A 45,195-nucleotide genomic window follows, 5' to 3' on the forward strand; every position below is an offset into this window, starting at 1 on the left:
GCGCATGACCGCCGCCTGGGACGACGACTTCCTCGCAAGTCTCGTCGCCGCCTGAAATCCTTCACCCGATTCCCCTGGGCGACCTTCGCTTTGGCTCTGAACGTGAGCAAGATTCTCGTCAGCAAATGGGAGCGCGGCGAGACGCGTCCGAGCGGACCGTCGCTGAAGCTGCTCGCCCTCGCCGATCGCAAGGGGATCGAGGCGATTCTGTGAGCTTCGCAAAGCTTAATGCCCAGCCGGAACGTATCGTCAGACACTCCGATAAAGAAATGTGCGGATTACGAGACGAAAGCAACTGGAAGCGCGCGGAAGCCGCGACCCAAGAGCAGATCGAGCGCGCGATCGCTTCGGACCCCGATGAAGCCGACTTGCTGGTCGATTGGTCTGCCGCCTGGGCTGGAAACGCGGTCCCGCAAGACGAAGCGTAGCCTTTGCATTCTCGCCCTCATGCTGAGGAAGCGGCGAAGCCGCTGTCTCGAAGCACGGGCGGCGAGCTGCGAGATGCGGCGTGCTTTAAAGACGCGGTCTTCAGCCGCTCTTCAGCATGAGGAGAAGTTGTGGAAGCCGACTCCTCTACAGCCCCGGATCGTGCGATTCGTCGATGATCTGATCCATCGTCAGCGCCGGCTCGGCGGCGCCCACATCGCCGATGACGCGCGCCGGCACGCCGGCCACCGTCTTATGCGCCGGCACCGATTCCAGCACCACGGAGCCCGCCGCCACCCTTGCGCGCTCGCCGATCTCGATGTCGCCGAGCAGCTTCGCTCCGGCGCCGATCAGCACGCCGTGACGCACTTTGGGATGGCGCGCGCCGCCGGCGGTGCCGGAGCCGCCCAAAGTCACGCCATGCAGCATGGAGACGTCGTGCTCTACGACGCTGGTCGCGCCGATCACGACGCCGGTCGCGTGATCGAGGAAGAAGCCGGCGCCGATTCGCGCTTGCGGATGAATGTCGGTCTGGAACTTCGCCGACGACAGGCTCTGCAGCCAGAGCGCGAGATCGCTGCGGCCGGAGCGCCACAGCGCATGGGCGAGACGGTAGCTCTGTATGGCGTGGAAGCCTTTGAAATAGAGCGCCGGCTCGATGAGGCGCGTGCAGGCCGGATCGCGGTCGAGGACGGCCATGAGATCGGCGCGCAGCGCCTCGCCGAATGCCGGATCGCGGGCCATCTGGTCGAGGCAGAGGCGCTGGATGACCGTCGCCGGCAGATCCGGCGCGGCGAGGCGCTGGGCGATTCGATGCGCGATGACGCCCTCGAGACTGTCCTGCGCCAGAACGGTCGCATAGAGGAAGGCCGCCATGGCGGGCTCGCGGCTGAGCGCCGCCTCGGCCTCGCCGGCGAGGCGGGCGAAGAGCGGATCGACGCCGGAGAGGGCGATGATCCTTGCGGTGCGCTCATCGGCCATCACCGACCCCTATTCCCGTTGCGCGAGGAAATCGAGCACGGCCTGCTTATAGACCCTGTCGCCGACCGCGCGATTGTGGTCGCGGCCGGGAATGTCGACGATATGAGCGTCGGGAAACAGCGGCTCGAGCGGATGCGGATCGCCGGCCACCTCGTCGCGCGTGCCGACGCAGATCAGCACGGGAATCGCGATCTCGGCGAGCCGCGCGCGGTCGACCATCTGATTCGGGCCCCGCGCGCAGGCGGCCAGCGAGCCGAGATCGGCGCGCGTCGCCTCGGCGAAGCCGCGGAACATTTTGAGCAGCGGATCGTCTATGTCCTCGATCCGCTCCGCCTCCATCGCCTCGGCGAGGCCGCGCGGCAGGCCCGTGGTCACGAGATTTGCGCCTATGCCGCCGAGAATGAGCGAGCGGACCAGCTCGGGATGGTCGAGCGCCAGCGTGACGGCGATGCGCGCGCCCATGGAATAGCCCATGACGTCGGCCTTCTCGACGCCGAGATGGCCGAGCAGCGCCGCGACGTCGCCGGCCATCAGCGAGAGGTCATAGGCCGCCGGATCGTGGATTTTCTGTGAACGGCCGTGTCCGCGATTGTCGAGCAAGATGACGCGGCGTCCGTCTTCCGTGAGTGTCTTGACCCATTGGGGGAACAGCCAATTCACCGCATGTGTCGAGGCGAAGCCGTGAATGAGGACGATCGGCTCATGGCGATCCTCCGTCAAAGGCGGAAAATCGATATAGGCGATCTTAGCGCCATGCGACCCGAACTCGTCCATCATAAATCCTATTTTATTACATTCACGGAGCGTCGGCATCAGGACCGTCGGTAATTATCGCAGCCGTAGGGCGGCGCAAGCGTCTTTCGCGGTGAAATATCTTCCTATTGCCAAGCGGCCTCGCAGCCGCTAAACGACCACCTCACCGGTTCGACGCGCCGCTGGCGGCGCTGAACGGACACGTGGGCGCCCGTAGCTCAGCTGGATAGAGCACCAGACTACGAATCTGGGGGTCAGGAGTTCGAATCTCTTCGGGCGCGCCATTACATCGAGACCCGACGAAATACGCGACGACGGCGAGGCGAAGGGCCGACGATGTCGGAAAAGCCCGTTCGGGCGAGCCGGTCCACGGCTCTGGCCGGCTGTGATCGCCGCCCCGGCGGGATGCGATGCGGCAGCCTTCTGCGCCCCGAGGAGGCAAAAAAGCGTTACAGGAACAATCGAGGGCCGCGGCGGCAAGTGGCGGCCGGTTTCCGATCATTCGCGCGCGCTTTTCGTTCCGGTCTTCGATCGGAGCGATCGAAAGGCGAGTTGTCGTGATGACGGGGAGCTTCGTCAGTAGCCGCCGCCATCGGAGGCGCAGGCGCCGCTCGCAGCAGCTCGCGCTCGCCTGCTGAGGGCAACAACAAGGTCGAAACGTCCGAATCATTCGCGGCGGCCGTGCGCGCCGCCGCCCCTCCGCGGCCGTTCAGGGACGCTGGATTGCGAGCCATTTGATCGTCGCCCCGGAACTCCATGCGACCCAATCCTTGCTGATCGCGACCCGGTCGGCGCCGTCGCGGTCCAATGTCTTGCTCTTCCCGCTGTCCAGGTCGATGACGACGACGCTCGACCCGGCCGCCACCGCGATGAGAGAGCCGTCGCGAACGCAATCTTCGACATGTCCGTCGACGCGCACCGAAACGCCGCCGACATCGACGAAATCATCCGGCGAGCCCGGCGGCGTCCTCACATCGACATCGGCCTTGCCGACGCCGCCGCAGCTCGTGTCGCCTTCCCCGGCGGCGGCCGGACAGGCCCCGCCGCTCGCCGTTTCGCCTCCGGTCTTCAACGAGATCTCCCGAGCGCCGCGCAAGTCGCAATATCGCAGCGCGTCGCCCTCGAGACGAAGGCGGCGCGGATCGCCTTCCGCCTTCATGCTCTTCGGCCCGGCTTTCGCTCTTTGGACGCCCGGCTTTCCTTGCGCCGGCGCGGCGGGCGTCGAGGAGACCGCGAGCGGCGCGAGAGCGATCAGACATAATTCGATGAAACGGATTTTCATGACAAAGGCCCCAGTTGACGATCGACTTCCGCCTTCTTGAGTTTCATCAATCGCGCGTAATCCGCTTCCGCGGCGGTGTAATATCCGACCGATTTCAGAATATGCGCGACCTTCGCCACATCGCCTGCATTGAGCGCGTCGAGATATTCGGCGCGCTTGGCGGCGGTGCTCTTGTGATGAGCGACCCAGCGCTGGGCTCCTACCGCCAGTGACGGATAGGCTCTGAAGCGACATTGCGCATGGGGCGGATTGAATACGACCACCGTCTTCGGACATTTCCATCCGTGCTTGGCGATTTCATCCGCCGTCGCTATATGCGCGAGATCGGGCGCGCTCGCCACTTGTTTCTCGGCGCGCTCCTGGCTGTCGCATTCCCACACATTGCGCAGATACATATGCGGCTCGTCGGCTTTGGCTTTCACATTGCCGAGATTCCAATTGAAGCAATATCTGCCATTGCCGGTCTCGGCCATGAATTGCGCGGTGAGCGTGCGCGCGCCCTGCTCCTCGAGGTCCGGCCACGTGGAAAGGAGCATATTCACGACTTGCGCCGCCGTCGGCGTCGTTCGGGTCGTGGGAGATTCATTGGGATTGTCGGTGTATTTTTTGCCTGGGCTGTCGCGCCCGCCGCCGGGCGATGTGTCGATCGTGACTTGGGTCCACACCAGGCCGCCGGCGTCCTGAGCCACCAGCACGGTTCGGCCGAGCGGCAAGCTCGACGCCTTCCACACGCGCACCGGCTGGCCGGGCAACATATTTCCCCGCGTCAGCTTCACATGCAGATTCGGCGGAGCCGTCGAGACAGTGAGCTCGCTATTGTCGCGAATGTCGATCGGACCCCAGAGTCCGAGCTCGTAGGAAGTCGCTCCCGGGGCGCTCAAAACCTGCCCATGAACGTTTTTTCCATGCTTTTGAAAATTCGCCATGAGTTTTCTCCGAAAAATCATTCCATCGCGTCGACGCGCGCAAAAGCGTTCGCCCGATGGAATTCTATGGAAAAATACGCGGGCGCTCACCCCCACTCATAACCGAACGCGCCATCCGACACCGTCACCCGCGCCTCGCGCAATTCGTCCTTGGCAAGCGAGCGCTTCAGGAATTCGCGCGAGAGCGACGGCAGCAGCGTGTTGGTGATGATGTTGTCGATGATGCGTCCCCCGGAATCGGGATCGTTGCATTGCGCGACGATGTGATCGACCACGGCGTCGTCATAGGCGAAGGTCGCCTTGTGGTTCTCTTCGATGCGCTTGCCGATGCGGTTCAATTGCAGCCGCACGATGCCGGACAGCATCTGAGGCGACAGCGGGAAATAGGGAATGGTGACGATGCGCCCCAAGAGCGCGGGCGGGAAGACGCGTTGCAGCTCCGGCCGCAGCGCGGCGGCGAGCGCCTCCGGCGCGTCGCGATAGGCGGGATCGGCGCCGAGCTCCATGATGAGATCGGTGCCGACATTGGAAGTGAGGATGATGAGCGTGTTCTTGAAATCGATGCGCCGTCCCGAGCCATCCTCCATCTGTCCCTTGTCGAAGACCTGGAAGAAAATCTCATGCACGTCGGGATGCGCCTTCTCGATCTCGTCGAGCAGCACGACGCTATAGGGCTTGCGGCGCACGGCCTCGGTGAGGCGGCCGCCCTCGCCATAGCCGACATAGCCGGGCGGCGCGCCTTTCAGCGTCGAGACGGTGTGCGCCTCCTGGAATTCGGACATGTTGATGGTGATGATGTTCTGCTCGCCGCCATAGATCGCTTCGGCGAGCGCCAGCGCGGTCTCCGTCTTGCCGACGCCGGAGGGGCCGCAGAGCATGAAGACGCCGATCGGCTTATTGGGATTGTCGAGCCGCGCGCGATTGGTCTCGATGCGCTTGGAGATCATGGCGAGCCCGTGGCTCTGCCCGACGACGCGCTCGTTCAATATTTCCGGCAGGCGGAGGATATTCTCTATCTCGTCCTTCACCATGCGTCCGACCGGAATGCCGGTCCAATCCGAGACGACGGCGGCGACCGCCTGCTCGTCGACATGCGGATAGATGGCGCGCGTCTCGGGATCGAGCGCCGCCAGCGCGCCGAGCTTTTCGCCGAGCTTGGCGCGGTCGCTCTCCTGCGCGGCCTCGTCCGGCGTCTGCGCGAGAATCTCGCGCAGCGAGCGCACCTCGTCGACGATGGACTTCTCGTGCTCCCAGGCGCTTTCCAGCGCGGCGAGCCTGTCCTTCGCGGCGGCTGTCGCATCGTCGATCTCGCCGATCCGCGCGCGCGTGTCGGCGCCGAGGTCGCGGTCGGCGAGCAGCGCCGCCTTCTCCTGCGCGAGCCGGTCGATCTCGACGCGCTTGTCGGCGATGGCGGCGGGCGTCGTCGATTGGCTGATGGCGACGCGGGCGCTCGCCGTGTCGAGCAGGCTCACCGCCTTGTCCGGCAATTGGCGCGCCGGTATGTAGCGCTGCGACAGGCTGACGGCGGCGGTGATGGCGGCGTCGGAAATGCGCACGCCATGATGCTTTTCCATCGGCGCCAGAATGCCGCGCAGCATTGCGGCGGCGCGCGCGGCGTCCGGCTCGTCGATCTGGATCGGCTGGAAGCGCCGCGTCAGCGCCGGGTCCTTCTCGAAATATTGCCGATATTCGCTCCAGGTCGTCGCGGCGATCGTACGCAATGTTCCCCGCGCGAGCGCCGGCTTCAACAGATTGGCGGCGTCGCCCGTGCCGGCCGCGCCGCCGGCGCCGATCAGCGTATGCGCTTCGTCGATGAAGAGAATGATCGGCTTCGGCGATTTCTGCACCTCGTCGATGACCGAGCGCAGGCGCTGCTCGAACTCGCCCTTCATCGAGGCGCCGGCTTGCAACAGCCCGACATCGAGCGCGCGCAGGGTGACGTCGCGCAAGGGCGGCGGCACGTCGCCGGAGACGATCGCCTGGGCGAAGCCTTCGACCACCGCCGTCTTGCCGACGCCGGCCTCGCCGGTGAGAATCGGATTGTTCTGCCGCCGGCGCATCAGCACGTCGACGATTTTCCGGATCTCCTCGTCGCGCCCCAATATGCGGTCCATCTCGCCGGAGCGCGCTTTCGCGGTCAGATCCTGCGAGAAGCGATCGAGCGCGGTCTGGCCGCGCGTCTCGCTCGCGCCGGCGCCGCTCGCCGGCGCGAGGCCGCTGCCGTCTATGGGACGCAGATTTTCTTCGTCCGAGCGCGAAAGAATCTTCTTGTGCTCGTCGAGCAGCGCGTCGACGGCGATCTTGCCGAACTCGCGCGAGATCGAGAGCAGCGCATTGCGCAGCCGTTCGGTCTTCAGCACGCCGACGAGCACATGGCCGGTGCGAATCTGCGCCTCGGCGAAGAAGAGCGTGGAATAATGCCAGCCGCGATCGAGCGCCTCGATCACCGCGCCGGAATAATAGGGCGTTTCCGTCTGGCTCGGCGTCAGCCCGTCTATGGCGCGCTCGACATCGATCAGCAGCTTGGCGCGATCGAGATTGAAATGATCGGCGACGATATCGACGTCGGAGCCGGTCTTCTCCAGCATATGCAGCAGCCAATGGGCGAGCTCCACATAGCGATTGCCGAGGCTCTTGGCTTGCCGATGCGCTTTGGCGATCGTCTCGAATCCGACGAGATTGAGCTTGCCGGTGACTGTCTCGAGTCCAATGTCGGTCATGGGTTGGTCGCCTGTGCTTCGCGTCTGGCCATTTCTCGTTCGCGCCGCTTGCGCTCCGCCGGGTGGAAGCGCGCATCGGCGCGGTAGCCGTCGCTCGATGATGCGCCAGCGTCGACGAGCCAGCTCGTCCAGCCGAGACGCGCGCCGGCTGCCGGCCCCGGCGCGGCGGCGGACGTCAGCCGCATCGGCTCGACGCAGCGCGCCGGCACGGCGAGCTCGACATCCCAGTCGAGCTCGTCGCCGACATAGAAAAACAGAAGATCGACGAGCCGATCGCAATCGTCGCCGATCGGCAAAAACCGCCGATATTGCTCCATATCGGCCACGAACAGCCGAATGCGGATCTTGTCCTGCACGCTGAAGGCGGCCGCGCCGACGAGGAAATCCGAGCCGAGCGTGCTGTTGCGGCCGCCGAGCAAGGAGCGCTCCTCTTTGTCGAATTCGAGCCATGAGCCGATGAATTCATCGATCTCCGCCTCGACGCGCAGCAGGCCGCGGATCGCCTGGCGCAGGCGCGAGGCGGATTTGACCTGGGGGCCGAGCAGCCCGGCGAAGAGGCCGACGCCCGCAGGCGCGGTAGTCGCGCGCCGCTCCCCGTCGTTTCGCGCGCGCGTCGCGTCGAAGGCCGGCGAGCCGAGGCCGACGACAGAGGTCACATAGGCGCCGAAGCGATCATATTCCGGCCGATCCGCCTGGACGATGGGACGCGCGTCGGCCCAGGCGCGAAAGAACAATTGAATGAAGCGATTGTTGAAGAGATCGAGGAAATGGACGAAGGACGGATCTTCCGCCTGCGCGAAGGCGAAGGCCTCTTCCGTCAGATGATAGGGCAGCGGGCCCTGCGGGCCGAGCAGACCGAGAAAGGCCGAGACGACATGCGCGCGGTCGGCCGGCGTCGCCCGCGCCGCGCGGCTCTCGAAAGGGCCGAGCGGCCTCGTCCAGCGCGGCGTGATCTCCCGGAGCGTCGAGCCGGGAAAGGCCATCCAGGGCTCCTGCCCAAAGGAGATCGCGACCTCGCTCTCGAGACCCTCCGCGCGAAGGCGCACGATTTCGTCGCGCCGCGTCGCGCTGTCGCCGATGCGCGGGCGCGGCTGCGCGAACACGCTGTCGCCTTCGAGGCGCTCGCCGAGACTGCGCTCGACGCGGCGCATCATGTCGAGAAAATCGAAGCGCCAGGGCTCGCGCCTCATTTTTTCGAAATAGCTCAAAGCGCCCTCCGCGCGCCGAGCCTCGCCGGCCAGCGCATGATCTCGCCGCGCTCCGTCGTGCGCAGGACGAGCTGGGTGAAATGGTTGAAGGCGGCATATTCGCAATAGAAGCGGTCGAGAATCGCGCCGAGCAGAAATGCGCCGGTCCCCTCGAAGGCCTTCTCGTCCAGAGTGACGGTCACTTCCGTGCCGCGCGCCGGGCCGACGCCGCCGCCGCAGCGGATGCGTCTGACGATCGGCCGGCTGTCCACCGACAGCACGCCGCGCACGCGTCTTTCGCCGGCGGCGTCATTGGGCTCGGTGAAGGTGGTGAGAATTTCGCGCAGCGCCCGCGCATTCTCGCCCGCCTCGCGTTCGGTGAGGCCGAGATGATTGAGGCTCAGAATATTGATGAGCCGCCACGAGACGGCGCCCGTATGCGCGGTCTCGGAGCGGCGCTTCTGATAGGAGACGATCGGCTCGCCCGGCCGGGTCGGGCCGGCGACGCAGACGAGATCGAGCTCCACATCGTCGGCGAGACGGAAATCGACGCGATTTTGTCCGATCGGCAGATGCTCGGGCAGATGCCGGTTCGAGCAGAGCGCGCGAATGCTCAATTCGGCGACGCCAACGTTCTCCTGCGACAAGGAGCCCGTGTCGCTGAGCGAGATGAACAGATCCGTGCCGAAATAATCGCCCGCCGGACCATAGCGTTTTTCTTCGATCGTGCGTCGGCGCGGCGCGCGGCGAATGGTGTATTGCAGCGCGTTCTTCTCGCGCAGATCGGTGGAGGAGGCGTAGAGCGGCCGCACCGGCCGCTTTTCGACGCTGCCGGGAAAATGCGCGAAGACGTCGATGAGCCGATGCGGCTCATAGTCGAGATAGCGGCTCTTGTCGGGCACGACGTGATATTCGTGCTGATTGGCTTTGATGGAGACGCGGTCGGTCGCCATCTCGAACAGATTGACCGCCGGCGCCGCATAGAGCGCGAACATGTCCTTCTGCACGCTCGCGGCCAGCGAAGCATTGACCTCGTCGAAGCCGAAGATGATGTCGATCATGCGCGAGGGCAGGCGGCTCGTCACCTTCTCGCGGTCGAGCGCGAGCTCGAACCCCAAGAATTTGCGCGAGAACATGAAATATTCATGCACGAGGTCGAAGCCGCGGAAGATGCGGTCGTCTTTCGGCAGCAGCGATTCCGACTCTTCCATTCCGAGCTGCCGGAGACAGGTCTTCGGCGCCTCGATCACCGTCGCGTCATTGTTGGCGTCGAGGTAACGGAACCATACGCTCGTGCAATGGCCGAAAATCTGCTCATAGATCTGATTGGCGTGCGCTTCGGCGCCGGCGAGATAGATCGGCAGCTCGGTCGCCTTATTGTCGGAGAACAAGGACCAGGGCTGGCGCGGCGCGGTCTTCTCGCGCGCGTCGTCGCTCGGGTCGGAGGTCGTCGCGACGACGAGCGTGATTCGCATTCCGGCGATCGTCTCGCGTCGCAGATTGATCTTGAGCGGCTGCAGCGCCGCGGCGCTCGTGTAATATTCCGCCGATTTTATGTAGAAGGGCCAGAGCCGGATCGGCGCGGTGAGCGTGTAGCGGCAGGCGATCTCCTTGTCGGCCTCGACATAGGTCGCGTCGACCTGCGCGCCGCGCGGAAACAGACGTCCTTCGGCGAGCGCCGAGTCGCCATATTTCGGCAGCGCCTTGACCAGCATCGCCGAGGGCGTCGGCGCGAGATAATTCGGAACGAGCTGCTCGAGAAGATTATTGGCGAATTCCGGAAATTCGTGCTTGATCTTCAATTGCACGCGCGCCGCGAGAAAGGCGGCGCCTTCCAGCAGGCCGGCCGCCATGGGATCGGCGCGATCGCGAATGAGGCCGCCGAGGCGCTTGGCGATCTCCGGATATTCTTCCGCGAATTCGGCGGCGTGCTCGTAGAAGAGGTCCAGCTCTCGATTGTAGAGGTCGAGGAATTCGCGGTTCATCGCTCAGCGCCGCGTGAAATGGAGCTTGCCGGTCGTTTCCTCGAATTTGGCGACGAATTCGATCGGCACATTCAGCGGCTGGCAGAGAAGATGGCCGTCGACGATATAGCGGATCTCCTGGAGCGATTCGGGCGAGCGGTCGCGCGTCACGCGCACGGTCTCGGCGATCAGGCGCGGCTCGTATTGCTTCAGCACCGCGATGATTTCTCCGTTGAGATCGCGGGCCTCCAATTCGTCCATCGTGCGATTGGCGATGTCCGGGAAGCCGTGATTGAGAATGGAGCGGCGCACGAGCGGGAAGGATTCGAGGTCGAGCGTCGAGTCGAGCGAGACGTGATTCATCAGCGCGGCGACATCCTGCTCGACCTCGACCTTCAGCTCCTGTTCGTTGATCGGGGATCTCTGCGGTCGTGTCTTGCGCTCGGGCTCGGGCTCCGCGCCGGAGCGGACGAGAGCCTGACGTCGCGCCGCCTCGCGCGCCTGCTCGCGGCGGTCCCGATGGGCGGCGCGAAACACATGCATGAGCGGCGGGCTGAGCCGATCCGCCGGCCGGACGCTCGTCGTCGACGAATGGGTCATGGAGCTTTTCCCGTGCGGCGCGCCTTTCGGCGCGCCCGCCGAGGCGCGACGCGCTGATGTCGTCGGCGGCCTCGTCGCGCGACGGCCGCCGATAGGTCAGTCATCAGAAGGACTTGTTTTCCTTCACATTGTAACCGCCGCTGATGCTCGGCTCGAGCGAGCCGTCGGCCTTCTGCGGGCTGTATTCGAGCTTCACCTTGGTGAAGTTGAGCGTGAAGCTCTCGCTCGGCACGGCGCCGCTGTGGCCGTCGCTGTGATAGGAGGTGATGAACACGTCATTGAGCGTGATCTTCAGATATTCCTGCTGGCCGCCGCCCGCCTTGCGGACGGTGATCAGAGCCTCGTCGAAATGCTTGCCCTCGGCGGTGAATTTGAGGAGGTTCGGCGTGGATTTGTCGACCGCTTTGGTGAAGTGCAGGTCCTGGAAATCGGCCTTGCCGGCGCCGGCGCCGCCGCCGTGATGCGACGTGCCCTGGTTGGTCACGCCGAATCCATAGCTTTGAATTTCGATCTCGCCCTTGTGCTTGGAGTCGGCCGATTCGCCTTCGACCTTGGGGGAGAATTTGATGAAAATATCGGTGGCCATAGCAGTCTATCCTTTGATCGGGTTCGAATGATCGGCGCGTGAAAATCGCGATCGGCGCTCGCCGCCGCGTCCTTACTTGATCGGGAGACGCGAGACGAGCCGCATTCCGATGTTCATGCCCTCGAGTTGGTAATGCGGCCGCAACTCGAAAGTCGCGGAGTAATATCCTGGATTTTCCTCATTCGGGACGATGGTGATCTTCGCGCCGGCGAGGGGCTTCTTGCGCTTGACCTCGTCGGAGGAATTCGCCGGGTCGCCGTCGACATATTGGACGATCCAGTTCTGCAGCCATCTTTGCAGCTCCTCCTTCTCCTTGGTGGAGCCGATCTTATCGCGCACCATGACCTTCAGATAATGTGCGAAGCGACACACTGCGAACATGTAAGGCAGCCGCGCCGCCAGATTGCTGGAGGCGGTCGCATCGGGATCATTGTTGTATTCCTTCGGCCGCGCCAGCGATTGCGCGCCGATGAACACCGCCCGGTCGGTGTTCTTGCGATGGATGAGCGGCATCAGCCCCGCTTTGGCGAGCTCCGCCTCGCGGCGGTCGCTGATGGCGATCTCGGTCGGGCACTTCAGATCGACGCCGCCGTCGTCGGTCGGGAATGTGTGGGTCGGCAGATCCTCCACCTCGCCGCCGGACTCGACGCCGCGAATGCGCGAGCACCAGCCGTGATCCTTGAAGGCGCGGGTGATGTTGGCCGCCATCGCATAGGCGGAGTTCATCCAGGCGTATTTCTCGCCCTTGTGGCCGTCCGTGTCCTCCTCGAAGCCGAATTCCTCGACCGGCTCGGAAGCGGCGCCATAGGGAAGGCGCGCCAGCACGCGCGGCAGCGTCAGGCCGAGATATTTGGCGTCCTCGGAATCGCGCAGGCTCTTCCAGGCGGCGTATTCCGGCGTGTCGAAGACTTTCGAGATGTCGCGCGGATTGGAGAGCTCGTTCCAGCTGTCCATGCGCATCAGGCTCGGATCGGCCGCGGAGATGAAGGGCGCATGGGCGGCCGCCGCGATCTTGCTGAGATCGCGCAGCAATTGCACATCGGTCGGATGATGGCTGAAATAATAGTCGCCGACGAGCGCGCCATAGGGCTGCCCGCCGAGCTGGCCATATTCCTCTTCATAGACCTTCTTGAAGAGCTCGCTCTGGTCCCATTTCGCCTTCGGATAGTCCTTCAAATGCTGATAGAGCTCGGTCTTGGAGATGTTCAGCACGCGGATTTTCAGCGTCGCGTCGGTCTCCGAGCTGTAGACGAGATGATGCAGCCCGCGCCAGGCGCTCTCGATCTTCTGAAACTCCTCGGCGTGGATGATCTCGTTGAGCTGAGCGGTCAGCTTCTCGTCGATCGAGGCGATCAGCCGCTCGATCGTGTCCAGCACATCGTCCTTGATCACGGCGTCCGTGTTGGACAACGCCTGATTGACGAAGATCGAGATCGCATCCTGGACGCGGGCGTTCTGCTCCTGCGCCGCCGATTCGTCCTTCGGCGGCTTGAAGCTCTGCTTCAGCGACTGGAGAAAATCGTCGAGTTCGCCGCCGGTCGCGGTGACGGCGGCTTCGGTCTGGGTGAGCTCTGTCGTCATTTCGCGCCTCGATTATTTGTCGCCCTGCCGCGTCGCGGCGAGGAACTCCTTCAACGCCTCCATCTTTTGCGGGTCTTTCAGCAGAGTCCGCAATTGCTGGTTGGCGGCGTCCTTTCCGTCCATATAGACGCGCAGATTGGCGAGCTTCTGCCGCGCCTCCAGCAGCTCGGCGAGGATCGGCACCTGCTTGGCGACCGCCGCGGGGCTGAAATCGGCCATGCTCTTGAAATCGAGCTTCACGCTCAATTTCTCGCCCGCCTCCGGCGACAGCTTGTTCTCGACATGGAAGCTGACGCCCGGACGAACGCCATGCTCCGAGCTCATGCGCTCGTCGAAATTGTCCATGTCGAACTCGACGAACTTGCGGCTCGCCGCTGTTCCCTTGTCGAAGTCTTCCTTGCCATGGCCGGGCGAATTGCCGGAGAGGTCGGCGAGCACGCCCATCACGAAGGGCAGCTCGACCTTCTCGTCGGCCGTCGGATCGACATATTCGATTTGCACTCGCGGGGGCCGGTTGCGCGCGATGAATTTTTGCCCACTCATCTTCGCCATGTACAATTATCCTTTATGAATTCGCGATAGAGAAGCCGAGCATCGCGAATCTGTCAAGCCGTAGACGCGCCGAGTTGGTTCGTGTTCGCGCCGCCCGCCGCATACTCATCGGACCGCTTTGAATCGCTGTGTGGCAGCGCACACTCATGTCGATCTTGCGACGGCAGTCAGCTCTCCTCACGTTCGAATATGGCGCCGAGCACGGCGACGAAATCCTTGTCGGCGAGCGTCCGCGCGCGGTCGATCAGGCAGGGAATCGGGCTCGACGGCTCGGCGAGACGGAAATAGCGCGCGATCTCGTCGAGCAGCAGCAGAGCCTGCGCGCGCGTGCTCGCCGCAAAGCTCGGCGAACCCGCTTCCTCCTCCTCATATTCCTCGAATTCCGGCTCGGCGACGATGATCGGCTCCGGCTCCGGCGCGTCCTCGGCGAGCGTCTGCTCCGTCTCGAAGCCCTCGGCGGCGCTCTGTTCCGGCGAAGCGCTCGTCGATTCGGAGAGTTGCGTTTCAGAGCCATCGCTGGCCGGCGACGCCTCTTGCGACATCGGCGGCTCGTCCTCGACGAGCGGCGCTTGTTCGATCGCTTCGGGAGGCGGCGCGGCGCGCTCCACGCGCCGCCGGCGCGCCCTGCGCGGCGACTGGCGCTCCTCGAAATAGTCCGCGCGGGTCGGCGTCATGTCGCCGAGCGGCGCGACGGCGAGCTTGAAGGGATGCTCGCCGCCGATCGCGAATTGCGCATAGGCGTGCCGCTCGGGCAGCAGAGCGGCGAGAACCTCGATGAATGTCTTGCCTTGCAGGCCGATCGCCTGGGCGATGAGCGGAAGCGCCGGATTGGAGGGCTCATACAAGCAGAAGTAGTCTTTCGCCGCCTCGAGCGCCCGGCGCGCGTGAGCGGCGCAGGCGATCGCTCCGCGCGCGGCCTCGGCGCCGCCGTCACTGTCCTCGCCCTCTTCCGGCTCGGGAGCCGTGGGATCCGGAAAGGCCAGAGAAAAGAACGTCAGCACGCCGCCGACGACCTTCAGCAGCTGTCCGAATTCCGGCGTCTCCGCGGCGCCCGCCTGCGCGAGGAAGCGCGCGCGAATGGTCTTCAGCGCGGCGTCGAGACGCTGAAAGCTCGCGCGCGTCGCCCCGAGCGCCTCCTCGCCGGCGTCGGCGAGAACGCGGACGATCTGCTCTTGCGTCATCGCCGCTATGCGGCCGCTGGCGGGCTTCTCGCCGCCCTCGGCGCCTTCGGCCGCTTTCTCCTGCTCGGCGAGCACAGTGGAGCGAAAGGCGATATTGCCCTTGCGCCGATCGGAATGGATCGGCACGAATTGCAGCGAGATCGTCACCAGAGGCGCGTCGAGCTCGTCGAGAATATCGGCGCGCGCCTTCACCGAGCCGTCGCGGGCGCGCGGATGCAGCTCCGCCCAATTGCGCTCGAGCAGCGTCGCCATTGCGGCGACCGTCTCGACGAACTCGTCCAGATTGCGCTTGAGTATGGCGAAGCGCGCCAGAAAAACGAGCAGGCGCAGATCGCGTGTGCGTTTCATCACATCCGCGAGCATCGCCGGGATATATTGTGTGGCCTCTCGGAATTCATTGTCGGCCGGATCGAAAGGCCGTCCGTCCGTAAAGAAGGTGTCGGGAAGTTGAAACGGCGCGAAGGCGAAGAAATTCATGAAGGCGGCGTCGCCGCTCTCGTCGAGATCGGGGCCGCAGGGGTCGGCTTCCGAGATCGGAGACGACAGGAGCGCGGGATCGACGATCGCCATGGCCGTTCAATCCGCCGCGCGCGTCTCGACGCGGCGATTGGCCGGGTCGAGCGGATCATTCGCCTTCGGCCGCGATTTTCCATAGCCCTGAGCGTCGAGGCGCGCCGGGTCGATTCCGGCCGAGACCAGATAGTTGCGCACGGATTCGGCGCGGCGCTGCGACAAGCGCAGATTGATGTCGTCGCGCCCGCGCCCATCCGTGTGTCCGTCGACATGGAAACGGCGCGCGGCGAGCGCCGGATCGGCGAGCGCCTTCACGAATTCATCCAGATTGTTTCGCGCGGCCGGGGTCAAACGGTCGGAGCCGAGCTCGAATGTCACTTCGAGGTTGAAAGCCTCCGTCCCGGCCTTCGCCGGCGCCGCCTCGCCGCAACCAGCTCCGTCGATGCAGAGCGATCGCGACGCGCCGAAGGACGGCTCGGAGGAGAAACGCCGAACGATATCCGATGCGGAATAGGCCGGCGCGTCCTCGGCCCGGCACTTTGTCCACGACGGGAAGGCCGCGGCGAGCGACAGAACGAGAGCGAGATGGAGCGTGCGTCGCAATATGTCGTCCTCGTCGCGAAAATAGCGCTCGACACTATTTTTGTCGTTACGTATCGTCAAGGGCTTGCCCGTTTCGCTTTCTAGGTCGTCTCGAGCTTTGGACGCACGATGGCTGATAATTTGATTCAGGAAGGCCGCATCGCCGTTTTGTCCACGCCTTTGGGGAAGGACAGGCTGGCGATCACCGCGCTGGACGCCACGGAAGGGCTGAGCGAGCTTTTCGAGTTTCGCGTCGAGGCCGTGAGCGCCGACGCGAACATCGATTTCGATCGGCTGCTCGGCTGCGAATGCGCCGTCTCGCTGTCGCTGCTCGATCGGCCGAAGCGCTTCTTCAGCGGCGTGGCGGCGGAGGCGCAGGCGACCGGCTCGTTCGAGGATCTCTTCGTCTATCGTCTCGTTCTGCGGCCGGCCCTCTGGCTGCTGACGCGCACGACCAATTGTCGGATCTTCCATCGCAAGACGGCGCTCGCGATCGTCACCGACGTGCTCGGCGAGCGCAATGTCTCGATAGAGAACGCCACCAAGCGCAGCTATCCCGAGCTCGACTATTGCGTGCAATATCGCGAGACCGATTTCGATTTCGTCTCGCGCCTCATGGAGCAGCACGGAATCTATTACTACTTCAAGCATTCGGACGGCGCCCATAAGCTCGTTCTCGCCGATTCGCGCTCCTCGCACGAGCCGATCGCGGGCGGGGCCTCCATTGCTTTCGCCAATGCGCTCGCCGGGCTCACGCAGCAGGAGCAGGCGCTGCATTCCTGGTCCTCGGAGCGCCGTTTCCGCACCGGCAAGATCGAATTGCGGGATTATGCGTTTCGCGAGCCGGGCGCCAATCTCAAGACCAATGCGCAAGGCTCCGAGCGCTATGCGAAGGCGACCGCCTTCGAATATTATGACTATCCGGGCAAATATGAGAAGACGAACGACGGCCGCCTCTATGCCGATGCGCGGCTCGAAGCGGAGCAGGCGATCGACTACCGCCGCTACGCCTCCGGCGAGGCGGCCAATCTCTTTCCGGGCGGCCTCGCCAAGCTCGACCGCCATCCGGCGGAGGCGGAGAACAAGCAATATCTCGTCGTCCGCTGCGCGCATCATTTCGCCGACGAGGCCTTTCGCGCCGCCGCCGCGCTCGGCGGGGGGCGGCCCTATCTCGGCAATTACGAGCTGCAGCCCGCCGACCGCGTCTTTCGCGCGCCGATCGTCACGCCGCGCCCCCTCGTCCACGGGCCGCAGACCGCCAAGGTCGTCGCGCGCGGCAAGGACGCCGACAGCGAGGAGATCGACACCGATCCCGACGGCCATGGGATGATCAAGGTCCGCTTTCATTGGGATCGCGAGGACAAGCGATCCTGCTGGATGCGGGTCGCGCAGCTCTGGTCCGGCCCCGGCTGGGGCGCGCAGTTCATTCCGCGCATCGGCATGGAGGTGGTCGTCGAATTTCTGGAGGGCGACCCGGACAAGCCCATCGTCGTCGGCGCGGTCTACAATGGCGGCAACAAATTCCCCTATAAGCTACCGGACAATAATACGCAGTCCGGCTTGAAGTCAGACTCCTCGAAAGGCCATGGCGGCTACAATGAGCTCATGTTCGAGGACAAGAAGGACGGCGAGAAGATCCGCATGCACGCCGAGAAAGATCACGAAGTGGTGATCCGCAATTCCGAAACCGTCGAGATCGGCGAGAATTTCTCCGGCGGCGGCGCCTCGCGCAAGACGACGCTGAAGCAGGGCGGCGACGAGCTGACGCTACAGTCCGGCTCGCGCTCGGCGACGATCCATGGCGGCAAGGACACGACGACCGTCGATCAGAGCATAAAGATCGAATCGCTCGGCGATACGATCACGCTGACGACGGGCGCGAGCTCGATCAAGCTCACGCCGAGCAAGATCGAGATCAGCTCGACGATGATCGCGCTGTCCGCCGCCAAGATCGATTTGAACTGAAGGGGGGAGCCCGTGACCGCGTCGAGCCGGATTCGCTTCGCCACGGTGCGCGACCTCTATGCCGCCTTTCCCACGGCGGAGGTCGATGTCGGCGTGGAGTGTTGCGACGAGCCCTCCGCCGATTTCATCTCGCGGCTCGCGAAGGAGGGAGAGAGGCGCGCGGCTTTGTCCTATTGCGCCTATCTTCTCGCCCGCCGCGAGGCGGTGTGGTGGGCCGCCCGCTGCGTGCGTCAGACCACGCCGCTGGAAGACGCCGTCTCGCTGCGCTGCCTGCAGGCGGCGGACGAATGGGTGACCGAGCCGAGCGAGGCGCGGCGGCGGCGCGCGCTGGAGGAGGCCGGGCAGACGAAGAAATCGCTCGCCGCGGCCTGGGTCGCACAGGCGGCGGGATGGTCGGGCGGCAATGTCTCGCCCGATCCGGCTTTTTATCTCGAGTCGCCGCCGCAGGCCACGGCGCAGGCGGCGCGCGGCGCCGTGCTCATCGCGCTCGGCGGCATTGCGTCCGATCGCCGCGACGCCGCGCAGCTCGAATGGATCGAGACGGCGCTGCGTTGCGCCATCGGCGCGTCCGGCCAGTCGTGACGCTGCGCGGCGCGGGCGCGCGGCCCGCAGGGGGAGCCATCGGGTCATGCGCCTGACATTGACGATCGAGAATTTCAGCCGGCGGCCGGACGGCGGCCCGCTGACCTATGTCGCGGAGGGCCGGCGCAGCGTCGACATCGGCCGCAATCAGCATCTCGACTGGTGCCTGCCGGACGAGAACCACTTCATCTCGGGACGTCATTGCGAGATCGCGCCGCGCGACGGCGGCTATTATCTCACCGACGTCTCGATGAACGGCACTTTCGTCAATCATCCGGACAATCGCGTCCAATCGCCCCATCGGCTGCATGACGGCGACCGGCTCTATATCGGCGACTATGTGGTTCTGGTTCATGTGGAGGGCGACGCGCCGGCGGTCGAGGCGGCCGTCGTCTCGGCGACGCAGCCGACGGCCGCCTATGACGATTTCTGGAGCGCCTCCGATCCGGCGCCGCCGCCCATCGATCCGCGGTCGCTCGATCCGCGGCGGCTGGAGCCGACGCCGCATGTCGATTGGATCGACCATGTCGCCGACGTTCCGACGCCCGTGGCGCCGACGCCGCGGCGGCCCACGGCCGAGCCCGCCTCGATCTGGGGCCCGGCTCCGGCCGCTCCCGCGCCGAGCCCCGCGCCCGCGCCTCCCGCCGGCGACATATGGGGCGCGTCGCCGCCGCCCGCGCCGGCGATGCGCGAGACAATGGCGGCGCCCGTCGCCGACTGGGCGTCGCCTCCTCCTCCCCCTGCTGCTCCTCCTGCTCCGGCGGCTGCCGCTTCGCCTGCATTCGCCGATCCGCCTGCGCCCGCCGCGCCGCCGCCGGTCGCTCCTGCCGCATCCGGCGCAGACGACGCTTTTGCTGAATTTTTGGCGGGCTTTTCACGCGCGCTCGGCGCGCCGGGGGAGACATTCGCCGGCGCGAGCCCGGCGCAATTGGGCGAGCAGCTCGGCGCGCTGACGCGCCTTCTCGCCGAGGAGACGCGGCAATTGCTGCGCGCCCGCGCCGAGGCCAAGCGGCTCACGCGCAGCGCCAGTCACACCATCATCGAGGCGCAGGGCAATAATCCGCTGAAATTCGCGCCGACGACGGAAGAGGCGCTGCGCATCGTCCTCGGGGCCCCGCGGCCGGGCTATCTCTCCGCCTATCCGGCTTTCGCCCAGGCCTTCGTCGATGTGAAGGCGCATGAGCTGCGGACCTATGCGGCCATGCAGGAGGCGGTTCGCATGTTGAGCGGCGGACTCGATCCCGCCGGCATAGAGAAGAGCGCGTCCAAGGACGCCGGGCTCGCCTCGCTCGTCGGCTCGCGCAAGGCGCGGTTGTGGGATCGCTATGTCGAGCGCTGGGAGGCGATGAGCCCGCGCTCCGGCGACAAGCTCGTCGACGCCTTCATGCGCAATTTCGCCGACTGCTACGATCGGGCCGACGCCCAGAAATAGAGCGTTTCCAGCCGAAGTGGACGCCGGTTCGGCGTTGGAAACGCGTCAAAACAAAAGTTTAGAGTCTTTCCGTGTTTCATCGAAACACGGAAAGACTCGAGAAATCACGGGGGGAGCAAATGTCTTGGCGCAGCAAGGTGGTGTGGAGCGAAGGCCTGTTCCTGCGCCCGCACCACTTCCAGCAAAGCGACCGCTATCTCGAATGGGTGACGACGGCCCGCACGCGCAATCTCGCGCCCTTCTCCTGGGGCTTCTCCCGCCTCGACATCGACCATGGCCTCGCCCAGCGCGGCAAATTCGGGCTCGAGGCCGCCTGGGGCGTGATGCAGGACGGCACGCCCTTTCAGCTCGAGGGCAAGGAGGAATTGCCCGAGCCCCTGCCGATCGACGACAAGATCGCCAATCGCATCGTCTGGCTCGCCTTTCCGGAAGCCTCGCCCAACACGCGCGAGGTGGCGCGGCGCGGCGGCGCCTCGGCGAGCCGCTATTTCCACGCCTCCGAGACCTTCATCGATTCGACCTCCGAGCTGCGCAGCGAGGAGGAGATCGAGGTCGCGCATCCGCGCATGGAGCTGCATCTCGAGAGCGAGCGCAAGCGCGGCTACGGCAACCTTCCCGTCGCGCGCATCGTGAAGCTCGAGAATGGCGCGGTCCTGCTCGATCCGGAATTCGCGCCCACCGTGCTCGTCTGCCGCGCGCATGACGTCGTCGTCGGCTGGCTCAACCGCGTCATCGGCTGGATCGAGAACAAGCTCGAGGCGCTCGCGCGCTACGCCGCCGATCCGACCGCGGGCGGCGGCCTGCAGAATCGCGACTACATGCTGTTGCAGGTGCTCAACCGGGCGATCCCCGCGCTGCAGCATTTCGAGCATACGGCGAATCATCTGCATCCGGAGCGGCTCTATGTCTTCCTCGTCGCGCTCGCCGGCGAGCTCGCCACTTTCTGCGCGGCCGACCGCCGCGCGCCGAGCTATCGCGCCTACGACCACGACAATCTGAAGGCGACATTCGAGCCGGTGCTGCGCGATCTGCAGGATTTTCTCAGCAAGGACGCCGACCATCGCGCCATTCGCCTCGAGCTCCAGCAGCTCGCGCCGAATGCGTTCAAATCGCCGATCAGAGATCGCTCGCTGTTCCAGAACGCCTCCTTCTATCTCGAAGTGTCGTCGCGCCGTCCGCTCACCGAGATTCAGATGCAATTCCCCAATCTGCTGAAGCTCGGTCCGGACACGCGCATGAACGAGATCGTGCATTACAATCTGCCCGGCGTGCCGCTCGTGCATCGGCCCTCGCCGCCGCCGCAAGTCCGCGCGCTCGGCGACCATGTCTATTTCTACATCGACAAGAAGAGCCCGCTCTGGCCCGAGTTCAGCGTCGCCGCCGCGATCGGCCTGCATTTCTCGGGCGATTGGCCGGACCTCGAGCTCGAGCTCTGGGCCATTCGGGAGGATAAGAGATGAGCGACAAGGGCAATCCTTTTGGTCCCCCGGGCGGCGATCGCACCGTGTTCCAGCCCAATCCGGGCGGGCGCCGTCCGCCGCCGCGCCCGGCCGCGCCGCCCGCTCCTCCGCCCGCTTTTGCGCCGCCGCCCGGCTACACGCCGCAGACGGCCCCGGCCTATGCGCCGCAGCCCGACTTCGGCGCGCCGCGCCCGGCCGAAAATCCTTACGGCCAATTCGCGCCCTCGCCTTTCGAGACGGCGAGCCCGCCGCGCGCGCCGGCGCCCGACGCCTGGGTGACGGGCCGCGCGCAGCAGCCGGCCGCGGCGCCCTTGCAGCGCGCCGAGGATCTGGATTTCGACGAGCTCGTCGCCCAGCATCAAAATCCGATCCTGCGCGCCGCCGGACCGCTGCTGCATCTGCTCGGGCGGCTGCGCGTCGCGGCGCTCAGCGCCGATCTCGAGAGCCTGCTGGAGCAGGTCGCCGCCGCCGTCGCCTTTTTCGACAAGGATATTCGCAGCGCCGGCGTCACGCCGGAGCAGGCCAATGTCGCCAAATATCTCCTTTGCGCGACGGCCGACGACATCGTGCAGAACATTCCCACCGACGACCGCCATTTGTGGACGCGCTACAGCATGACCTCGCGCTTCTTCGGCGAGCGTCTCGGCGGCGTGAATTTCTTCAAGCAGCTCGAATGGCTGCAACGCGATCCGGGCGCCAATTTCGCCGTGCTGGAATTGCAGCATGTCTGTCTCGCGCTCGGCTTTCAGGGCCAATATCGCGCGGCCGAGGGCGGCCCCAATCAGCTGCAATACATCCAGCGCAACCTCTATGAGCTGCTGCGCCGCGTGCGGCCCAAGCAAGTGCTCGATCTCTCGCCGCGCTGGCGCGGCCAGGCGCTGCCGCTCGGGCGCAGGGGCTTCGTGCTGCCGGTCTGGATCGCCGCGGCGGTCGCGGCGCTGCTGCTTTTCGGCGTCTTCATCGGCCTGCGCGCCAAGCTCGGCGGCGTCGGCGAAGCGGTCGCCGAGGAGATCGAGACGCTGCATCCGTCCAGCAAGATCGCGCTGCAGGAGCGGCTCAATCTGCCGCGCGTGGAGCCGCCGCCGAAACCCTCCGTGCAATGCAAGCGCATCGGCGAGCAGGTGGGCGACGGCGTCAGCGTCACCTGCAACGGCAAATGGGTGCAGATCAAGGTCGGCGACGCGGTGCTGTTCCAGTCCGGCAAGGCGACGGTGCTGCCGCAATTCTCGCCCATCGCCGAGCGCATCGCGCGCGCCATAGACGGCGAGACCGGGCCGATCAAGGTGATCGGCCACACCGACAATCAGCCCTTGAGCCCGCTCAATCCCTTCCGCGACAATCAGCGCCTGTCGGAGGAGCGCGCGCGCGCCGTCGCGGCTCTGCTGCGGCCGCGGCTGAAAGATCCCTCGCGCGTCTCGGAGGCCGGCCGCGGCCCCTCCGAGCCGATCGCCGACAACGCCAATGAAGCCGGACGGCGCCTCAACCGGCGCGTCGAAGTGCTCGTCAGCCGCATAGACTGAGGATTTTTCCCAATGTTCGACAAGCCCGGCGTCAAGGGCGACATCGTCCGCATCATTCTGTTCGGCCTCGGCCTCGCGTCGATCTCGAGCATCGTGTATCTCGCCGGGCCGTTCGTCGCCTTCGGCGGCTGGCGGCCGCTCGAGAATGCGATCGTGCGCGACATCGTCATCGTGCTGATCGTCGCCATTGCGGCGTCGGTCGCGGGCTTCTCCCTCTGGCGGCGGCGCAAGAACGCCAAATCCTTGGCCGATGGCGTCGCCGACGCCGAGGCGGAGGACGATTCGATCGTGCTCGGCGAGCGCATGAGGGACGCGCTCGCGACTTTGAAGAAATCGGCCAAGGGCGGCTCCACCTATCTCTATGATCTGCCCTGGTATGTCATCATCGGCCCGCCCGGCGCCGGCAAGACGACGGCGCTCGTCAATTCGGGCCTGCGTTTTCCGCTCGCCGGCGGCGCGACGCCCGAGGCGATCGCCGGCGCCGGCGGCACGCGCTATTGCGATTGGTGGTTCGCCGAGGACGCCGTCTTCATCGACACCGCCGGCCGCTACACGACGCAGGATTCCGACGCCGCGCTCGACAAGCGCAGCTGGTTCTCCTTTCTCGATCTGATGAAAAAGCATCGCCCGCGCCAGCCCATCAATGGCGTGCTGGTGGCGATCAGCGTTCAAGACCTCCTGCTCTGCTCGCGCGAGGAGCGCGCCGCCCATGCGCGGGCCATTCGCGCGCGCCTTTTGGAGCTGCATGAGCGGCTGAAGGTGGATTTCCCCGTCTACGCCGTCTTCACCAAGGCCGATCTCGTCGCCGGCTTCACCGAATTCTTCGCCAATCTCGACAATGACAAGCTGCGCAGCGTCTTCGGCGCGACCTTCCAGACCGCGGACAAGAAGCAAAATCTCGTCGCCGAGGTTCCGCGCGAGTTCGACGCGCTGATCGAGCGCCTGAACCAGAACATGCTCGACCGCCTGCAAGAGGAGCCCAATCCCGCCAATCGTGTGGCGCTCTACGGCTTCCCCGCGCAAATGGCGGCGCTGAAGCGCCCGGTGCACGACTTCCTCAACGCCATATTCGAGCCGACGCGCTATCATTCCAACGCCAATCTGCGCGGCTTCTATTTCACCTCCGGCACGCAGGAGGGCACGCCGATCGACCAGCTCATCAATGCGCTGGTGAAAAATTTCGGCGCGCGCGACGTCGGCGGGCTCGGTTTTCGCGGCCTCGGCAAGAGCTTCTTCCTCTATGATCTCGTCGAGAAGGTCATCATCGGCGAGGCCGCCTGGGTGTCGACCGATCCGCGCGCGGTGCGGCGCGCCTTCTTCCTGAAGACCGCGGCTTTCGCCCTCATCGCGCTCCTCGGCGTCGGCGCTTCTTTCGCGATGTGGAAGAGCTACGCCGCCAACGCCGAATTGACGGCGACGGCCGAGGGGCTGGCGCGCGAATATGCCGCCGACGCCGCTTTTCCGCTGACGCGGCAGATGGTCGTCGAGGATCGCGACTATGGCAAGATTCTCGGCCTGTTGCAGAAGCTGCGCGACGCGCCGACCGGCTACGCTCATCGGGGCGATCCCGAATCCTTCTTCGAAGGATTGGGGTTCGGCCAGCGCGCGCGGCTCGTCGAGGCGTCGGCGGCCTCCTATCGTCTGGCGCTCGAGCGGCTTTTGCGGCCGCGCCTCTTGTTCCGCCTCGAGGAGCTGCTCGAGGAGCATCGCGACGATCCGGGCTTCATCTATGAGGCGCTGAAAGTCTATCTGATGCTCGGCCATGCGCGCACGCCCGTCGACCGCGAGGTGATTCTCGCCTTCGAGCGGCGCGACTGGCGCGACAATCTCTTCCGCGGTCCACTCGCCGACAACGCCAAGGCGCTGGAGCAGCATCTCGACGACATGCTCGAGCTCGACAATGGCGAATTGCTCGTCCATCCCAATCAGACGCTCATCGACGAGAGCCAGAAGACGCTCGCGCGCTTGAAGCTCTCCGAGCGCGCCTATGAGCTGTTGAAGTCGGAAGCGCGCACGCTCGACATCGCCGATTGGACGGCGCCCGGCGCCGGCGGGCTCCTCTTCGATCAATTGTTCGAGGAGACGAGCGGCAAGGATCTCGACACGATCCGCGTGCCGGGCTTCTACACATATGAGGGCTTCAGGCGCGCCTTTCTGCGCGGGCTTCCCGGCATTTCCGACCGCGTGCGCAAGGAGCGCTGGGTGCTGGGGCGCCCCGGCGAGGAGGAGACGCTCGGCGACGAATATCGCTCGCTCGGCAATGATCTGCTCGCGCTCTATGGGCGCGATTTCGACGCCGCCTGGCGCGGCGCGCTCGGCCGGCTGAAGATGAAGCGCCTCAACGCCGACAAGCCGCAATATCGCGCGCTCGGCGCCGCGACCGCCTCCAACTCGCCGTTGAAGGCGCTGTTCGAATCGGTGGTGGAGGAGACCGCGCTCACCAAGGAGCGCAAGCTGCGCAAGGAGACGCCCGCCAAGGAGGGCGCCGCCGCGCCGCAGATCGCGCTCTCCGATCTCTTTCCGGGCCGCGGCGATCGGCCGCCGGGCGAGGAGATCGAGAAGCGTTTCGCGCCCTTCCAGATTTGGATGGACGGCTCGGGGCCGCGCAAGCCGATCGACGAATTGCTCGCCGAGCTCAACGACATAAAGGACAATCTCGTCGTCGGCGCCACTTTGCCGGAGAATTCGCCGCAGGCGAATGCGGCGCTCGCCATGCAGCTGAAGAAATTCCGCGGCACGGCGGATCGCTTGCCCGAGCCCTTCCGCCCCATGCTCACCGGCGCGGCCTCCGATTTCGACCGCGCCGTGCTCGATTCGGAATTGCTGCGGCTGACCTCCGCCTTCCGCGAGCAGGTCGCGACCTCCTGCCAGCAGCTGACGCCGGGGCGCTATCCTTTCGTCAAAGGCGCGGCGAGCGAGATCGGCCTCGCCGAATTCGGCCGGCTGTTCGGGCCGAACGGCATACTCGACAGCTTCTTCAAGCAGTCGCTCGCCAAATATGTCGATACGGCCAAATCGCCCTGGGCCTTCCGGCCGGAATATCCGCTGACCGCGCGCCTCTCGGCGGCGAGCCTGCGCGAATTCCAGCGCGCCGCGCAGATTCGCGACGCCTTCTTCCCCATGGGCGGGAACATGCCGAACCTCGCGCTCACCGTCTATCCGCCGCCGCTGAGCGGGGCCGGCCGCAGCGCGAAATTCGAGGTGAACGGCCAGGAGGCGAGTTCCGTCGCCGGCACTTCGGTGACGCCGCGGGCGATCCAATGGCCGGGCGCGGGCGGCGGCCGCGCGGCGGTGAGCCTCTCGACCGACGCGCCTCAGGCGCAGGCCTCGCTCGACGGCGGCGCCGGCGCGGCGCAGCCGGCCATCGTGCTGGAGCGTTTCGGCGGCTGGGCGCTGTTCCGCCTGCTGGACGCCGCCGGCCGCTCCTATTCCGGCGATCGGCTGAACGCCACTTTCTCGCTCGGCAGGCAGACGCTGATCTTCGGCTTCCAGGCCGGCTCGACATTGAAGCCGCTCACCCTGCCGGCGCTCACCGAATTCCACTGCCCGACGCAATTGTGAGGGACGCGGGATGCGGCGCGGATTATTCGGCAAGCTGCAGGCGAAGCGGGATTTCGTGTCCCAGGGCGCGCCGCGCGGTTTTCTTTCGGCCTTCGAGCCCTGGATCCAGGGCGGCGTCGCCTCGAGCCGGGCGCAGCTCGGCGCGGATTGGCGGGCCGCCTATCTCACCGCGCCGATCTGGCGCTTCTGGCTCGGCCCGCAGCTTAGCGGCGGCGCGACGGCGATCGGCGCCTTCATGCCTTCGGTGGACGGCGTCGGCCGCTATTTTCCGCTCAGCGTCGCAATGTTCGCCGAGGAGGGCGAGAACCTGCCGCCGCCGGAGGCCGATCCGCAGGACGGCTGGTTCGCCGCGGTCGAGGATTTCCTGCTCTCGACCTTGGAGCCGGCCGTGGCCTTCGAATCGGTGCTGGAATCGCTGGAGGCGCTGCCCGCGCCGGCGTTGGACTTGGCGGAGGCGCGCCTCGTGACGCCGGGCGCGGCCGCGGCGCGCGTCGGCGCAGCGGGTTTCGCCGAAGCCTGCCGCCTCGCGCGCGAGGCGCTCGCCCGCGCCCGCGCGGTCGCCGATCAGAGCTTCTGGTGGACGCAGGGCGGCGACGGCTTCGCGCCTGTCGCGCTCGCTTCGACCGGCCTGCCCGATCCCACGATCTTTTCCGCCATGATCACCGGCCGCTTCGCGCCCGAAGCGCCCGGCGGCGAGGCTCGAGCGCCATGACCGACGTCCGCGCGATGCGCGCCTTCGCGCTCTCCGACAAGGGCCGGGTGCGCGCGGAGAATGAGGATAATTTCCTGTCCAAGCCGCAGACGGGCCTTTTCGCCGTGGCGGACGGCATGGGCGGCCATGCGGCGGGCGCCACGGCGAGCGCGGTCGTCGTCGACAGTCTGAGCCGCGTCGCCGCGCAGGATTCGGCGGCCGAGCTGCGCCGGCAATGCGAGGAGGCGTTGCAGGGCGCGCATCGCGACATCAAGCGGCAGGCGGCGCTGCGCGGAGTCGCGACGATGGGCTCGACTGTCGTCACGCTGCTGACCTTCGACCGCTTTTATGCCTGCCTGTGGGCCGGCGACAGCCGCGCCTATCTGCTGCGGGGAGGCGACATCGTGCAGATCACCATAGATCACACGGAGGCGGAGCAGCTCTACGCCGATGGCGTGCTCACCGCCGAGGAGGCGCGCAACTGGCCGCGCCGCAATGTCATCACCCGCGCGGTCGGCGCCGGCGAGACGCTCGCGCTCGATTTCATCAATGGCGAGCTGTTCGAAGGCGACATGTTCGTCCTCTGCTCGGACGGGCTGACCGGCCATTTGACGGCGGCGGAGATCGCCGGCCTCGCCGCCGGCCGGGCGCCGGAGGAGGCCTGCCGCGCGCTCGTCGATCTGGCGCTCGCGCGCGGCGGGACCGACAATGTCACCGCGCTCGTCGCCGCCTATCGGAGCGAGCAGGACGCGACCCGCTTGCGTCCGGGGCGCGAGGAGTCCAGAGAGACGACGCGGCCGCGTTGAAGAAATCCGCGCGAGCGGTCTATCATTCGTCCTGAGCGCGAGAGCCGGTTTTTCAGAGCGATAAAATGTCCTACCCGCCGGATGTCCCCTCGATCCACGGCGCCCTGCCGCCCGGCACGCGGCTCAACGCCAATTATGAGATCGACGCCTTTCTGAAGGCGGGCGGCATGGGCGACGTCTATCGCGGCCATGAGATCGAGACCGGCGACACCGTCGCCATAAAGCTGATCCGCGACCAGCTCGCCGGCGACGAGGCCATGCTGGCCATGTTCCGCAACGAGGCGCTGGCGCTGCGCCGCATCCATCACGAAGCCATCGTCCGTTATTTCGGCTTCACCTTGGAGCCGCAATTGCGCCGGCACTATCTCGCCATGGAGTTCGTCGAGGGCCAGCCGCTCTCCGACATTCTCGAGCGCGGGCCGCTGCCGGCGCCGCAGGTTCTGGCGCTGATGCGCCGCATCGCCGCCGGCCTGCAGGCCGCGCATGAGCAGAATGTCGTCCATCGCGACGTCTCGCCGGACAATATCATTGTCCCCGAGGCCGGCATCGCCCGCTCGCGCATCATCGATTTCGGCATAGCGCGTTCGCTCCGGGTCGGCGACAGCACCGTGATCGGCTCGGGATTCGCCGGCAAATACAAATATGTCTCGCCGGAGCAGCTCGGCCTCTTCGGCGGCGACGTGCGCGCGGCCTCCGACATCTACAGTCTCGGCCTGGTGCTCGCGGCCTGCCTCATCGGCAAGCCGCTGCCCATGGACGGCACGCAGGTCGAGGTCATCGAGCGCCGCCGCAGCCTTCCCGATCTCGCGCAGATCGATCCGATGATGCGGCCGATCATCTCGGCAATGCTGCAACCGGACCCGGCCGCGCGGCCGCGCAGCATGGCCGAGCTCGCCGCCTGGACGCCGGACGCGGACGAACGCGGCTCCACTGTCTTCGCGCCGCGTGGGCCGCGCCCGCCGTCTTCGACGTCCGTCCCCGTTCCGCCGCCGATTCCGGTTCCGATCGCAACCGCTCCGCCGCCGCCGAAGCCCGCCGAGACGGCGAAAGAGGAAAAGCCCCGCCGTCTCGGAATTCTCGTCGGCTCTCTCCTCGGCGTCGTCGCGCTGGCCGCCGCAGCCTATGGCGGCTGGCTCTATGTTCATCGCGATGCGCCGGTCGCCGCCACGCAGGCGGAAACTCCTCCGACGTCCGACCTCTCCGCCTCCAACGCCGAACCGCCGCCGCCAGTCGTCGAGCCGCCGCAACAGCCGGCCGAGACGCGGCCCGATCCTTTCGTGCGCTTGCGCGAATACGCCCGCGATTTCGATGGCGGCGATTGTTTTCTCGCCGTCGTCGGCGAGATTTCCGCCGGCGAGGTGCAGATCGACGGCTATGGCCGCGGCCGCGAGCCCTTCGACGCGCTCGACAAATCCTTCAAGGACGCGATGGGCGTTCCGGCGGCGATCGGCGTTCGCAAGGTGACGGCGCCGCAGTGTCCGGCGCTGGGTTTCGCCAAGCGATTCTTGGCGGTGCGCGAGCCGCTGCGCTTCGACGTGGCGCGCACGCAATTGCAGCGCAGCGGCGACCGGCTCGAGGGCGCGATCGAGACGCGCGCCGAACATGTGCGTTTTCTCATAGTCGACGACGACGGACTGGTGAATGATCTGAGCAGTCGGCTCGGACAGGAGCCCGGGCGCCGCGACTTCGCGATGGAGCTGCGCGCCACGAGGCCCGGTCCGGTGCTGCTGGTGGCGATCGCCGGCGCGACTCCCGTCTCGATCGCCGGCGCCGCCCGCGCGGCGACGGCGAAAGAGGTTTTCGCGAGGCTCGCCGATGAGCTCGCCACGACGTCGCCGCCGCCGGCGGTGGCGCTGAAATATGTGTTGCTGGTTTCGGGACGTTAGAGCTCGCGCGCGAGCCTCGCGCCGCCGGGAAAGCCGAAGAATGACCCGAGATGCTTTCACCTCGGACTTTGCAATTCGCATTTTCCGGCGCTGCGCCGGGCGGAGGTTCCTCATGGCGCGATCGATGACAGGGGTGCGCCTGTCGCTCGTCGCGGCGCTGGCCCTGCTGGCGCTGGCTTTGTTTCCTGGGCGCCCGGCCCTCGCCGAGGAGGAGCTCCTCCGCAGCTTCCGCCAGGGCGGCGACGTCGCCTCGGTCGGGGTGGTGGAGGCCGGCGCGGACACCGAGATCGAAGGCCCGCAGGCGATCTATTCGGGCGGCGAGGGCGAAATCTATCTGCTCGATCAGGTCAATGGCCGCGTGCTGCGCTTCGATCCGCGCAAGCCGGCCGAGGCCACGCGCTCGCTCGAACTGCCGAGCGATCTGCGCCCGACCGATATCGTGGTCGCCCGCGACACCATCTATGTGTGGGACGAGGGCCCGCGCGCGCTGCAGGCGACAGGCCCCGAGGATGCGCAAACGCGCAGCCTCGCGGTGACGCGCTCGGTGGCGGCGCCCGATGAGGCGACGCTCTCCGCCTTCGCGCAGACCGGCTCGCAGGAGATCGACGACGAGGCGACGCGCAGTCTCGGCGCGGCCAAGCCCATGCGCGCGCGCCAGACCATAGCCTCGCATGGGCGCGGACAGGTTGTCGCCGATGTGAGCCCGCTCGACAAGAAAGGCGTCTCGATCTCTCTGCAGATCAAGGATGGCGCGGCGCTCGCCAAGCTGAAAATGCAGGTGCGCAGCCGCATCGGCTCGGTGGAGGTGCTGGACGTCGACCACCGCGGCCGCACTTTCGTGCTCGGCGAGAATATTCCGACCGACGCCACCGACCAGCCCTCGACCTTCGTCGCCCGCTACGCCGCCAATGGCGCGCTCGAGGGCGTCTATGAGCTGCCGCTCGACAGCCGAGTCGCGCTGTCGCGCCGTTTCGTCACCGTCTCGCCGGAAGGCGACGTCTATTTCCTGCGCACGCGCAAGGGAGCGGTCGATCTGCTCGGCGTCGGCTTCCGGCCGATGAAGAATGGGCAGGTGATCGACCTCGCGCCGCCCGCTCCCTCCTATTCGCTGACCGATTTCGGCAAGCGCAAGGGCGCCGCGGCGGCCGTGCGCCCGCTCGACCGCACGCAGGTCATTCAGACGGCGCTGCAATTCGCCAATGTGCGCTGGCGCGTCAACGCCGGCGCCTATGGGGCCGACCCGGATCGCGCCTGCAGCGGCTTCGCCCGCATCCGCCGGCCGGGCTATCTGCACGGCAAGCTGGGCCAAGAGGTCGTCGGCATTCCCTATTGCTGGGGCTGCCATGGCGCGCTGCCGCGCATAGCGGCGGCGATCGGCGCCGGCCGTCTCGCCGGCAATGTCTGCACCCGCAACGATCCGCGGCCGGATGTCGCCGGCGTCGACTGCTCGGCCTTCGTCAGCGCCTGCTGGGGCCTCTCGACGCATTTCACGACGATGGCCATTCCGGCGATCTCGCGCGAATTGAGCAATCCTTGGGACCTCCTGCCGGGGGACGCGCTGAACAAGCCGGGCTCGCATGTGATGCTCTTCATGCGCTTCACCCCCGACCGCCGCGCCGAGGTGATCGAATCCTCGACCGGCGGCTGCAACGGCAAGGTGTGCCGCAACATCTATCCGCTCGGCTCGCTGCTCGCGCGCGGCTATCGCCCGGTGCGCTTCCGCGGCCTCGCCAATGATCTGAGCGCGCCGACGCCGGTCGCCGCCGTCACCACGGCGACGCCGATGGGCAGGACGAAACCCGAGCAGACCCGGCCCGAGGCCCTCGATCACAATGGCGCGGAAAGGCCGGCCAAAGGCGCCGCCAAGACGCGGACGCGGTGAGAGCGGCATGATTTTGCGCCTGCGAGCCGGATCGGAGACGCTGATCCTCGGTCCGCGCGCGGCCTTTGCGGCCGTCGCCGGCCGGGACCGCGGCGCGCTGCTCAGCGAATATGAGGTGCGCCGCCGGCTGCGCATCGCCCTCGCCGATCCAGAGACCGCCGACGCGCTGCGCCGCGCCTTCGCGCGCTGGCGGGAGGAGGGCGCGCGCATCCGCGAGGCGGACGATCGCGCGCTGATCGACCGCGTCGCGCGAATGAGCCGCAACGGATCGCTCGCGGCCTTCGTCGTCGCGGATCGCTCCAAAGGGCTCGCAAGCTCCGCAGCCGCCGCGCCGCCGGCGCGCCCGGTCTCCGCCGCCGGTCCGCCCGACAGCGCGAGGCTCGCCGGCGTCGGCCTGAAAGAGCGCATCGCGATGACGCTGGGACTCGTCCCGAACCATCTGAGCGGGGCGACGAAGCAGGAATTCGCCAAGCTCGTCGAGCCGCAGGCGCTCGAGACCACCGTCGAGGTGCTGGCCATCTGGGCGGTCTCCCATGCTTTCGGCGCGGGAGAGGCGATCGACGCCGTGCTGCTCGCCGCCGGGCTCTATTTCGGCGGCGCGCAGCTCTGGGGAGGACTCCATGCGCTGTTCCATGCGCTGGAGCTCGTCGCGACGGCGCAGAGCGTGAAGCAGCTCGATGAAGCGGCGGCGATTTTCGCCGATGGCGTGGCCAAGCTCGGGATCGCCGTCCTGATCGCCGCGCTCACTCGCGGCGTCGCGAAAAAGGCGGCGCGCTGGACCGAGAAAAAGCCCGGCCTGCGCAACACGCCGCAGGAGAAGGTGCCGAAGGCGGAGAGATATGAGCCTCGCCCCTCTCCGAAAGCACGTTCCGCGTCGCCGGCGGAAGAAGGCGCCGCAGGCGCGAAAGGCGCTTCCGAAAAGCCGCGCCCCGCCCCGCGCGACGAGGCGGGAGGGGTCCCACGAAGGCCGCGGGATCCACGATTGAGGGAAGATCTCGGGCCCGAATGGTTCAAGGAGGACGGCTCGCTGAGATGGCCGGACGGAAAGGAGCCCGGCGCCCTCCCGAATGGCTTTCGAGAAGAGCCCTATCGCGATGTTCTCCCCCCGGGCGCGACGCTCGACCGCTATGGCGGCGAAGGCGGCAACTTTCTCTCGCCGCTCGGCTCTCCCTATTCGGAGCGGGCTTTGCCTTACGATCCCGCCAAAATGCCTTATCATCGGTACACGGTGGCGAAGCCGCTGCCGGTCACGGCCGGCAGAGCGGCTCCCTGGTTCGGCGAACCCGGCGGCGCGGTTCAATATATGACCGACATGTCGATCGAGGACCTGATCGCGGAAGGCTATCTCGTCGGAGGAACGCGATGACGCTGGACGAAGCATTGATGCTTTTCAAATCCAAGAAGGCGCCGGTATATCTCTATACGATCGGCGGCCTGGGCGACGGCGATTGCTGGGGCATAGAGCACGGCGAGGATGGCTCCTGGACCGTCTATTTCAGCGAGCGCGGCGCCCGGCGGAACCCGCGCCTATTCGCCACGGAAGCCGACGCCGTCGCCTATTTCGTTTCCAAGGTCGACGGCTTGATGCGAGAATATACGGGACACGGCATGAATTGACGCGGATGTGCGATTACGCACATCCGCGCCCCGCCGGCGAGGCTAGTGTCGATTGTAAGGGCGAAGGCGGAATGCTAGCCTTCGCGGAAATCTGTGGATTTCATCCCAACGGCGTTCGACGAATATGACGAAGCATTGGAAATCACTCTTCCTTGCCTTCGCGAGCCTCGCTCTCGCGGCCGTCCTCGCGTCGCCCGCCTTCGCCGAGCGGCGCGTCGCCCTCGTGCTCGGCAACGCCGAATACGACCATATCGCCAGGCTCAAAAATCCGGTCAATGACGCCAAGGACGTCGCCGAGACGCTGGCGAAGGACCTCGGCTTCGAGGTCATCTCGCTCGTCAACGCCCGCAAGGACCAGCTCGACGGCGCGCTCGCCGATTTCTCGCGCAAGGCCGCCGGCGCGGATGTCGCTCTGTTCTATTACGCCGGCCATGGCGTGCAGAACGAGGGCAAGAATTATCTGCTGCCGACTGACATCGCCGTGAAGGATGTCGCCGACGTCGAGTTCAAGGCGCTGGACATGGACCGCGTGCGCCTCGCGCTCTCCAAATCCAGCGGCGTCAATATTCTCATTCTCGACGCCTGCCGCAACAATCCTTTCGACAGTCTCGTCACCGCCTCGCGCTCCGTGGATGGCGGAATGCTGCCGCGCGGCCTCGAGCGGATGAGCGTCGCGGTGAACAAGGGCGCCAAGGGGATTCTCGTCGCCTATGCGGCCGCGCCGCACGAGGTGGCGCTGGACGGCGCCGGCCGCAACAGCCCCTTCGCCGAGGCGCTGCTCAAGAATCTGAAGGCGCCGGAGGTCGAGATCCGCCGCCTGTTCAACCTCGTCAGCGACGATGTCGCGCGCACGACGAAGGGCAAGCAGTCGCCGGAAATCTCCAGCCGCATCTATGGCGACTTCTACTTCCTGAGCCCCGACGAAATGGCCGAGCGGGCGTGGCAGAGAGCGTCCAAATCGCAGGACCCCGCCGATTTCCGCGCCGTTCTCGCCTCCTATCCGAACTCGCCCCGCGCCCGCGACGCGCAGCTGCGTCTCGATCTCTTCGAGAGCGTGCAGCGCTGCAACGCCGAGCAGAAGGAGCTCGACGCGATCGGTCCGAACGATCTTCCCCGCCTGCGCGCCGCGGCCGGACGCTTCGCCTGCGACGCCGCCCGCAAGGGCGCCGAAGCGCTGGTCGCCAAGGCCGAGGAGAAGGAGCGTCGCGAGCTGGCGAGCTGCGAGGCCGACAATAAGGCTCTCGCCGCGGTGGGAGCCGAGGATCTCGCCGGCCTTCGCGCCGCCGCCGCGAAAATGACCTGCGCGGATGCGCGCCGCCGCGCCGGCGAGCAGCTCGCCCTTCTGGAGCAGAAGGAGCAGCGGGATCGCGACATCTGCAACGCCGATCTCGCGGCGCTGCGCTCCGTCGGCCGGGACGATCTTCCGGGCCTGCGCGCCGTCGCCGGGCGGCTCGCCTGCCGCGCGGCGATCGAGGAGGCGAGGCCCCTCGTCGCGGCGCTGGAGGCCAAGGAGCGGCGCGACCGCGAGACCTGCGACAGCGAGCGCAAGGCCTTCGCCGCCGTCGATCCGAGCGACCTTCCCGGAATGCGCGCCGCCGTCGGCCGCATGACCTGCGCCGCCGCTCTCGAGGGCGCGCGTTTCGTGCTCGCCCGGCTGGAGGAGAAAGAGAAGCGCGAGCGCGACATTTGCGACGCCGATCGCAAGGCGCTGACCGGCGCGGGCGCGAGCGACGTCGCCGCGCTCAAATCCGCCGCCGCCAGAATGCGCTGCGAAGCGGCGCGCAATGACGCCAATCTCCTGATCGCCGAGCTCGAGAGCAAGGCGCTGCGCGTCGAGGGCCAGAGCTGCGAGGCCGAGCGCAAGACCGTCGCCGGCATGGGTTCGGACCTTTTGCGGCTGCGCGCCGCGGCGCTCGGCCTGAAATGCGACGCCGCGCGCGAGGATGCGAAGATTCGCGTCGCCCGGCTCGAGGAGCAGGAGACGCTGGCGCGCCAGACCTGCGACGCGGAGCGCCGGTCGCTGCAGGCCAAATCCGACGATCTCGTCGCTCTGCGCGCCGCCGTGCTGGCCACGACCTGCGACGACCTGCGCAAGGACGCCAAGGAGCTGGTGGCCGCGCTCGAGAAGAAGCAGCGGCTCGCCAAGGAGAGCTGCGACGCCGATCGCAAGGCGCTGGAGGCCAAATCCGGCGATCTCGCCGGCCTGCGCGCCGCCGCCGACGGCATGAGCTGCGAATCGGCGCGCGCCGACGCTCGCAGGAAGATCGCCGAGCTCGAGGGCGCCTGCGCCGCCGATCGCAAGAGCGTCGCCGATGTCGATGCGACGAGCTTCGACGCGCAGTCTCGCCTCGGCGCGCTGCGCGGCCGTAAATTCTCCTGCGCCGACGCGCGCGGCGATCTCGACAGAGCGCTCGCCTCCGTCGAGACCCGGGTGCGCGAGGCGCAGATGCAATTGAAAAAGCTCGGCTGCTATGCGTCCTTGGCCAATGGCAGGCTCGACGAGCCGACCAAATCCGCCGTCGCCGCCTATGCGAGCAAGAAGGGTCAGGCCGCGCCGACCCGGCTGACCGATGAGCTCGTCGCCGAGCTTCAGGGTCAGAGCGAGGCCGTCTGCCCGCAGCAATCCGCGCCGATCGCCGCCAAGCCGGCGGAAACGCCCGTCAAGGACGCCAGCCGGGAAGAGATCGCTCCCGCGGCCAAGCCCGCCAAGCACAACGCCCGCCGCAACGAGGACGAGGAGCCGGCGCGGCCGGCGCGGGCCGGCAAGCGCCATCAGCTCGCCGAGCCTGTCGCTCCCCGTCGCCTGCGCGAGCGGGCCCCTGTCGAGCGTCCGGCGCAAGTCGCCCGCCCGGCGGCCCCGGCGCCGGTCGCGGCGTCGGCCCCCGCGGCTGCGAAGCCCCTCTCATGGTCGCATAATCCAGGCTTCTGATATCCGAGCGCGATGGCGTCGCTCCAAGCAAGCGACATTCGCCCCGGCATCATATGTGGACGGCCCCTGAAGGCAGGCGTTTTTGCTCTGAGCGCATGGTCGGCTGCGGCCCTCGAGTCTTTCCGTGCTTCATTGAAACACGGAAAGACTCGAAGCTTTTGTTTTGACGCGTTTCCGACGCCGAACCGGCGTCCACTTCGGCTGGAAACGCTCTATTGTCCGGCCTGTTCGCGCGGCGCATGGCCGCCGGCCCGCATGGCGTCCGATGGCTGTCATCGCGGCGAGAGCTCGACGCTCATGACAGTCGCGCATCGAAGGTCTTCGTCGATCGCGCAATGAAAATGCCGTTTGCGCGAGCAGCTCGTCCTCGGCGCCGCCTCGCCGTGGCGCGTCGCGGCCGGGCGCAAGGGTTTCAGGCGGTCCTATCGCTTCTTCTTGGCCCCGGCCTCGGCCGTGTTCTTGAAGCCTTTCGCCAGCATCGTGCCGAGCGCGAGCGCGCGCGCCTCCGTCACGCGCAGCGCGCAATAGCCGAAATCCGCTTCCTGGACATAGGAGCGGCAGATTTCCTCGCGGCGCGCCGAGAAGCCCGCCTGCTCGCGGACGAGCTCCTTGCGCTGCGCCTTGTCGGATTTGATTCCGTCGTAGAGCGCCTTGAAGTCGTTGCGCACCGTCTGCTCGATGCGGGCGCGCATCGTCAGCATTTCCTCCGCGCGCTTGGGATCGAAATCGTCGCCTCCCATCCCCCAGAGCCCATTGGGATCGGCGCGGCAATCGGCTTGCTTCAGCTCGCAGGCGCGGCCGTCGGAGCTGACGAGGATCGCGCCGTCGAGCGCGTCGAAGCCGAAGGGGCAGGCGGGAAACTCGACCTGATAGCGATGAAGCCCGCTCTCCGACTCCCGCGGCGTGAGCTGCAAGGGCTCGGAGACCTCGATGCGACAGGTCTCGCCCGAGCGCGTCAGCCGATCGCCGACGAGCGAGAGCCGCGCCACCTCGAGCGCGCCGCCGCGCCGCTGCAATTCGATGGAGCCGCGGGCCTCGCCGTCCTGATGAAGGATGCGCCCGAGGATCGAATCCTCGCTCGGCAATTTGGGGGCGACGGGCGCGACGGCTTTCGGCTTGGCCCTGAACGTATCCGCAGGCGCGGCGACGGATCCCGCCGGCGCAGGCGCGATCGCGCCTGGCAACGCCATTTGCGCCACGGCCCCGCTCGCAGCGGCCAGCGCCAAAAAAAGCGCCAAGCCGGACCGAATCGTGCGCTGGAGAAGGTCGGACATGAACGACAACAAAGACTGAAAGACGCGGCCTCGGCAAGTGCGGGATCGAGGCCCCGTCCGGCTGGCGCGTCAACGCGGCGCCAGCACCATGATCATCTGGCGGCCTTCCATGGAGGGCTCGAGCTCCACCTTGGCCACATTGGCCGTCTCCGCCTTGACGCGTGTCATCAGGCGGTAGCCGATGTCCTGATGGGCGATCTCGCGGCCGCGGAAGCGCAATGTGACCTTGACCTTGTCGCCCTCTTCGAAGAAGCGCTGCACGGCCTTCATCTTGACGTCATAGTCGTGCTCGTCGATGCCGGGGCGGAGCTTGATCTCCTTGACCTCGACGATTTTCTGCTTCTTGCGGGCCTCGGCGGCCTTCTTCTGTTCGAGAAATCGAAATTTTCCGTAATCGAGGATTTTGCAGACCGGGGGCTCGGAGTTGGGCGCGATCTCGACGAGGTCGAGCGCAGCCGTTTCCGCCAGCGAGAGGGCCTCGAGCAGCGGAACCACGCCATGGTTCTTGCCTTCCGAGTCGATCAGTTGCACCTCGCGCGCGCGAATCTCCCGGTTGATGCGCGGACCCTCCTTCTGCGGGGCCGCAGTGCTCTTCATTGGACGGCGAATGGATGTTCTCCCTTCAGAATGGAAATCTATCGTCTGCCGATCTATGCCGATTCGCAAGCGAAAGCGGCGCAAGCCGCCGCTTCCCCCGGGGCGCCCCGGCGGATGGCCGACGTCGGAAGAATCTCACTCTCTTCGACGAAGTCAACCGTCGATATCGAACTATTCTCGGCGAGCGCGCCGAAATTCTCGCTCAGCCACAGTCGGCGAAGGCCGGGCAGGAGGCTCCGCAGCCGCCGCCGGCGCCCATGGCGGCGCAAGACGCCTCCGTTTCGCCGCCGCTCGCCGGTTTGGCGATGAGCGAGAGCTGGCGCGTCAATTCCACGCTCCCGCAGGCAGGACAGGCGGGAATGTCGTCGGAGCGCACCAAAGTCTCGAATTCTCTGTCGCAGGAATTGCAGCTATAGGCGTAGAGCGGCATCGAAATCCTCGTCGGCCGAGAACAGGTTTTCGGCGTTTTACACGTTTTCAGCGTTCTACATGCGCCCGAGGCCGCGTCATTGCAAGGCGCGGCGGCGACTCATGTCCCGCCGCGGGCGAGGCACAGCGCATAGGCGCGGATATCCGTGGGCCAGTCGGCCATTTGCGATTCGAAACGCGCATCGTCGCCGGAAAAGAGCGCGCGCAACGCTTCCTCATAGCCGGGAAGATTTCCCGCCATGGCGGACAGAAAGCGATAGGCGGCCTCCCTCGCCATGCGCAGACGGCCCTCCGCCCCGCCGTCGCGGCGCGCCATTCCCAATGGCGCGGCAGCATGGTGACTTCCCGCGAGACGACGCCGAGCTTGGGCCGGCCGCGTCCGCGCGCGCCATCCTCGGCGGCGTCTTGCTCCTGCGCCTGGTGGCGCGCTCCGCGCGGCGTCCTTAAACGCCAGAGCGACCTCGACCAATGGACCGCAGGCCAGCATTCGGCCCTCGGCGAAGGCGGCGCAGGGCCGCGACAAACGGGAGAGAGTTTCCTGTTCCATGCGAAAATTTATACCAAGGATAGTCAATAATACCCGTAGGCAAGCAATCGGCGTCCGTGGCGGGCGCGATCCTCCCTATTTCTCTCTTGGCCGCGCTGTTCGGCCCGCATTCGGAGACGCGCCCGCATGATCCGCCGATTCATTCTTTGCACGTTTCTCTGCCTCGCGCCGCTCCTCGCCGGCGCGGAGCCCGCCGCCGACGCCCACGCCCGCCGGGTCGAGGCGGATTTGCGCCGCATTCGAATGCCGGAGGGATTTTCCATCTCCCTTTATGCACTGGTCCCACATGCGCGCACGCTCGCCGTCGGCCGGCGCGGCGAGGCGATTTTCGTCGGCACGGATGTGCGCCGCATTCATGTGCTGACGCCGGGCGGCGAGCGCGCCGCTTCGGTCGAGACTTTCACGCCGGACGCGCCATTCGTCATTCCGCACGGTCTCTGTTTCGACAAGGACGGCGCTCTGTTCGTCGTCGAGCAGAACCGCATCTCGAGCTTCGCCGAGGCGGAGAGGGACTGGCGCCGTCTCGCCTGGAAGGATGCGCGCATTCTCGCGCCGCAGGGCGGGCTCGTTCCCGCCGCTGAGCAGAGCGCCTATCACACGACGCGCGTCTGCCGCGTCGGGCCGGACGACAAGCTCTATGTCGCGCTCGGCCAGCCCTATAATGTCACGCCGCGCGACAAGCTCGCGCTCTACGACCGCATCGGCATGGGCGGAATCATCCGGATGAATCGCGACGGCTCGGCCCGCGAGGTCTTCGCGCGCGGCATTCGCAATTCCGTGGGCATGGATTTCGATCCCGCGGACGGCGTCCTCTGGTTCACCGATAATCAGGTCGATCGCATGGGCGACGACCGGCCGCCCGGCGAATTGAATCGCGCGCCGCGGCCGGGCCTCCATTTCGGCTTTCCCTGGTATGGCGGCGGCCAAGTGCGCACTTACGAATATTCGCGCGAGGAGCCGCCGGCGGACGTCGTCTTTCCGGAGGTGGAGGAGGCGCCGCACGCCGCCGATCTCGGCATGAGCTTCTATCGAGGCTCGGCCTTCCCGCCCTATTATCGCGGAGGCATCTTCTCGGCCCAGCACGGCTCCTGGGACCGCGCCACGCCGATCGGCGCGCGGGTGATGTTCACCCGCGTCGGCCCAGAGGGAAAAAGCAGCGTCAGCGAACCCTTCGCCGAAGGCTGGAACACCGGCGATCCGCAATATCTCGGCCGCCCCGTGGATGTGGCGGAACTGCCGGACGGCTCGCTCCTGGTGACGGATGACGCGAATGGGGCGGTGTATCGAATCGCCTATACAGCGCCGTGACAGGTCTCTTCCGATCGCATCCCGCCTCGACCGTCATTGTGGGCGCAGCGAAGCGATGCAACGCCTGAGGCGGCTCTGGATTGCTTCGACGCCGCGTTCTTCGCGACATCATAATCAGGCAGCCGGAGCTCCGCTCAACGCCTTTCCGTCATGCCCCGTCACCCGCACATCGAACATCACCCCCGCCTCCGCGCCGGGCGTGCGCAGCGGCGTGAAATCTTCGGCGCGGGCCATGCCGCCCTTTTCCGTCAGCACGCGCAATGTCTTGCCGATCTGCGCGTCGAGATGGCGGACGAGCGCCGCCTCTCCGGCTTCGCGCAGACGCGCGGCGCGCTCCTTCACCAGAGCGCCATTCACCTGCGGCATCAGCGCCGCCGGCGTGCCGGGGCGCGCAGAGAAGGGGAAGACATGCAGATGCGTCAGCCCGCATTCTTCGACGAGATCGAGCGTGCGGGAAAACATCTCCTGCGTCTCGGTCGGAAAGCCGACGATGAAATCGGCGCCGAAGACGATGTCCGGCCGCGCCGCGCGCAAGTCCGCGCAAAACCGAATGGCGTCGCCGCGCGCGTGGCGGCGCTTCATGCGCTTCAGCATCAGATCGTCGCCCGATTGCAGCGAGAGATGCAGATGCGGCATGACGCGCGGCTCCGCGCTCATGCAGTCCAGAAGCTCGGCGTCCGCCTCTATGCAGTCGATGGAGGAGAGGCGCAGCCGCTCGAGCTGCGGCAGTTCCCGCAGCAACGCGCGCAAGAGGCCGCCGAGCGAAACGCCCTCGGCGGCGTAGCTGGTCAGATCGACGCCCGTTAGCACGATCTCGCGCTTGCCGCTTTCGACGAGCCGCCGCGCCTCGGCGAGAACATCCGCCGGCGCGGTGGAGCGCGACGGCCCGCGGCCGAAAGGAATGACGCAGAAAGTGCAGCGATGGTCGCAGCCGTTCTGCACGGCGAGAAAGGCGCGCGTCTGGCCTTCGCTGGCGCTCTCGGCGCGCGGCTCGCCCGGCTCGACGAGCACGCGGGCGACGCCGTCCATGCCGGAAAAGCTCTGCGGATCGATGCGCGCCGCGCAGCCGGCGACGACGATCTCGGCCGCCGGGCGCTCGCGGCGGATGCGCCGGATCGTCTGGCGCGCCTGGCGCGTCGCCTCCGCCGTCACGGCGCAAGTGTTGACGACGACGCGCTCGCCCTTCGCGCCGGCGCGCGCTTCGCGCAGCAGCCGCTCGGAATCGACGAGATTGAGACGGCAGCCGAAAGTGACGATGTCGACCGCGGCGCTCACGCGTCCTGCTCGGCAAAGAAGCGCGCGTCGAGCGTCGTTTCGAGCTCGAGCTCCACATCGCCGGTCATCAGCACATGATCGTCCGACCCCCAGGCGATCATGAGATCGCCGCCCGGCAGGCGAATGCGGGCCTCTCGCGCCGTGAGGCCGGCGCGGGCCGCCGCCACCAGGGTCGCGCAGGCGGCCGAGCCGCAGGCGCGCGTCTCGCCCGTGCCGCGCTCCCAGACGCGCAGCAAAATCTCGTCCGCCGCGACGACCTCGGCGAAGGAGATATTGGCGCGCTCGGGGAAGAGCTGGTGATGCTCGAGCTGCGGCCCCAGCGTGGCGAGGTCGAGGGACAGCGGGTCCTCGACGAAGAAGACCGCATGGGGATTGCCCATGTTCACCGCCGAAAAGGCGGCCGGCGCCCCCTGGACTTCCGGCGAAAGCGTCACATTTCTCGTATCGGGCGCCGCTTCGGCGAGCGGGATCTCCCGCCAGCCGAGACGCGGGGCGCCCATATCGACGGAAAAGCGCGTCTCGCCCGCGCGCCATGTGCGGACGGGGCCGGCGTCGGTCTCGAGCGTCAGCGCGTCGCCCTCGCCCGCGCGGCCGAGCACATAGGCGACGCAGCGCGTGCCATTGCCGCAGGCGGAAGAGAGCGAGCCATCGGTGTTGTAGATGCGCATGAAAGCGTCGGCGCCCGCCTGGCGCGGCTCGTGCAGGACCATCAGCTGGTCGAAGCGCAGCCCTGGCGCCCTCGCTATGGCGCGCGCCTCCGCCGGCGCGACCTCGAGGCCGGCGCCGCGCAAGTCGAGAACGAGTATTTCATTGCCGATCCCGTTCATGCGAAAGATCGGGCGTCCGGCGAGCGCGCTGGTCATCATGCCGTTCATTTCCTGTTACAGGCGTATATAGAGAATCGAATCGCGCCGCTATGGCCGGCGGCGCGCTTTCAAAGGGACGAGACCATGAGCAATTTGGACGGTGAGAGCTTCTCGCAGAAATTGAAGCGCGCCTGGCCCGCTATGGCGGGTTTCGCGCTCCTCGCCGTCGTCGCCGGCGCCATTTTCAGCACGCTCTCCGGGCCGCCGCCTGCGCAAAATCCGGCCGCCCCGCCGCCCCGCGCCGAGGCTCCGGCGGCGGCGCCCTCCGCGCCCGCCACTCCCGCGCCCGCCACTCCCGCGCCCGCGACGCCGGACAGTCCGGTCGCGCCCAAGCCGACGCTCGATCTCAACGAGGCGCCGCCCGCCGACGCGCAGGCGGAAGCCCAGGCCGAAGCCATCGCCGGCCAGGCGATCGACATCATCGCCCGCCCGGTCGCCAGATTGCGGGGGCAGGGCGCATGGACGGACGGGCTGAAGACGCTTTCGGACGCCATCGCCAATCTGCGCGCCGCCGCCTCCAATGCCGGCCTCACAGCGGACGGACGTCCGCTCGTCGCCTTCACCGAGACCGACGACAATGGCTTTCATTTCGAGGCCATGCTGCCGCTCGTCAAGGCGCCGGATGGCAAGACGAAGCTCGAGCATGGCGTCGAGATCGGCGCCTCGCCCGCCGGCAAGGCGCTGAAATTCCAGCACCGCGGCCCCTATGAGGAGATCGACTCGACCTATGAGGCGATCACCGCCTTTCTGGACGAGAAGGGCCTCGACACGAAAAACCTGTTCGTCGAGGAATATCTCACCGATCTGAAGTCGAGCGACGACGACGCGCTGCAGGTGGATATCTACGTCTTCTTGAAATGAGGGCTGTGCGCCGCTTCGCTCGCGCCCGCGCCTGCCGAGCCGTCGCCGCAGCGGCGGCCGAAAAGCGCCGGCCAAACTGTCGGCCAAGGCGCGGAAATAGCGTATGAGCTCCGCCGCCGTCCGATCTCGCTGGCGTCCGCCCCCCGAGGCGGGATATGATCGCATACATACTGCCCGCGGGCAGGGCTGGACACCCAAGTCAATGAACGGCGACGAGCTTTCCGTCGGCTTCGAAATCTTCGAAATCATCTGGATCGATCTGCTTCTCTCGGGCGACAATGCGATCCTCATCGCGCTCGCCTGCCACAAGCTCCCGAAACAGCAACGACGATGGGGCATAATTCTCGGCGCGGCCGGCGGCGTGCTGCTGCGCATCGCCTTCGCCTTCGTCGTCATTCAGCTCATGTCCGTTCCCGCGCTCAAGGCGTTCGGCGGGGTCCTGCTGCTCGGCGTCGCGACCAAGCTGCTGATCGACGAGACGGAGCATCACGTCGAGGCGAAAGAGGATTTGTGGGGCGCGGTAACGGCCATCGTCATGGCCGATGCGGTGATGTCGCTCGACAATGTCATCGCCATCGCCGGCGCCGCGCGCGGCTCCATGCCGCTCATCATTTTCGGCCTCGGCGTCTCGGTGCCGATCGTCGTCTTCGGCGCCGGACTGCTGATGCAGGCGCTGTCGCGCTTTCCCATCCTCGTCTGGGCCGGCGCCGGCCTGCTCGGCTGGATTTCAGGCGAGCTCATCGCCGGCGATCTGGTCTGGGAAAAATTCGGCTGGACCGCGCCGGCGCATTTCGAGCTCGCGGCCTCGATCGCCGGCGCCGCTCTGGTGATCGTCGCCGGCTTCGTCGCGCTGAAGCTCGAAGAGCGCGCCGAGGCGCGCCGCAAGGCCCAGGGCGAAGGCTGACCTTCGATGGCGCTCACGCTGCTGAAATGGACGCTGCTCATCGTCGGCGGCGCCTATATCAGCGCGGCGGCGGGCCTCGGCCTGTTCCAGCGGCGCCTGCAATATCTGCCGGATACGCGGCATGTCGCGCCGCATGAGGCGGGCCTCGCGGGTGTCGACGAGTTGAAGCTTTCGACCTCCGACGGCGAGACGATCGTCGCCTGGCACGCGCCGCCGCGCGCCGGGCGGCCGGTTCTTCTCTATTTCCACGGCAATGCCGGCGGGCTCGTCGACCGTGTCCCGCGCTTCCGCTTTTTCATCGGCGAGGGCTATGGCTTCCTCGCCGTCGCCTATCGCGGCTATGCCGGCTCCAGCGGAACGCCGACGCAAGAAGGCCTCATGCGCGACGCCGAGGCCGCCTATGCCGCCGCCTGCGCGCGCGGCTATTCGGCGGGACGCATCGTGCTCGTCGGGGAATCATTGGGCTCCGGCGTCGCGACGCAGCTCGCCGCGCGACGCGAGGCGGCGGCGCTGGTGCTCGATTCGCCCTTCTCCTCGGCCGCCGACGTCGCCGAGATGCGTTACGGCCTGCTGCCGGTGCGCTGGCTGATGCTGGATCAGTTCCGCTCCGACGCCGCCATTCGCGACGTGCGCATGCCGGTGCTCATCGTCCATGGCGACAAGGACGGCGTGACGCCGATCGCCCTCGGCCGCTGGCTCTTCGAGCTCGCCAATGAGCCGAAGACATTCGTCCTCGTGCCCGGCGGGCAGCATCTGGTCCTCGGATTGCCGGATGTGTTTCCGCGCGTCGCCCGCTGGGTCGACGCCGCGCTCTCCGCGCCGCGCCGCATGGAGGCGAGCGATTGATGTGGAACGAGACTTGAAAGTTTCGCTCGCGTCGAAAAACCCGCCCCCTCATCCTGATGGGTGGACGGCCCCCGACGGCATCATTGTGCCAAGCTGGCCGGTGATGATTCGAACCAGGCTGGG

General features: G+C 66.8%; 37 protein-coding genes, 1 tRNA gene and 1 pseudogene. 20 read left to right on the forward strand and 19 right to left on the reverse strand.

Translation table 11 applies throughout. The annotated features are described in order from the left end of the window. Both Mspo_RS15365 and Mspo_RS15370 read left to right on the forward strand, forming a co-directional pair. Positions 1 to 213 (forward strand): DNA-binding transcriptional regulator (locus tag Mspo_RS15365; RefSeq protein ID WP_159731246.1); only part of this gene is annotated, 213 nt, incomplete at its 5' end. Further along, the gene (locus tag Mspo_RS15370) at positions 210 to 428 is read left to right on the forward strand and encodes a hypothetical protein (protein WP_159731248.1); all 219 of its coding nucleotides are present in this window, start codon (positions 210 to 212) and stop codon (positions 426 to 428) included. The genes Mspo_RS15365 and Mspo_RS15370, both read left to right, overlap by 4 nt. A 145-nt stretch (positions 429 to 573) precedes the next feature. On the opposite strand, the gene cysE is transcribed toward Mspo_RS15370, so the two are convergent. After that, a complete protein-coding gene (gene cysE, locus Mspo_RS15375; protein ID WP_159731250.1) occupies positions 574 to 1,407 on the reverse strand; it encodes a serine O-acetyltransferase in 834 nt (277 codons plus the stop codon). A 9-nt stretch (positions 1,408 to 1,416) separates the two neighbouring features. Further along, a complete protein-coding gene (locus tag Mspo_RS15380) occupies positions 1,417 to 2,181 on the reverse strand; it encodes an alpha/beta fold hydrolase (protein ID WP_159731252.1) in 765 nt (254 codons plus the stop codon). Between the two features lie 186 nt (positions 2,182 to 2,367). Between Mspo_RS15380 and Mspo_RS15385 the strand changes: the two genes are divergently transcribed. Next, positions 2,368 to 2,444, forward strand: a tRNA-Arg gene (locus Mspo_RS15385). Positions 2,445 to 2,869: 425 nt separating this feature from the next. On the opposite strand, the gene Mspo_RS15390 is transcribed toward Mspo_RS15385, so the two are convergent. From Mspo_RS15390 to Mspo_RS15440, 11 genes are all read right to left on the reverse strand, one after another. Further along, a complete protein-coding gene (locus tag Mspo_RS15390) occupies positions 2,870 to 3,442 on the reverse strand; it encodes a hypothetical protein (RefSeq protein WP_159731254.1) in 573 nt (190 codons plus the stop codon). Then, positions 3,439 to 4,368, reverse strand: coding sequence for a hypothetical protein (locus Mspo_RS15395; protein ID WP_159731255.1), 930 nt, complete (start codon positions 4,366 to 4,368; stop codon positions 3,439 to 3,441). Before Mspo_RS15395 ends, Mspo_RS15390 begins: the two co-directional genes overlap by 4 nt. A gap of 86 nt (positions 4,369 to 4,454) precedes the next feature. After that, positions 4,455 to 7,088, reverse strand: a complete 2,634-nt coding sequence (gene tssH, locus Mspo_RS15400; RefSeq protein ID WP_159731256.1) for a type VI secretion system ATPase TssH — start codon at positions 7,086 to 7,088, stop codon at positions 4,455 to 4,457. Continuing rightward, entirely contained in the window at positions 7,085 to 8,296 is a 1,212-nt protein-coding gene (gene tssG / locus Mspo_RS15405; protein WP_244613476.1) for a type VI secretion system baseplate subunit TssG, read from the reverse strand. The genes tssH and tssG overlap by 4 nt, the downstream gene beginning before the upstream one ends. Beyond that, positions 8,293 to 10,260, reverse strand: coding sequence for a type VI secretion system baseplate subunit TssF (tssF, locus tag Mspo_RS15410; protein WP_159731257.1), 1,968 nt, complete (start codon positions 10,258 to 10,260; stop codon positions 8,293 to 8,295). Before tssF ends, tssG begins: the two co-directional genes overlap by 4 nt. Positions 10,261 to 10,263: 3 nt before the next feature. Next, the gene (locus tag Mspo_RS15415; RefSeq protein WP_159731258.1) at positions 10,264 to 10,839 is read right to left on the reverse strand and encodes a type VI secretion system baseplate subunit TssE; all 576 of its coding nucleotides are present in this window, start codon (positions 10,837 to 10,839) and stop codon (positions 10,264 to 10,266) included. 103 nt (positions 10,840 to 10,942) lie between these two features. Then, entirely contained in the window at positions 10,943 to 11,425 is a 483-nt protein-coding gene (locus tag Mspo_RS15420) for a type VI secretion system tube protein Hcp (RefSeq protein ID WP_159731259.1), read from the reverse strand. A gap of 72 nt (positions 11,426 to 11,497) precedes the next feature. Further along, on the reverse strand, positions 11,498 to 13,006 hold the full coding sequence (tssC, locus tag Mspo_RS15425) for a type VI secretion system contractile sheath large subunit (protein ID WP_159731260.1): 1,509 nt from the start codon (positions 13,004 to 13,006) through the stop codon (positions 11,498 to 11,500). Between the two features lie 12 nt (positions 13,007 to 13,018). Then, positions 13,019 to 13,558, reverse strand: a complete 540-nt coding sequence (gene tssB / locus Mspo_RS15430; RefSeq protein WP_159731261.1) for a type VI secretion system contractile sheath small subunit — start codon at positions 13,556 to 13,558, stop codon at positions 13,019 to 13,021. Positions 13,559 to 13,725: 167 nt separating this feature from the next. Beyond that, the gene (locus Mspo_RS15435) at positions 13,726 to 15,309 is read right to left on the reverse strand and encodes a type VI secretion system ImpA family N-terminal domain-containing protein (protein ID WP_159731262.1); all 1,584 of its coding nucleotides are present in this window, start codon (positions 15,307 to 15,309) and stop codon (positions 13,726 to 13,728) included. Between the two features lie 6 nt (positions 15,310 to 15,315). Next, positions 15,316 to 15,915 carry an OmpA family protein gene (locus tag Mspo_RS15440; protein WP_159731264.1) on the reverse strand — a complete coding sequence of 200 codons (600 nt, stop codon included), beginning with the start codon at positions 15,913 to 15,915 and terminating at the stop codon, positions 15,316 to 15,318. 48 nt (positions 15,916 to 15,963) lie between these two features. Here Mspo_RS15440 and Mspo_RS15445 point away from each other — a divergent pair, with 48 nt between their 5' ends. From Mspo_RS15445 to Mspo_RS15505, 13 genes are all read left to right on the forward strand, one after another. Then, positions 15,964 to 17,799 (forward strand): type VI secretion system Vgr family protein, encoded by a 1,836-nt coding sequence (locus Mspo_RS15445; RefSeq protein ID WP_159731266.1) that lies wholly within the window; start codon positions 15,964 to 15,966, stop codon positions 17,797 to 17,799. A gap of 12 nt (positions 17,800 to 17,811) precedes the next feature. Beyond that, entirely contained in the window at positions 17,812 to 18,381 is a 570-nt protein-coding gene (locus Mspo_RS15450; RefSeq protein ID WP_159731268.1) for a hypothetical protein, read from the forward strand. A 46-nt stretch (positions 18,382 to 18,427) separates the two neighbouring features. Then, entirely contained in the window at positions 18,428 to 19,813 is a 1,386-nt protein-coding gene (gene tagH / locus Mspo_RS15455; protein WP_159731270.1) for a type VI secretion system-associated FHA domain protein TagH, read from the forward strand. A gap of 119 nt (positions 19,814 to 19,932) precedes the next feature. Then, positions 19,933 to 21,273: a type VI secretion system baseplate subunit TssK gene (gene tssK / locus Mspo_RS15460; protein WP_159731272.1), complete on the forward strand. Its 1,341-nt coding sequence runs from the start codon at positions 19,933 to 19,935 to the stop codon at positions 21,271 to 21,273. Continuing rightward, positions 21,270 to 22,793 carry a type IVB secretion system protein IcmH/DotU gene (gene icmH / locus Mspo_RS15465; protein ID WP_159731274.1) on the forward strand — a complete coding sequence of 508 codons (1,524 nt, stop codon included), beginning with the start codon at positions 21,270 to 21,272 and terminating at the stop codon, positions 22,791 to 22,793. The genes tssK and icmH overlap by 4 nt, the downstream gene beginning before the upstream one ends. 12 nt (positions 22,794 to 22,805) lie before the next feature. Next, positions 22,806 to 26,354, forward strand: a complete 3,549-nt coding sequence (gene tssM / locus Mspo_RS15470; RefSeq protein ID WP_159731276.1) for a type VI secretion system membrane subunit TssM — start codon at positions 22,806 to 22,808, stop codon at positions 26,352 to 26,354. Positions 26,355 to 26,364: 10 nt separating this feature from the next. Further along, entirely contained in the window at positions 26,365 to 27,066 is a 702-nt protein-coding gene (gene tagF / locus Mspo_RS15475; RefSeq protein WP_159731278.1) for a type VI secretion system-associated protein TagF, read from the forward strand. Beyond that, the gene (locus tag Mspo_RS15480; RefSeq protein ID WP_159731280.1) at positions 27,063 to 27,851 is read left to right on the forward strand and encodes a PP2C family serine/threonine-protein phosphatase; all 789 of its coding nucleotides are present in this window, start codon (positions 27,063 to 27,065) and stop codon (positions 27,849 to 27,851) included. Before tagF ends, Mspo_RS15480 begins: the two co-directional genes overlap by 4 nt. 65 nt (positions 27,852 to 27,916) lie before the next feature. Continuing rightward, the gene (locus Mspo_RS15485; RefSeq protein WP_159731282.1) at positions 27,917 to 29,737 is read left to right on the forward strand and encodes a serine/threonine-protein kinase; all 1,821 of its coding nucleotides are present in this window, start codon (positions 27,917 to 27,919) and stop codon (positions 29,735 to 29,737) included. A 112-nt stretch (positions 29,738 to 29,849) separates the two neighbouring features. Further along, positions 29,850 to 31,619, forward strand: coding sequence for a hypothetical protein (locus Mspo_RS15490; protein WP_244613477.1), 1,770 nt, complete (start codon positions 29,850 to 29,852; stop codon positions 31,617 to 31,619). Between the two features lie 7 nt (positions 31,620 to 31,626). After that, the gene (locus tag Mspo_RS15495; RefSeq protein ID WP_159731284.1) at positions 31,627 to 32,985 is read left to right on the forward strand and encodes a TNT domain-containing protein; all 1,359 of its coding nucleotides are present in this window, start codon (positions 31,627 to 31,629) and stop codon (positions 32,983 to 32,985) included. After that, positions 32,982 to 33,236: a hypothetical protein gene (locus Mspo_RS15500; protein WP_159731286.1), complete on the forward strand. Its 255-nt coding sequence runs from the start codon at positions 32,982 to 32,984 to the stop codon at positions 33,234 to 33,236. The genes Mspo_RS15495 and Mspo_RS15500 overlap by 4 nt, the downstream gene beginning before the upstream one ends. Before the next feature lie 124 nt (positions 33,237 to 33,360). Further along, entirely contained in the window at positions 33,361 to 36,165 is a 2,805-nt protein-coding gene (locus tag Mspo_RS15505) for a caspase family protein (RefSeq protein ID WP_159731288.1), read from the forward strand. 422 nt (positions 36,166 to 36,587) lie between these two features. Here Mspo_RS15505 and Mspo_RS15510 read toward each other — a convergent pair whose 3' ends face one another. The 4 genes and pseudogenes from Mspo_RS15510 to Mspo_RS15525 all read right to left on the reverse strand — a co-directional run. Next, positions 36,588 to 37,403, reverse strand: coding sequence for a hypothetical protein (locus Mspo_RS15510; RefSeq protein ID WP_244613478.1), 816 nt, complete (start codon positions 37,401 to 37,403; stop codon positions 36,588 to 36,590). Positions 37,404 to 37,508: 105 nt separating this feature from the next. Then, complete coding sequence (gene infC, locus Mspo_RS15515; protein WP_159731292.1) at positions 37,509 to 38,036, reverse strand: translation initiation factor IF-3; 528 nt, start codon at positions 38,034 to 38,036, stop codon at positions 37,509 to 37,511. 202 nt (positions 38,037 to 38,238) lie between these two features. Beyond that, positions 38,239 to 38,466 carry a zinc ribbon domain-containing protein gene (locus Mspo_RS15520; protein ID WP_159731294.1) on the reverse strand — a complete coding sequence of 76 codons (228 nt, stop codon included), beginning with the start codon at positions 38,464 to 38,466 and terminating at the stop codon, positions 38,239 to 38,241. Positions 38,467 to 38,565: 99 nt separating this feature from the next. Continuing rightward, positions 38,566 to 38,855 (reverse strand): annotated as a pseudogene (locus Mspo_RS15525) (DUF2239 family protein); the annotation flags it as partial. 283 nt (positions 38,856 to 39,138) lie between these two features. Between Mspo_RS15525 and Mspo_RS15530 the strand changes: the two are divergent. Beyond that, a complete protein-coding gene (locus Mspo_RS15530; RefSeq protein WP_159731296.1) occupies positions 39,139 to 40,320 on the forward strand; it encodes a sorbosone dehydrogenase family protein in 1,182 nt (393 codons plus the stop codon). A 114-nt stretch (positions 40,321 to 40,434) separates the two neighbouring features. Here Mspo_RS15530 and Mspo_RS15535 read toward each other — a convergent pair whose 3' ends face one another. Both Mspo_RS15535 and dapF read right to left on the reverse strand, forming a co-directional pair. Beyond that, complete coding sequence (locus Mspo_RS15535) at positions 40,435 to 41,595, reverse strand: MiaB/RimO family radical SAM methylthiotransferase (RefSeq protein WP_159731298.1); 1,161 nt, start codon at positions 41,593 to 41,595, stop codon at positions 40,435 to 40,437. Further along, complete coding sequence (dapF, locus tag Mspo_RS15540; RefSeq protein ID WP_159731300.1) at positions 41,592 to 42,470, reverse strand: diaminopimelate epimerase; 879 nt, start codon at positions 42,468 to 42,470, stop codon at positions 41,592 to 41,594. Before dapF ends, Mspo_RS15535 begins: the two co-directional genes overlap by 4 nt. A 75-nt stretch (positions 42,471 to 42,545) precedes the next feature. Between dapF and Mspo_RS15545 the strand changes: the two genes are divergently transcribed. From Mspo_RS15545 to Mspo_RS15555, 3 genes are all read left to right on the forward strand, one after another. After that, positions 42,546 to 43,322, forward strand: coding sequence for a GyrI-like domain-containing protein (locus Mspo_RS15545; protein WP_159731302.1), 777 nt, complete (start codon positions 42,546 to 42,548; stop codon positions 43,320 to 43,322). 202 nt (positions 43,323 to 43,524) lie between these two features. Then, the gene (locus Mspo_RS15550) at positions 43,525 to 44,226 is read left to right on the forward strand and encodes a TerC family protein (RefSeq protein WP_159731304.1); all 702 of its coding nucleotides are present in this window, start codon (positions 43,525 to 43,527) and stop codon (positions 44,224 to 44,226) included. Positions 44,227 to 44,232: 6 nt separating this feature from the next. Further along, on the forward strand, positions 44,233 to 45,072 hold the full coding sequence (locus Mspo_RS15555; protein WP_159731306.1) for an alpha/beta hydrolase: 840 nt from the start codon (positions 44,233 to 44,235) through the stop codon (positions 45,070 to 45,072). Positions 45,073 to 45,195: the final 123 nt, after the last annotated feature.

The organism is Methylosinus sp. Ce-a6 (genome assembly GCF_009811655.1).
GTDB lineage: Bacteria > Pseudomonadota > Alphaproteobacteria > Rhizobiales > Beijerinckiaceae > Methylosinus.

Excerpts from the sequence above, each read along its gene's own strand:
- cysE (WP_159731250.1), bottom strand. The coding sequence starts at position 1,407 with ATGGCCGATGAGCGCACCGCAAGGATCATCGCCCTCTCCGGCGTCGAT.
- Mspo_RS15380 (WP_159731252.1), bottom strand. The coding sequence starts at position 2,181 with ATGGACGAGTTCGGGTCGCATGGCGCTAAGATCGCCTATATCGATTTT.
- Mspo_RS15390 (WP_159731254.1), bottom strand. The coding sequence starts at position 3,442 with ATGAAAATCCGTTTCATCGAATTATGTCTGATCGCTCTCGCGCCGCTC.
- Mspo_RS15395 (WP_159731255.1), bottom strand. The coding sequence starts at position 4,368 with ATGGCGAATTTTCAAAAGCATGGAAAAAACGTTCATGGGCAGGTTTTG.
- tssH (WP_159731256.1), bottom strand. The coding sequence starts at position 7,088 with ATGACCGACATTGGACTCGAGACAGTCACCGGCAAGCTCAATCTCGTC.
- tssF (WP_159731257.1), bottom strand. The coding sequence starts at position 10,260 with ATGAACCGCGAATTCCTCGACCTCTACAATCGAGAGCTGGACCTCTTC.
- Mspo_RS15415 (WP_159731258.1), bottom strand. The coding sequence starts at position 10,839 with ATGACCCATTCGTCGACGACGAGCGTCCGGCCGGCGGATCGGCTCAGC.
- Mspo_RS15420 (WP_159731259.1), bottom strand. The coding sequence starts at position 11,425 with ATGGCCACCGATATTTTCATCAAATTCTCCCCCAAGGTCGAAGGCGAA.
- tssC (WP_159731260.1), bottom strand. The coding sequence starts at position 13,006 with ATGACGACAGAGCTCACCCAGACCGAAGCCGCCGTCACCGCGACCGGC.
- tssB (WP_159731261.1), bottom strand. The coding sequence starts at position 13,558 with ATGGCGAAGATGAGTGGGCAAAAATTCATCGCGCGCAACCGGCCCCCG.
- Mspo_RS15435 (WP_159731262.1), bottom strand. The coding sequence starts at position 15,309 with ATGGCGATCGTCGATCCCGCGCTCCTGTCGTCTCCGATCTCGGAAGCC.
- Mspo_RS15445 (WP_159731266.1), top strand. The coding sequence starts at position 15,964 with ATGGCTGATAATTTGATTCAGGAAGGCCGCATCGCCGTTTTGTCCACG.
- tagH (WP_159731270.1), top strand. The coding sequence starts at position 18,428 with ATGCGCCTGACATTGACGATCGAGAATTTCAGCCGGCGGCCGGACGGC.
- tssK (WP_159731272.1), top strand. The coding sequence starts at position 19,933 with ATGTCTTGGCGCAGCAAGGTGGTGTGGAGCGAAGGCCTGTTCCTGCGC.
- icmH (WP_159731274.1), top strand. The coding sequence starts at position 21,270 with ATGAGCGACAAGGGCAATCCTTTTGGTCCCCCGGGCGGCGATCGCACC.
- tssM (WP_159731276.1), top strand. The coding sequence starts at position 22,806 with ATGTTCGACAAGCCCGGCGTCAAGGGCGACATCGTCCGCATCATTCTG.
- tagF (WP_159731278.1), top strand. The coding sequence starts at position 26,365 with ATGCGGCGCGGATTATTCGGCAAGCTGCAGGCGAAGCGGGATTTCGTG.
- Mspo_RS15480 (WP_159731280.1), top strand. The coding sequence starts at position 27,063 with ATGACCGACGTCCGCGCGATGCGCGCCTTCGCGCTCTCCGACAAGGGC.
- Mspo_RS15485 (WP_159731282.1), top strand. The coding sequence starts at position 27,917 with ATGTCCTACCCGCCGGATGTCCCCTCGATCCACGGCGCCCTGCCGCCC.
- Mspo_RS15490 (WP_244613477.1), top strand. The coding sequence starts at position 29,850 with ATGGCGCGATCGATGACAGGGGTGCGCCTGTCGCTCGTCGCGGCGCTG.
- Mspo_RS15495 (WP_159731284.1), top strand. The coding sequence starts at position 31,627 with ATGATTTTGCGCCTGCGAGCCGGATCGGAGACGCTGATCCTCGGTCCG.
- Mspo_RS15500 (WP_159731286.1), top strand. The coding sequence starts at position 32,982 with ATGACGCTGGACGAAGCATTGATGCTTTTCAAATCCAAGAAGGCGCCG.
- Mspo_RS15505 (WP_159731288.1), top strand. The coding sequence starts at position 33,361 with ATGACGAAGCATTGGAAATCACTCTTCCTTGCCTTCGCGAGCCTCGCT.
- infC (WP_159731292.1), bottom strand. The coding sequence starts at position 38,036 with ATGAAGAGCACTGCGGCCCCGCAGAAGGAGGGTCCGCGCATCAACCGG.
- Mspo_RS15520 (WP_159731294.1), bottom strand. The coding sequence starts at position 38,466 with ATGCCGCTCTACGCCTATAGCTGCAATTCCTGCGACAGAGAATTCGAG.
- Mspo_RS15530 (WP_159731296.1), top strand. The coding sequence starts at position 39,139 with ATGATCCGCCGATTCATTCTTTGCACGTTTCTCTGCCTCGCGCCGCTC.
- dapF (WP_159731300.1), bottom strand. The coding sequence starts at position 42,470 with ATGAACGGCATGATGACCAGCGCGCTCGCCGGACGCCCGATCTTTCGC.
- Mspo_RS15545 (WP_159731302.1), top strand. The coding sequence starts at position 42,546 with ATGAGCAATTTGGACGGTGAGAGCTTCTCGCAGAAATTGAAGCGCGCC.
- Mspo_RS15550 (WP_159731304.1), top strand. The coding sequence starts at position 43,525 with ATGAACGGCGACGAGCTTTCCGTCGGCTTCGAAATCTTCGAAATCATC.
- Mspo_RS15555 (WP_159731306.1), top strand. The coding sequence starts at position 44,233 with ATGGCGCTCACGCTGCTGAAATGGACGCTGCTCATCGTCGGCGGCGCC.